The organism is Methylobacterium sp. 142-1Y, assembly GCF_057747795.1.
On the sequence record NZ_CM173224.1, the window covers coordinates 2,943,640 to 2,985,000 of the forward strand.

The following is a 41,361-nucleotide window of genomic DNA, read 5'->3' on the forward strand; positions in this document are numbered from 1 at the left end:
GAGCCCATCGGCTCCGGATGGTGCGTTTCGGTGTGACGCGCGGTCAGGTTGAACCCTGCCGAATTCTGCACTCAGAAGACGCCGATCTTGTATATTTTGTCAACCGCAGTGCATACTCTCCGAAGGTGGAAGGCGGGATCGCACATGAGCCACGCCCAGATGAGTCACGCCCAGCGGCTGCGGCAGACGATCGAGGACGAGATCGTGGACGGGGTCCTGCGCCCCGGCGACAGGCTCGACGAGGTCCAACTCGCCGCCCGGTTCGGGGTCTCGCGCACGCCGATCCGCGAGGCCCTGCTGCAACTGGCCGTCACCGGCCTGATCGAGATCAAGCCGCGGCGCGGTGCGGTGGTGAGCATCCCTGAGCCGGCGCGGCTGATCGAGATGTTCGAGACCATGGCGGAGCTGGAGGCGGCGTGCGGTCGCCTCGCCGCCCGGCGGCTCACCGACGAGCACCAGCGCGAGCTCACCGCCGCGCTCGATGCCTGCCGGGCCGCGGCGGAAGCGGGCGAGATGGCAGCCTATTACGCCGAGAACGCGGTGTTCCACGCGGTGATCTACCGGGCCTCGCGCAACGGCTTCCTGTGCGAGCAGGCCGTCGGCTTGAGCCGCCGCCTGGCACCGTTCCGGCGCATCCAGCTGCGCGCCCGCAACCGCCTGCGGCAGTCGCTCGCCGAACATGAAGGCGCGGTCGCGGCGATCCTGGCCGGGGACGAGGCGCTCGCCGGCGAGCGGCTGCGTGCCCACGTGCTGGTGCAGGGTGACCGCTTCGCCGAGCTGATCCGAAGCCTGCCGGGCGGCAGCGCGGCGGCGTGATCCTGACCTGGGTCAAACCCTTGACCTTGCGGCGCTTTCCTTGACACGGAACGACCCCCGGGAACCCACGTTGTGATCCCGAGCGCCCACGCTTGTGGGCGACAGGTTCCTCCTGCTTCCGGTGCCGTGATGCCGCCCGAACCCCGCTCCGGTTCCGCCCCGTCCGGCGTGACCTCGACCCTGTGGACCGTCTTCCTCGGCCTCGCGCTCGTCCGCCTCGTCACGGCGCGGCGGCCGGACGGCGTGCAGGATGCGGCGCCGGACCCGACGCGGCATCTCGGCGGCGGCGCCAAGTCGTATTCCGGCCGTCCGGCCCAGTGGGTCGCCGACACCGAAATCGATCGCGGCCGCAAGGCCGAGACGCCGACGGAGATCCCGGCCAAGGGCTGGAAGGACGTGCTCTATCGCGTCTATCTCGAATTCCAGAAGGACCGGGTCCTGTCGGTGGCGGCCGGCGTGACCTTCTACACCCTGCTGGCGATCTTCCCGGCGGTGGCGGCGCTCGTGTCGCTCTACGGTCTGTTCACCGATCCGAGCACCATCAACGATCACCTCTCGCTGCTCCAGGGCGTGCTGCCCTCCGGCGCGCTCGAAATCATCGCCGACCAGGTCAAGCGCATCACCGCCAAGGGCGGCACCACCCTCGGCATCACCTTCTTCACCACGCTCGCGATCTCGCTGTGGAGCGCCAATGCCGGCATGAAGGCGATGTTCGATGCGCTCAACATCGTCTACGAGGAGCAGGAGAAGCGCAGCTTCATCCAGCTCAACCTGCGCTCGCTCACCTTCACCTTCGGGGCCCTGGTCTTCGTCATCGTGGCGCTCGGCTGCATCGTGGTGCTGCCGGTGGCGCTGAATTTCATCGGCTATTTCGGGATCCGGATCAGCCCGACGGCCTGGTACATCGCGCTCCTTCGCTGGCCGGCGCTGCTGGCCGTCATGCTCTTCGCTCTGGCGCTGCTCTACCGCTACGGCCCGAGCCGCGACCTGCCGCGCTGGCGCTGGGTCACGCCGGGCAGCCTCACCGCCGGCGTGGTCTGGCTCATCGCCTCGATCGGCTTCTCCTGGTACGTCGCGCATTTCGGCAGCTACAACGAGACCTACGGCTCGCTCGGCGCCGCGATCGGCTTCATGACCTGGATCTGGATCTCGTCCACGATCGTACTGCTCGGCGGCGAGATCAATGCCGAGCTGGAGCACCAGACCGCCCGCGACACCACCGTCGGGCCGGAGGAGCCGATGGGCACCCGTCGCGCCCGGATGGCCGATACCGTCGGTGCGCCGGCGTAAGGGCCCGTGCGCCGCACCATCTCGCGGGATGCGGCGTCCGCCATTATCTTGGGGCCTCGCCCATCACGGACGTGACGAGGAGAGGCCCCGATGGCCGCCAACGAGACCGGCACCGCCGAGACCCGCACCGAAGCGGAGTGGCGCCGGACCCTGACACCCGAGCAATACCGCGTGCTGCGCGAGCACGGCACCGAACGGCCTGGCACCAGCCCGCTCAACCACGAAAAGCGCGCCGGCACCTTCGCCTGCGCCGGCTGCGGCCAGCCGCTTTTCGAATCGAGCACCAAGTACGAGTCCGGCTCCGGCTGGCCGAGCTTCCATGCGCCGCTGGACGGCGCGGTGGAAACGCAGACCGACCGCTCATTTTTCATGACTCGCACCGAGGTGCATTGCGCCCGCTGCCAGGGCCATCTCGGCCACGTCTTCGACGACGGCCCGGCCCCGACGGGCCTGCGCTACTGCATGAACGGGGCGGCGATGGTGTTCGAGCCGGAGGAGTGACGATTCAGGTCCAGTAGAGCAGCTTGGCCGCCGGCAGCCGCTCCGCCAGGTCCCGCGTAAGCCGCGCCCGCATCTCCCGCATCAGCTCGGCCGGCAACACGTATTTCACCGAGCCGAACTTGGTGAGCTTGCGGCTGCGCTCGTCCTCCCGCATCGGCAGGTCGGAACCCGGGTACCAGCCCTCCAGCACCGCCTTCGAGCCGGGGGTGAAGCGGTGGGTGATGAGTTCCGCGGTGAGATCGAGATCCTGGACACCGTCGAGCGCTTCCGCCGCCTGCGCGAACAGGTCGGCATAGGCCTCGCGCCAGTCCGGCACGGGTAGGATCGGCGCGACCGTGAGCCCGACCGGGTAGCCGGCACGGGCGACCGCCCCCATCGCGGCGAGGCGTTCGCGCAACGGGGCGGTGCCGCCCTCGTAGCGGACGGCGGCCGCGGCGTTGACCGAGAAGCGCAGCCGCGTGCGGCGGCGATGCTCCAGACCGAGGAGCGGCGCGACCGCGGCGAACTTGGTGGTGGTGCGTAAGCTGACCGGCGCGTCCCAGGCGCCGAAATGCCGGATCGCCGCGGCGAGCGAGCCGGTCAGGTGCTCGATCCCGAGGGGATCGGTGTAGCACGATGCCTCGAAGGAGGTGCCCTCGTGCGCGCGCTGGGCATTCACCGAGGTGACGCCGCCCTGGCCGAGATAACCTGCGAGATTGTCCAGGATCTCGGGCAGGTTGGCGTAGACCCGGGTCACGGGCGGCCCCGAGAGCGAGCCGGCGAGGTAGCAGTACTGGCAATGGGCCGGGCAGCCCTCGGCGAGGTCGACGCGCCAGTCGGCGCTCGGCGGGATCGGCTGCAGCTTCAGCTTGGTCGGCGGCGCGACGACCACCGCGAGGGTGTTCTTCGCCTCGATATAGGCCCGGCGCGGGTCCGGGTGGCGCAGGCCCGTGAGGCGGTTGCCGGGCAAGGCCTCGACGGGAAGGCCAAGGGATTCCGCCCGCGCCATGATCGCACGCCCGTGGGCGTACTCCCGCGCCGCGGCAGTAACGACGACCCGGCGCGGTCGCCAGAGGCGGGCCGTGCGGGCGGGGGCGGGATCGTGAAAGGTCATGCCCCGCGAACGCGTGGGACGGGACGCGTTAATGCCGGGCTTGAGGCCGCACCGTGTAGGTGCCGCCGCGAATCCGCTCCGGGAAACCTTCGGCGTAGCGGGCGGTGGCCTCCTCGCCGTAGGTCTGGACCAGTTCCTGGAACGCCGCGAACAGGGCCGCCTGGGCCATGCAGTCGCCGTCGAGCCCGTCGAGGCAACCTTCGGCGAAGGCCTCCGAAACGTAGCTGAGGGCGGCGCGCTTTGCCTCCTGGTCGGAATCGAGGGCGGGGTCGTGGTGGGTTTCGAACTCGGTCATCGACAGCCTTGAGATCGGGTCTCTGGTGAGAACGGCGGTCTCGGATCCGCAGCGGCCTCGTGTGATGTCCCGATTCATAGGCCCTCGGCCGGCGCCGGGCCAGCAAGGAATTGCGAAGAGGTTAACGGCGCCACGAGAATGCCTCCCTCTTCGACACGGACGCCACAGCGTGGCGGACCCGCAACAGGGAGTTTGTTAACCGCCGAACCGCCCGGCGAGCGCCACCGACAGGCGTTCGCCCTCCGCGATGTAGCGGGTGGCGGCTTCGACCGCGGAAGGCGTGCAGACCCGGTAGGTCACGGCGTAACCGCCGTAGCCCCGGTTATAGGCCCCGGCGAGGCGGTCGCGCCGGCCCGGGCTGGTGCCTTCCGAATCGAGCAGGGCCTTCATCCGGGCGGGCCATTCCGGCGCGTCGGGGTTTCCGCACAATTCGCGCAGGAAGCTCAGCGCGCCGATGATCTCCGACAGGCGCAGGAGGTCGCGGTCGTAGGGGGCCGGCGCGTCGGCCGGCGGCGGCGGAGCGGGGGCTTCCTTCTCGGGTGGCTTGGTCGGCGCTTTCGGCTTGGCTTGCTGCGCGAGAGCCGGCAAAGCCGCGACGAGGCAGGCGGCCAGGATGACGGCGCGTCTCATGCCTTGTCCCCGATTGCCGCGAGGGCCTGGGCGATCACGTCGTGCAGGCCCCGGGTGGTCGGCAGGTCGTGCGCCTCCGCAGGCGTCACCCAGCGCAGGTCCAGGGCTTCCGGCCCGGTGGTCGGCTCGCCGGACAGCCAGCGGACGGCATGGGGATGGATCACGAAATGGTGCAGCACCGCCCCGTCCGCGTCGCGCTCGATCACCTCGAGGGGTGTCAGCCCGGCGACCACCTCGGCCGCCACCCCGACCTCCTCGTGCAATTCGCGCAGAGCCGCTTCCGCCAGGGTCTCCCCCGCCTCCACCTGGCCACCCGGCAGGGTGTAGATGCCGCGCATCGGCGCCTGGCCGCGGGATGCGAGCAGCACCCGGCCGTCGCGCACCACGGCCGCGGACGCGGCGATGAAGGGGCGCACGGGATAGCGGCGGCGCCAGGCCGGATCGTCGGATTCGGCGCTCACGGCCGCGCATCTCCGTCCTGCACCGTGGCGAGCCGCCCGTCGGCCAGGGCCACCACGACCCGGTTGCCCATGACCGCGAGGCCGGCCCCGACCGGCGCCGGCAGGGTGACGCGCGCCCGCTCGGCCAGCCCTTTGAGCGAGACGTAGGCCAGGGCGGTGCGGTCGCGGCTCGCCACCACCAGCTCGCTGCCGAGGGTGGCGCCAGGGGCGGAGAACCCCTTGCCCTCGGCGCTCTTGGCCGTCCTGGCCGGTGTTCCGCCCGCGAGACTCCACTGTTCGAGCCGGCCCTCCGCGCCGCGCACCAGCACGGCGCCGGGCACCGGGCCGGGCAGGTCGGCCGCGAGCGCGAGCGGTCCCGGCTCGGGCGGGGTCTCGGCCCGCACCCGCCAGGTGCCGTCCTGGCGCCCGATCACCGCCAGCCCGGTGCCCTCCGGATGCTCGCTGAGCGCCAGGAGGTTGAGCGCCCCGTCGATCTCGACCGGCCGCAGGGTCTCGGCCGAGAACACCGCGCCCGCCCCCGGCGGCACCGTCGCGGTCGCCACCGGTACCGGCTTGGGATCGGCGCTCATCGTCACCTTCTGGCGCTCGCGCAGAGTCACCCCGGCGGCGCCGGGGCGCCCGTCCGGCCCGCTTCTCGGCCCCGACAGGTAGGCGCTGACCGGCCCCGACAGCACCCGGAGGGTGCCCGGCAGCGCGCCTTTCGGCGTCTCGCCGGCGGTCAGGCCTTCGATCGCGTCGAGGGACAGCGGGACGATGGTGATCGTGTCCCCCGTCAGCGTCAGGACGGCGGCCCCGGTCTCGCCCCACGCCACCGCGACCGGGCCGGCCTTGCGCGGCAGCTGCGGCAGCCCGGCAGTGGTGACGGCGAGCGCCGCCTCGCTGCCGGCATCGCGCAGCTGCGTCACGCGGAACGGCAGGTCGAGGAGCGTGACGCGGGGCTCGGCGGCTGCGGGCGAGGCGAGGAGCAGGAGCGCGAGCGCGACAGCCGCCCGCTCAGACATGCTGGCCGCCGTTGATGTGCAATTCGGCGCCGTTCACGTAGGACGAGGCCTCGGTGCACAGGAAGTAGATCGCCTTGGCGACCTCGTCCGGCGTGCCGAGGCGCCGCTGCGGGATCTGCGCCACCAGCTTGTCGGTGCCCGGCGACAGGATCGAGGTGTCGATCTCGCCCGGCGAGATCGCGTTCACCCGCACGCCCAGCGGCCCGTAATCGGAGGCCATCTCGCGGGTCAGGCCGGCGAGCGCCGCCTTCGAGGTCGCGTAGGCCGCCCCCGCGAAGGGATGGACGCGGGAGCCTGCGATCGACGTCACGTTGACGATCGAGCCGCGGGCCCGGGTCAGCTCGTCGCACAGGCCGCGGGCGAGCAGGATGGGGGCGAAGAAATTGACCTGGAACACCCGCTGCCAGTCGGAGAACGGGGTGTCGATCGACCCGAGCCGCGCGCCGCCGGCCCCCTTCGGCGAGATGCCCGCATTGTTGACCAGCGCATGCAGCAGCCCGCCCTCGGCCTCGAGCCGCCCGGCCACTTCCTTGACGGCGCGGATCGTGTCCTCCGGATCGGCGAGGTCGACCTGGAGGTGGTCCTCCGGCCCCATCTCCCACGGGCAGTTCTCCGGGAAGGGGTGGCGCGAGCAGGTGATGACGCGCCAGCCCGCCGCCGAGAAGCGCTTCACGGTGGCATGGCCGATGCCCCGGCTCGCGCCGGTGAGCAGCATCACGCGGCGGCGTTCGTTCGATTGGGCCACGGCCGTTCCTCAGGGATGTCCGGTGCGGGGCGCCGGCTGGTGGTGGCGCGGCGCGAAGAGCCCCAGGGTAGGGCTCCGGGCCCCGGAAATCCAGGGCTCGAAGGCCGGGGTTCGCCGCGCCGCAGCAAAGCTCGCGCGCCAGGGACCTTGCGCGTCAGGGATACAGGCGGCGGCCCGCCCAGGCGTCGCCCTGGCGGGTGAAGCGCACCCGGTCGTGCAGGCGGTAGGCACCGTCCTGCCAGAACTCGATCGAGACCGGGGCGATGCGGTAGCCGGTCCAGTGGGGCGGGCGCGGCACGGTCTCGCCGGGGAAGCGCGCGCCCACCTCCTCGACTGCCCGCATCAGGGTCTCGCGGCTGTCGAGGGGTTGCGACTGGCGGCTCGCCCAGGCGCCGAGGCGGCTGTCGCGGGCGCGGGTGGCGAAATAGGCGTCGGCCTCCGCATCCTCGACCTTCGTCACGGTCCCGCGGGCCCGGACCTGACGGCGCAGGCTCTTCCAATGCAGCACCAGGGCGGCGCGCGGATTGTCCGAGAGCTCCACCCCCTTCATCGACAGGGTGTTGGTGTAGAACACGAATCCGCGCTCGTCCGCGTCCTTCAGCAGCACGATGCGCACGTCCGGCAGCCCGTCGGCGTCGGTGGTGGCGAGCGCCATGGCGTTCGGGTCCTCCGGCTCGGCGGCTTGCGCCTCGGCAAACCATTGCCGGAACAGGACCCAGGGTTCCGGGTTCCGGGTGAAATCATCTTTCGTTAACTCGTTCACGGCATCGTCCTTACCCAAGTGGCTTGATGGCCAGTGTGACAACCGGAGCCGGGGGCGGGCCGGCGTCGCATCCCCATGCGTCGCGGCGGCCGCCCGGTCGTGAGAACAGGTGTAATGCGTTCGGGTGCGTGTAAAGTCGGTTCGGTGACGCTCGGGCTCGTCGTCGCGGCGGGCGCCCTGGGCAGCGTCCTGGCGATCGGCGGCTGCAGCCAGCCGCTCATCATGTTCACCCCGCAGGTGGAGGTGGCGCCGCCGGAGCCGGAGAGCACCGGCAGCATCGAGCCTGCGGCGCCCAAGAGCTTCGGCCCGGACCTCTCGGGTGAGGATTGGCGCCGGGCAAAGGCGGCGCTCTCCGTCGCCCTCGATCCCCAGGGCAACGGCCAGCCGGTGAAATGGGACAACCCGGATTCGGGCATGCGCGGCATGGTCAACCCGACCGGGCTGCCCTTCGTGAAGAACGACGAGATCTGCCGCGGCTTCCTCGCCTCGGTGATCGGTCCCGGCGGCAACCGCTTCGTGCGCGGCACCGGCTGCCGTCCGTCGGGGGGGGCCTGGGAACTGAAGAGCCTGAAGACGACGACGAAGCCGGGGTGAGGGGGCGCGCAGGGGCCGGGGCGCTGGTCGCATCGGGAATGGCGGGGGTGTCTCCTCTCCCCGCTGGCGGGGAGAGGGCTGCATTCCTGTTCAGGGAATGCAGCAAGCCCGAAGGGCGAGGGTGAGGGGGTGTTTCCGGAGGAGCCTCACTCGTCGAGACCCCCTCACCCTCGCTTCGGCTGCGCCTCCGCTTGCCGTATCACCTGGACGTGACACGGCCCTCTCCCCGCCCGCGGGGAGAGGAGACACCCCCGCCAATCCTCCTCCCGAATCGCCCACCGTGGCGCTGCCCCCGGAAGTGACGTACCTTCAACGCTTGCCGCTTCCGCCTGCGTTGCAATCCGGCAACACGGTCGCCAGATAGGGCTCAACCCATTCACGCAGGCGGACCCGCGCCCGGGCGCGTCGCACCGGAGCCGGGCCGCTCGAATCGCCATCGGATCGCCATGCGCAACCCATACGACGTACTCGGCGTGAGCCGCTCGGCCGACGAGGCGGAGATCAAGAAGGCTTTCCGCAAGCTCGCCAAGGCCTACCACCCCGATCGCAACAAGAACGACGCCAAGGCGCAGGACCGCTTCTCCGAGGTCAACCAGGCCTACGAGATCCTCGGTGACGCCAAGAAGCGCGAGCAGTTCGACCGCGGTGCCATCGACGGCGACGGCAAGCCCCGCTTCACCGGCTTCGAGGGTTTCGGTGCCGGCGGGGCCGGCCGCGGCGGTGGCGGCGGCTTCGACTTCGAGTCGATGGCCCGCGCCCGCGGCGGAGCGGGCGGCGGTGGGGCCGGCGGCTTCGGCGAGGACATCTTCTCGCACCTGTTCGGCGAGGCCTTCCGCTCCGCCGGCGGTGCCGGGCGCGCCGCGCCGCAGAAGGGCGAGGACGTCGCCGCCGAGCTGACCGTGACCCTCGACCAGGTCGCCAACGAGACCAAGCTGCGGCTCAACCTCCCGAGCGGCCGCGAGGTCGACGCGGTGGTGCCCAAGGGCGTGGTCGACGGCCAGGTGATCCGCCTGCGCGGCCTCGGCTATCCGGGCGCAAACGGCGCCGAGCCGGGCGATGCGCTGCTGACCATCCGGTTCGCCCCCGATTCCCGCTTCGAGATCGAGGGCTCGGACCTGCGCACCACCGCCGAGGTCCCGCTCGAGGATGCGGTGCTGGGCGGGCCGATCCGGATCCAGACCCTGACCGGTGCGGTCGAGATGAAGATTCCGCCGATGACCAGTTCCGGCCGGGTCTTCCGCCTGCGCGGCAAGGGCCTGCCGAAGAAGGACGGCACGAAGGGGGACCTGCTCGCCACCGTCGCCGTCACCCTGCCGGCGAATGCCGACGAGGCCCTGACCGAGTTCGCCCGCAAGCGCCGCGCCGCTGCCGCGACGAGCTGATCCTGAAGAAGAGCACGCAGCATTACCGGAGCCGGCGCACTTCCGTCGCCCGCGGGCGTCGGTTAAGGAAGCCGCTGGGGAGCCATGCACGGCCGGGTCCAACCGTCCGCCGCCGGCCCCCGTGGCGGCTGTTCTTTGGGTGACTCATGGCTGACTCGAACCGGGCACAAGTACAGGATGGCGGGCAGCCCCGCACCGGGCTTCTCGCCGGCAAGCGCGGCCTCGTGCTCGGCGTCGCCAACAACCGCTCGATCGCCTGGGGCATCGCCAAGAGCGCCCACCAGCACGGCGCCGAGCTGGCCTTCACCTACCAGGGCGAGGCCCTGAAGAAGCGCGTCGAGCCGCTCGCCCGGGAGCTGAACGCCGCCGTCGTCGGCCATTGCGACGTCACCGATCCGGCCTCGATCGACGCGGTCTTCGAGGCCGCCGGCCGGCATTTTCCCGACGGCATCGACTTCGTCATCCATTGCATCGCCTTCTCGGACAAGGACGAGCTGACCGGGCGCTACATCGAGACCAGCGAGGCGAACTTTACGAAGTCGCTGCTGATCTCCTGCTACTCGTTCACGGCCGTCGCCCAGCGCGCCGAGAAGCTGATGCGCAACGGCGGCTCGCTCCTCACGCTGACCTATTACGGCGCCGAGAAGTGGATGCCGCACTACAACGTGATGGGCGTCGCCAAGGCGGCGCTCGAAGCGTCGGTGCGCTACCTCGCGGCCGATCTCGGGCCGCAGAAGATCCGCGTCAACGCGATCTCGGCCGGGCCGATCAAGACGCTCGCCGCCTCCGGCATCGGCGATTTCCGCTACATCCTGAAGTGGAACGAGTACAACGCCCCGTTGCGGCGCACCGTGACCATCGAGGAGGTCGGCGAGACCGCCGCCTACCTGATCTCCGACATGTCCCGCGGCATGACCGGCGAGATCCTGCACGTCGATGCCGGCTATCACGTCGTCGGGATGAAGAACCCCGAGGCGCCGGACCTCAGCCTCGACAAGGACTGACCGGTTTCGTCCCCGGACGGCGCGGAACGGGGCGCCACGACGATCCGAGGGAGGCCGGACCTGCGGCCCCTTCGGCGCCATGTGGGCCCCGAGGCGGGCCCCACTTCGCAACGCGGAGCCCATCATGTCCACGCAGAAGATCGCCATGCTCACCGCCGGCGGCCTCGCCCCCTGCCTGTCGGCGGCGGTCGGCGGGCTGATCGCCCGCTACACCGATCTCGCGCCCGAGGCCGAGATCATCGGCTATCGTAGCGGTTACAAGGGCGTGCTCCTTGGCGATTCCCTCGCCGTCACCCCGCAGGTGCGGGCGAAGGCCCACCTGCTCCTCCGCCACGGCGGATCGCCGCTCGGCAACAGCCGGATCAAGCTGACCAACGTCAAGGATTGCGTCAAGCGCGGCCTCGTCAAGGAGGGGCAGGATCCTCTCAAGGTGGCGGCCGAGCAGCTCGCCCGCGACCGGGTCACGGTGCTGCACACGATCGGCGGCGACGACACCAACACCACGGCGGCCGATCTCGCGGCCTATCTTGAGGCGAACGGCTACCACCTGACCGTGGTCGGCCTGCCGAAGACCATCGACAACGACGTGGTGCCGATCCGCCAGACGCTGGGTGCCTGGAGCGCGGCGGAACAGGGGGCGATCTTCGCCGAGAACATCGTCAACGAGCAGAGCGCCAACCCGCGCATGCTGATCGTCCACGAGATCATGGGCCGCAAATGCGGCTGGCTCACCGCCGCGACGGCCAAGGCCTATCGCGACCGGCTGGACCGCACCGCCTTCCTCCCGGAATTCGGCCTCGACCGGGCGCACAAGGAGGTGGATGCGGTCTACCTGCCGGAACTGCCCTTCGACATCGCGCGCGAGGCCGAGCGGCTGCGGGCGCGGCTCGACGCCAAGGATTGCGTCACGGTCTTCTTGAGCGAAGGCGCCGGCCTCGACGAGATCGTGGCCGAGATCGAGGCGCGCGGCGAGGTGCTGGGCCGGGATCCATTCGGTCACGTCAAGATCGACACGATCAATGTCGGCAAGTGGTTCGCCGATCGCTTCGCGCCGATGATCGGGGCGGAAAAGAGCCTGGTGCTGAAATCCGGCCATTTCTGCCGCTCGGCCGCGCCGAATGCCGACGACCTGCGGCTGATCCAGGGCATGGTCGACTTCGCGGTGGAGTGCGGCCTGAAGGGGGTCTCGGGCGTCATCGGCCACGACGAGGATCAGGGCGGCCGCCTGCGGGCGATCGAGTTCCCGCGCATCCGCGGCGGCAAGACCTTCGATCCGTCGACGCCGTGGTTTACCGCCCTGCTGGACGAGATCGGCCAGAGCCACGGGTGAGAGGGGCCGGCGCCGCCCGGCGCCGGACCGGAATGAGACTCCAGGTGTGAATCACGACCCCGTCGCGTCGAGCGGCGGGGCGGCTTGGCCGGGTTCAGCCGCCCGGGTCCGGCGGATGAAGGGCAGGATGTTTCCGGGGATCTCGGGCAGCCCCGCCGCGGGCTGGATGTGCCGGCCTCCCGTCGCGAAGGACATCCAGCGGACGATCTTGCCGTCGCCGTGGCGGGCCAGATGCCGCTCGACCCGCCTCCGCGCCCACCGGGGCACGCCATCGCCGAACTTCATGGGGCTTCCCTCCCTGCTCGCCCATCGCGCGACTGTTGCCGCTTGATGAACGAAGCAGGGGCGCTCCCCCCGTGTCATCACCCATTTGGGTGACTCGATGCCAACCTCAGGTTTTCAGGACGATGCAGGCGCCGCCGATGCCGCGGATGCGGCTGCACAGGGCCTCGGCGCTCGTGCGGGTCTCGGACGGCACGCGGATGCGGTAGAAGGCCCGCGTGCCGCGGTGGCGCAGCCGCGTGCCGATGATCATCGGGCGCACGTCGCCGAGGATCGCGGCGTATCGGTCGCGGGCCCGGCCGAAGCTCGCCAGCGCGATCGACTTCGAGAAGTTGCCGGCGAGCTGGACGCCCCAGGGGGCGAGCGCCGCGGCAGTCTCGGCGAAGAAGGTGTCGGTGCGGCCGCGGATGCGCAAGGCGGCCGTGACCTGAAGGCAGCGGGTGCCCTCGGGCTCGGTCAGGTCGGTGCGGGGCTCCGCCTTGGCGGCGGCGGCCCAATCCTCGGCGCTGCGCCCGGTGATCGCCGCGACGTAGGCGCGGGTCTCGGCCGGCAGGCCGCCGGTGCCGGCAAGCCAGGCCGAGACGCGGCCGGGCCCGCCGTTATAGGCCGCCGCGGCGAGGCCGAGATTGCCGAAGCGGCCGCGCAGGTCGATCAGGAACCGCGCCGCCGCCGGGATCGCCTGTTCGGGGTCGAACGGGTCGGCAAGGCCGCGCTCCTGCGCCGTGCCGGGCATGAACTGCGCCACGCCCTGCGCCCCGGCGCGGCTCACCGCGCTGGGCCGGAAGCTGCTCTCGCGCCAGATCAGCCGGGTGAGGAAGGCGACCGGCAGGCCCTTCGACTGGGCGGCCCCCTCGATCAGCCGGCACAGGGCCTGCTCGACCGTCTCCTCCTTGCTCTCTGCGGCGGGCGAGGCGGGGGCGCCCAGCGCCGGGGAGGCGAGGGCCAGGGACACGAGGAGGGGGAGGAGGGCGCGGGTCACGGGCCCACCCTTACCCCGATTCGCTGAACGATTTGGCAAGGCGCGATCGTCGCGGTGTCTTTTGTATCTACCGTGACGTGCAGGGCTGTGCGGGTAAGAAAAGGCGCGGGTTTCTCCTCTCCCCGCGGGCGGGGAGAGGAGAAACCCGCGCCTTTTCCGTCATCGGGCGGCCCTCGCATCGCGCGAAGCTCTGGCGCCGGGCCCGCAGCCGCGCCATCTAGCGGGCGATGTCCTCGCCGCTCCTGTTCGACTCCGCCCTGATCCGCACGCGCCTCGCCCGCGCCCGCCGTGACGGCTTCGCCGATTTCCTGGTCGCGCGGGCGGTGGACGACCTGTCGGACCGCCTGGGTGCCGTGCTGCGGGAGTTCCCCTGTGCCCTCGACCTCGCCACCCCGGTTCCGGCGGCGGCGACGTGGCTCGCGCAGAGCGGCCGGGCCGGCGCCGTCACGCGGCTCGCCCCCGTCCCCGAACCGGGCAGCCCCGGCGTCGCGGTCGCGGTCGGCGATCCGGAGGCCTTGCCCTTTGCCGATCGGAGCTTCGACCTCGCGGTGTCGCTGCTGGCGCTCCAGCACGCCAACGACCTGCCGGGCGCCCTGGTGCAGGTCCGCCGGGCGCTGAAGCCCGACGGGTTGTTCGTCGGGTGCCTGCTCGGCGGGCGCACCCTGACGGAGCTGCGCCAGGTGCTGACCCAGGCCGAGAGCGAGGTCGAGGGGGGGGTGAGCCCGCGGGTCGCGCCCTTCGCGGAGGTGCGCGACCTCGGCGGCCTGCTCCAGCGCGCCGGCTTCGCCCTCCCGGTCGCCGATGTCGAGACCGTGACGGTGCGCTATGGCGATCCCTTCGGGCTGATGCGCGACCTGCGTGCCATGGGGCTGACCAACGCGCTGCGCGAGCGCCGCGGCGCCCTGAGCCGCGAGACCCTGATGCGGGCGGCCCATCTCTACGCCGAGCGCTTCGCCGATGCGGACGGGCGCCTGCGCGCGACCTTCGAGCTGATCTGGCTCTCGGGCTGGGTGCCGCACGAGAGCCAGCAGAAGCCGCTGCGGCCGGGCAGCGCCCAGGCCCGGCTGGCCGACGCCCTCGGCACCGTCGAACGCAAGGAGCCGTCATGACGGATCATCCGATCACGATCACCCCGAATCCCCACCGCATCCGCGTGATGCTCGGCGGCACGATCGTCGCCGAGACCACCCGGGCGCTCACCTTGCGCGAGGGCGGCATGCCGCCGGTGCAGTACATCCCGCGCGACGATGCCGAGATGGACCTCTTCGACCGCACCGAGCACCGCACGCACTGCCCGCACAAGGGCGATGCGAGCTACTACTCGCTCACGGCCGGCGGGATCGAGCGGGCGAACGCGGTGTGGAGCTACGAGGCGCCGTTCCCGGCGGTGGCGGCGATCAAGGATCACCTCGCGTTCTACCCGAGCAAGGTCGACGCGATCGAGGAGTTGACCGAGTGATCGTCACGGCCCGAGCAGGTCGACGATCGCCGGCAGCAGCGGCAGGTCGGCCGGGGGCATCGGGTAGCTCGCGAGGTCGCGCGGGCGCACCCATTTGAGCGCCTGCCCCTCGCGCGACTGCACGAAACCCTCCCAGCGCCGGCAGACATAGAGCGGCATCAGGAGGTGGAAGGTCTCGTAGGGGTGGCTCGCGAAGCTCAGGGGCGCGAGGCAATCCGCCTTCACGGTGATCCCGAGCTCCTCCGCGAGTTCGCGGATCAGCGTCTCCTCCGGGCGCTCGCCGGGCTCGATCTTGCCGCCCGGAAACTCCCACAGGCCGGCGAGCTGCTTGCCGGGCGGGCGCTGGGCCAGGAGCACGCGCCCGTCCGGATCGACGAGGGCGACCGCCACCACGAGGAGGAGCTTGAGGGGATCTGCCATAAGGGGCGGCTCGCTTGAGGGGAGGTGAGGTCGCGCCCGTCAGGGCACGACCTGATAAGTGACCTCGACGGCGGCCTCGACCGTCAGGGTGCCGGGCTCGACCGGGACGGCGAGGCCGCCGGGTGCGCCCTTGGCGGCATAGGCCCGGGCGAGGATCGGTGCCGGCGCACCGGCCCGCGGCGGCGAGACGATGCTCTCGAGGCGCCCGAGCCGGGTCCCCGCTGCCTCGGCCAGGATCGCGGCCTGGCGCCGCGCATCCCGCACCGCCTCGGCCCGGACGGCATTCTCGGTCTCGCCGGGCTCCGACAGCCCGAAAGCGACGCCGCCGATCCGGTCGGCCCCGCCGTCGAGCAGGCGGCGCATCAGGGCACCGAGACGCTTGAGGTCGCGCACCCGCACGGAGACGGAGTTGGTGGCCTGGTAGCCGTCGGGCACGTCCCGTACCTGTCCACCGGGATCGCGCACCGTCTTGCTGGCCGGCCGCAAGGACACGGCCGCCGTGGCGAGATCGGGACCCGTGATGCCGAATTCGCCCGCGAGCTCCACTACCTTGCGGGCGGCGGCCGAGTTCTGGTCGAGGGCCGCCGCAGGGTTGGGGCCCCGGCTCTCCACCGCAACCTCCACGGTGGCGAAGTCCGGCGCCACCTCACGGCTCGCGCGGCCGATGACGCTGATCCGGCCGGGCACCGCATCGTCGGCGAGGGCGGGCCCGATCAGCAGGGCACCCAGGAGGAGCGCGGGAACCGCCCTCACGAGCGGTAATCCCCGTTGATCTCGACATAGGCCTTGGTGAGATCGCAGGTCCAGACCCGGGCCTCGCCGGCGCCCAAGCCGAGATCGACCCCGATCCTGACCTCGTCGCCGCGCATCGCCGCGGAGGCCGCCTCCTCGTCGTAGCCGGGATCGCGGGCACCCTCGACGGCGACGCGCACGTCACCGAACCAGATCGCCAGCCGGTCGCGGTCGGCGGGCTCGCCGGCCTTGCCGACCGCCATCACCACCCGGCCCCAATTCGCGTCCTCGCCCGCCACCGCGGTCTTCACCAGCGGCGAGTTGGCGATCGACATCGCGATCCGGTGGGCCGAGGCGTCGTCGGTCGCACCCCCGACCTCGATGGTGACGAACTTGCGCGCGCCCTCGCCGTCGCGGGCCACCAGCTGGGCGAGCTCGACGAGCAGGTCGTCGAGTGCGTGCGCGAACTCCGCCAGGGACGGATCCTCGATCGACCCGACGGGCGCGTTGCCGGCCTTGGCGGTGGCGAACAGCATCAGGGTGTCGGAGGTCGAGGTGTCGCCGTCGACCGTGCAGCAATTGAAGCTCTTGGCGACGCCGCGGGTCAGCAGCGCCTGCAGCACCTCGGCCGGCAGGTCGGCATCGGTGAACACGAAGGACAGCATCGTCGCCATGTCGGGGGCGATCATGCCGGCGCCCTTGGCGATGCCGTTGATCGTCACGTCGACACCGCCGAGGCGCACCCGGCGGGTGGCGAGCTTCGGGAAGGTGTCGGTGGTCATGATGGCGCTGGCGGCCTCGGTCCAGCGTTCGGCACCCGGCCCGGTGCGGCCGGCGCAGTCGGCGAGCACGCCGTCGAACTTGGTGGCGTCGAGGGGCTCGCCGATCACGCCGGTCGAGGCGATGAAGACCTCGCCCGGCGCGCAATCCGCCGCCTTGCCGGCGATCTCGGCGGTGAGGCGCACCGAGTCGCGGCCCTTGAGCCCGGTGAAGGCGTTGGCATTGCCGGAGTTGACCACCAGCGCCCGCGCCGATTGCCCGGCCCGCAGGGTCTCGCGGCACCAGTCGACGGCGGCCGAGGGGCATTTCGAACGGGTGAAGACGCCGGCGGCCCGGGTGCCCGGATCGAGCAGGACCAGCAGCACGTCGGTGCGGCCGCGGTAGCGGATGCCGGCCTGCGCCGTGGCGAGGCGCACGCCGGGGATCGGCGGCAGGGCGGGCTGGTGCTTGGGCGCGAGCGGCGAGACGGGGTGAGACATGCGGGGCTCCGGTCCGCCGACGCCTCGTCCTGCGCGTCGGCGCCGCGGTGTTGCCCCGCGAGGCCGGCTTACGTCAACCGGGCCGGCGCCGCGACCGCGGCAGAGGTTGTATTTGAGGTTGTGCATTTTCGGGTTGAGAAGCCGGCTCTGAAGCCCCGCCGCAACGCGCGTCAGGGCGAAGGCGCGCGGAAAAGTGATTTCCACAGGCCGGCTGACGCAGCGAACACCCGGAGTTTCCTTATCTAGAGTTGCACATTATCATCTAGAGGGTCAGTCTCGGGAGGCGCAGTCGCGCGCTCCCATCCGCCGCCCGGAGGTTCCCGCTTGGCCCACCCGCAAGTCCTTCGCGACATGGCGCTCTTCGTCGAGGTCGCGAAACGGAAGAGCTTCAGTCAGGCCGCTGCGGCGCTGGACGTGCCGATCTCGTCTCTCTCCCGGCGCATCACCCAGTTCGAGACCTCCATCGGCCTGCGCCTGCTCGACCGGACCACCCGCAAGATCGTGCTGACCCCGCATGGCGAGGCCTATTACGAGCAGGCGACCCGCCTGGTGGAAGAGGCGCAGCGGACCTTCGACGAGCTGATCGCCCAGGCGAAGGGGCCGAGCGGCCTGCTCAAGATCGCGGCGCCGCCCGACCCTTGGGTCCTGCACCATCTCTCGGCCGTCGCGGGGGACTACGCGCTCCGCTACGCCCAGGTGCGGGTGCATCTCGACCTCTGGCCCCATCTCGTCGACCTCGCCCAGGAGGGCTACGACCTGGCGCTCGTGGTCGGGGCGCCGCGGGAGACCTCGATGATCACCCGCAAGGTGGCGCAGCTCGAGACCGGCTTGTTCGCCGCGCCGGACTATCTCGACCGGGCCGGGCGGCCCGAGACCCCGGCCGATCTGGTGCGGCACCAAGCGGTCATGGTGGCCCCCTCGGTCTCGGGCAACGGGTCGTCGGGGACCTGGTCGCTGGAGCGAGACGACGAGATGGTCTCGGCCTCGGTCGGCTGCACGGTCTCCAGCAACAGCCAGGGCATGGCCCGGCGGCTCGTCACGTCGGGGCACGGCATCGGCCTCCTGCAGGCGATCGACGTCGAGGAGGACGTGGAGGCGGGCCGCCTGGAGCAGGTCCTGCCCGAATGGCGCAGCCTGCCCCATCCGGTCTACATCGTCACGACCTCGCGACTGCTGCCGGCCAAGACCCGCAGCTTCATCGGCTTCGCGTCGCGCCGGCTCGCCGAGCAGCTCGCGCCCCGCGGCGTTACCCTGGACGACGCCGAACTCGCTGCCCTGTACGACCTGCAGGAGGCGTGACGCGGGCCTTCCGCCCATGCTTTGGCTCGGGAGTGGACAGGACGGCGACGTGACGGAACTCCTGGAGACGGACCTCTCGACTTTGGCGTTCGCGGGCGGGGCGCTGGCCGTGGCGGCACCGGCCGACGCGGTGGCGGCCCTGCCGGCGGCGCGCCTTGAGCTGCCCCCGGACGAGGCCGCACGCATCGCGCGCTTCCGGCAGGAGCGGGACCGTCACGAGCGGGCGGCCGCGCATGGGTTGTTGCGCCACCTGCTCGGGCCCCGACTCGGCCGCGACCCGGTGGACATCGTTCTGGCGCGGGATGCCGGCGACCGGCCGTTCCTGCCCGGCATGCCGGGCCTCGACCTGAATCTGAGCCATGGGGGGGGCTGGGTCGCAGTCGGGCTGTCGATGTCCGGCCGGATCGGCGTCGATGTCGAGGGCGCCGTCCGGCCGGTAGATTGGGACGGGCTGGCGCCGGTCTTCCTGCACCCGGCCGAACTCTCCGATTATCGTGGCCTGCCGGCCGGTGCGCGGCCGCGCAGGGCCCTGGAATTCTGGTCGATCAAGGAAGCCTTCCTGAAGGCGACCGGCGAGGGCCTGATCGCCGAGCCCCGCTCGGTCCGGCTGACGCCACAGGGCGCGGATTGGCGTCTTGTGCGCGCAGGGCTGTCGTTGCAGGCGGCGTCCCGGATCCTGCCGGACGGGGCGCGGTTCGCCTGGGCGGTGGAAGAGGGGGTTGAGGTGATGGTCGCAGTGGCGGGTTGAACGGGAGGAACTCGTGGAAACGCAGGGGGACGCCCGCCTCTCCACCCGCGCCATGTCATTCCGGGGCCGCGCAGCGGAGCCCGGAAGTCAGAGTCGATGACGGTTCGGGCTCTGGCGGATGCTGCTCCGCCACCCTCTGAAAACACCTGAGGTTCTCGATGCCGGGCTCCGCTGCGCGGTCCCGGAATGACGAGGAAGGCGGCGATGCGGTCGAGCGAACCGCATGGGCTCTCAGACGTAAGCGCTCATCCCGGTGGCGTTCGATTGCGGGAAGCGTTCGGCAAGGGCACGGCGGAGCTTCTCGAGAGCGCGGTTCTCGATCTGACGCACCCGCTCCTTGGAGATGCCGAGGCGGTGGCCCAAGGCCTCGAGGGTCGCCTGGTCCTCGGCGAGGCGCCGCTCGTGCAGGATGCGCAGTTCGCGCTCGGAGAGCACGGTGAGCGCCTGGCGCAGCCAGGTCAGGCGGCGCTCGCCATCGACGGCATCGGAGACGGTCTCGTCGGGTAGGGGGGAGGTATCGACCAGGAAGTCGACCCGCTCGGCCGACGCCTCGCCGTCATCGCCCACCGGAGCGTTGAGCGACATGTCGGGGCCGGAGAGGCGGGCATCCATCAGCGCCACGTCCTCGCGGGAGACGCCGATGGCGGTGGCGATGCGGCGGTGGATTTCGTCGCCGACGCGCTCGTCGGTCGATTGCATCAGCCGGGCGCGCAGGCGGCGGAGATTGAAGAACAGGGCCTTCTGGGCCGAGGAGGTACCGCCGCGGACGATCGACCAGTTGCGCAGGATGTAGTCCTGGATCGAGGCGCGGATCCACCAGGTCGCGTAGGTCGAGAAGCGCACCTCCCGCTCGGGCTCGAAGCGGGCGGCGGCCTCCATCAGGCCGACATGGCCCTCCTGGACCAGGTCCGCCATCGGCAGGCCGTAATGGCGGAAGCGGCCGGCCAGGGCGATCACGAGCCGCATATGAGCGGAGATCAGGCGGTGCAGGGCCTGCTCGTCGCGTTCGTCCTTCCAGCGCACCGCGAGGCCGCGCTCCTCCTCCCGTTCGAGGAAGGGGGCATCCATCGCAACCCGCACGAACTGCCGACGTATGCCTGCGATTTCCGCCATCCCCGCCTCCGCCGCTATGGTGAGCGCTGTGTGTCGCGATGAGGCCGGGGCGCAGCCTGGAGCGCGCCCGTTACACCGCAAGGCCTGCGACAACGGCGGGACCGGGCCGGCGGTTCCCGCACCGCGAAAAAATCCTCGGCGGTGCGATTGCTTCGCGGGCGTGGGGACCTGAGGCGGCGGGAGGCGGGCTGGCGGCCGAACTTCCCCGGCGGGGCTTCGAAACAGGGGCCCGAACATGCGAAAGCCCGGCACGGGGCCGGGCTTTCGGTCGTCTAGCAGAGGGGAGAACGCCTCAGGCGGCCTCGGCCTCGTCCTGCACATCCTCGCCGTCGGCCTCGGCCTCGGCGCCCTTGGCGCGGCGCGGCGACTTGGCGAGGCTCTGCTCGATGAGCTTGAGCGACTCGGTATCGGTGATGCGGTTCACCGCCGCGATCTCGCGCACCACCCGGTCGAGGGCCGCCTCGTAGAGCTGGCGCTCGGAATAGGATTGCTCGGGCTGGGCGTCGGAGCGGAAGAGGTCGCGCACCACCTCGGTGACGGCGATCAGGTCGCCGGAATTGATCTTCGCCTCGTATTCCTGGGCCCGGCGCGACCACATGGTCCGCTTCACCCGGGCGCGGCCGGTGAGCACGTCGAGCGCCTTCTTGACCAGCTCCGGCTCGGCGAGCTTGCGCATGCCGACGGAGTTCGCCTTGGCGGTCGGGACCCGCAGGACCATCTTGTCCTTCTCGAACGACACCACGAACAGCTCGAGCTTGTAGCCGGCGATCTCCTGCTCCTCGATGGCCGTGATGCGGCCGACGCCGTGAGCCGGATACACGACCGCTTCGCCGGTCTTGAATCCCTGCCGGGCGGCTGTCGTCTTCTTGGCGGTCGTCATGCGGGGGTTGCCTCCAGGTCACCGTTCGCGGCAATGTCCGCGACCGGATCATTCATCCGGGTCAGGGCGCCCGGCGAAAAATACGCACCTGCCGGACGCCCCGAGGAGAGTCCGTCAGTCCCTGTCAAACCATAGCTAAGGAACGTCCGAACGCGCGGCGGACCGGATAAGATCCACCTCGGCTGATCGCATGCGGCCCCGTCCCATCGAAAAATTCCCGCTCGGTGGACGGAGGCTGCACGTCGGACGAAAAGCGACGGCGAGCAGGAAGCTAGCACGAAGAGGCTTGAAAATCAAAAAAATTCAGGCGCCCGGCATGATCGCGCAGGCACCTTGCACCCGATTTCACCGGCTTGGCAGGTCGATCGCAGACCCGGCATGCGGTCGGGGCAGGGATGGCAACCGATCGGCAACCATCCCTGCCGGATCGCGGGGACCCGCTCAGTCGCCCGAGCCGGGATTGGCCGAGAAATGCGCCTCGAACTTGCCGGACTTGCCGTCCCAGTCCTTGGCGTCGGCCGGAGCGGCCTTCTTCTGGGTGATGTTGGGCCAGCTCTTGGCCATGTCGGCGTTCAGCTTCAGCCAGCTCTCCAGGCCCGGCTCGGTATCGGGCTTGATCGCCTCGGCCGGGCATTCGGGCTCGCACACGCCGCAATCGATGCACTCGTCCGGCTGGATGACGAGCATGTTCTCGCCTTCGTAGAAGCAGTCGACCGGACACACCTCCACGCAGTCCATGTACTTGCACTTGATGCAGTTGTCGGTGACGACGTAGGTCATGGGCCGGTGAAACCTCGAGAACGAAGGGCGCTCGCGCGGCGCCCGGGCGTGTAGGCCGGGCCTTAGACCCGGGAGGGCGGGCTTGCAAGCCGCCCGTTGCGGGGCGGCGTCGCGTTGCCGGCAAGCGTCGCCTTCGCGTCACGCTTTCGCGTGCGCATCACGCTGCGGTGCGCGGAGAGATCAGCTCGCCTCGTCGGGCGCCGAGTCCGCCGAGAGGTCGCTATAGAGCAGCCGGGCTTCCGGAGCCGGGCCCCGCCGCTCGCCGAGATCGCGCACCCGCACCGCCGCCGTGACGTGCTGGGCCGCGACCGTGACCACGTCTCCGACCGCCAGCGCCTTCGAGGGGGCGTCGGCGCGCTGGCCGTTCACCCGCACGAAGCCGTCCTCGATCAGGCGCGCGGCCAGCGAGCGCGTCTTGGCGAAGCGCGCGAACCACAGCCACTTGTCGAGGCGCTGCCGGTCCGCGCGCATCGCTCAGCGCTTGTCGCCGTCTCGCGACTCCATCTGCGCCTTGAGGGCGAGGAGCTTGGCGAAGGGCGAATCCGGATCCGGAGCGCGCTCGCGCCGGGGCGGCCGGGCCTCGTGCATGCCGCCGTTGCGGGGAGCGCCGTCGCGCCGGTCCTGCGGGGGACGACCGCCCTCGCGACCGCCCGGATGCGGCCCGCGCGGGGGACGCCCGTCGCGGCGGCTCTCACCGCCACGGCCCTCGAACCGGTTCTCGGGCCGGCCTTCGCCGGCGGGACGAGTCTCGCCCCGGTGCTCGCCACGAGCCTCACCTTGGCGCCGGTCGCCCCAGCGCTGGCCCTCGCGAGGGCCACGATGAGCCGCACGCTGCTCCGCCGGCGCGCCCTCGCCGCCCTCCGGACGCGGGAAGCCGCCCCGGGAGCGGCCGTCGCGCTGGCCGCCCTCGCGCTGCTGGCCGTCCTGCGGCCGGCCGCGGCCCTGGTGGCGCGGCGCGTGGCTGCGCTGGTGACGGTGCATCCGCCACACCTCGATGACGACCGGCTCCGCCGGCTCACCCGCCGCTTCGGCGGACTCCGCGGGCGCGGTGTCGCCGGAAGCGGCAGGCTCGGTACCTTCGGCGGTGTCGCCCGCCTCGGCCTGCGCGACCGGCGTGACGTCGCTTGCCGCGGCCTCGACCGGAGCCGGCTCCTCGGAGACGGGTGCCTCGGCGGCAGCATCCCCGGCCGCGACATCGTGAGTCGCGATCTCCTGGACCGGCCCCGTCGAATCGGCCTCGACATGCTCGGCCTGCACCGGCTCTGCGGCCTGGTCCTCGGGGGAGGTCTCGACCTGCGCGGCCGCCTCGGCCGGTGCCTCGTCGGAGGCGGAGTCCGCCGTCACGGTCTCGGCGTGGGTCTCGTCACCGGCTGCGGCGTCCGCGGACTCGCTCGCCTCGGCAGAGGCCTCGCCGGCCTCCGCCACCTTGGGCTGCACCGGCACCGTCGGGGCGGCGGGACGCAGGGCGACGGTGATGGCCGGGCCGGGCCGGCGGTCGACGACGTAGCCGAGCGACTTCAGGATCGAGGCGAAATCCTCGCCCGAGCAGCCGACCAGCGAGGTCATGCCGACGGTCGGCACGAAGCCGTCCTTGTCGGCGGTGCCCGGAGGCGGCTCGCCGGGGGTAGTGCCGGGCACGTAGGCGATCGCCGGACGGATCAGGTCGGCGAGGCGCTCGAGGATATCGACGCGCACCGCCCGGCCGCCGCAGACCCGGAAGCCGGCGGCACGGTAGAGGCCCTTGGCGATCTCGGGATCGACCGGCATCGAGGTGCGGCCGGAGCCGGCGAGATGCGCGATCTCGTCGAGGCCGCGCTGGTCGAGGCCGCCATTCTGCAGCGCCCAGAGCTGCGCCGCCAGGGTGCGGGGCGCGGGCTTCAGCAAAGCCGGCATGGTGATGTGGTAGGCGCCGAAGCGCACGCCGTGCTTGCGCAGGGCCGCGCGGCCGTCCTGGTCGAGGCTGCGCATCTCGTTGAGGACCTTGGCGCGCTCCAGCACGCCGAGCGCCTCCGCGACCTGGAAGCCGATGCCGCGGGCAAGCCCCGTGATATCGGCCGCGGTCTCGAGCTCGAGGGCCGGTCCCAGCAGGCGCACGATGTGGGCCTTGAGCCAGGCGTTCAGCCGGGTCTCGACCTTCTCGCGGGCCGGACCGCTGAGCTGCTCGTCGGCGAGCAGCCGCAGGCCGGGAGCGTAGAGCTTCTCGCCGGGCACCAGCTTGGCGACCGGGTTGCCGGTCCAGCGGATCGTGCCGTCGTTCGAGAGCACGAGCGCCGCGTCCGCCGCGGCGGCGAACCGGTCGGCCCGCGCCTCGATCTCGCTCGCCAGCGCCTTCTCGGCGGCGCTGCGCAGGGTCTTGGCTTCCTGGCCCTCGGCGCCGGGATCCGGCACGAACTGGAACCCGTGCAGGTGGCCGACGTGCTGTCCCTCGACCGTCACGTCGCCGCCCGCGGTGATCTCAGCTTCCAACATGGTATTCTCTCTCAGGCGCCGCATCAGCACGCTGGTGCGCCGATCGACGAATCGACTCGCCAGCCGCTCGTGCAGGGCGTCGGACAGCCTGTCCTCTACCCGACGCGTCTCGCCCTGCCAATGCTCCGGGTCGGCGAGCCAGTCGGGTCTGTTGGCCACGAAGGTCCACGTGCGGACATGGGCGATGCGCTGCGACAGGGCGTCGATGTCGCCGTCGGTGCGGTCGACCATCGCCACGTGCTGCGAAAACCAGTCGACCGGGATGCGCCCGGCCATGCCGCGCATCAGGAACCGAAACAGCTGGGCGATCAAGTCGGCATGGGTCTGGATCGCGGATTTTCGATAATCCGGCACGCCGCAGACCTGCCACAGCCGCTCGACCGCGCTCTTCGAGGTCGCGTAGTCGCGGATGTCGTCCTCCTTGGCCAGGAGGTCGAGGGCGGCCTCGTCGTCGCCGGTCGGCGCCCGGGTGAGGCCGCGCTCGCTCGGGTGCTCCCCGAGGCTGCGGCGGAGCGCATCGACCGAGCGGAAATCGAGATCGGGGTTGCGCCATTGCAGCACCCGCAGCGGGTCGAAGGCGTGGCCCTCCAGGGCCTCGACCATCTCGGCCTCCATCGGCGGGCAGCGCCCGGTGGTGCCGAAGGTCCCGTCGCGCAGGTGGCGCCCGGCGCGCCCCGCGATCTGCGCCATCTCGGAGGGGGAGAGGTCGCGAAAGCGCGTGCCGTCGTATTTGCGGTTCGACGCGAAGGCGACGTGGTCGACGTCGAGGTTGAGCCCCATCCCGACGGCGTCCGTCGCCACCAGGTAATCGACCTCGCCGGACTGGTAGAGCTCGACCTGGGCGTTGCGGGTGCGGGGCGAGAGGGCGCCGAGCACCACCGCGGCGCCGCCGCGCTGGCGCCGCAGCAATTCGGCGATGGCGTAGACCTCCTCCGCCGAGAACGCCACGATGGCGCTGCGATGGGGCAGGCGCGAGAGCTTGCGGCTGCCGGCGAAGCTCAGCTGCGACAGGCGCGGGCGGGTGGTCACGTGGATGCCCGGGATCAGCGCCTTGACCAGCGGCTCCATCGTGGCCGAGCCGATCAGCAGCGTCTCCTCGCGGCCGCGCTGGTGCAGCAGGCGGTCGGTGAAGGTGTGGCCGCGGTCGCGGTCGGCGCCGAGCTGGATCTCGTCGATGCCGACGAAGTCCACGGCGTTGTCCCGCGGCATCGCCTCGGCGGTGCAGATCCAGTAGCTCGGCCGGTTCGGCTTGATCTTCTCCTCGCCGGTGACGAGGGCGACCCGCTCGGGACCGACCCGCTCGACGACGCGGTGATAGACCTCGCGGGCGAGCAGCCGCAGCGGCAGGCCGATCATGCCGGTCGGGTGGCCGAGCATCCGCTCGATGGCGAGGTGGGTCTTGCCGGTATTGGTGGGACCGAGCACCGCCGTGGCGCCGCGCAAGCGGGCCTGCGGTGAGAGGGAGCGGCGCGTCATCGGGTCGGACAGACATCCTCGGGGCGGTTACCGGCAGCGGCCGCCGCGCCGTCCCGATCTTAGCGCCGGGGCCGTCGTGCGACCCCTTCAGCGCTCCGGAAAGCGGCCGCGGGGCGGCCGTGGCCCGGGCAGCGGCCTCCCGTCATATGGGGCGGGGGCGACCCGATCGCCATAAGGATCGCCGTACGGAGGGGACGGCTGGCCGGACGAGCCGATACCCGGGACGATCACCTCGATGCGGGGATCGGGCGCGCGGCCCTGCGCCAGGTCGGCGCAGAGGGTTTCCGGGACGGCCGTGAGCGGTCCGGGCGGGTTGGTGCCGATCGTCGCCGAGGAATAGGCGTCGCCGCCGCAATCGGGTCCGTTCGTGAAGTCGGGTCCACCTGCCAGCGCCGGGAGCGGGGCGAGCAGGAGGAAGCCGGGCAGGACGAGGCTGGGCAGGAGGCTGGGAACGGCGCGCCGCATGGCTCTGAGCAGGTTCAGCAAAAGTGGCCTCCGGTTTTGCGTCAGAAACCTGCGACGAGACGAGACGAGAATCGAAGCGGAAGAAGCGTTGGCCTGCCGACGCTTCTTCCGCTCAGCGCCTGTCCGCCGGCGGCTCCGGGCTCTGCGCCGCCGCCTGTACGGTCGCTTCCGGGGCGCCCTGGCCCGCGCTCTGCGACCACCGCGTCGCCTCGATGATGTTGAGGCCGATCTGGGTGCGCACGGCGATGCGCAGGGGCAGCAGGACCCGCGCGCCCTCGACGGGGGCGAGCCACACCGACATCTCGGTGTTGTCCTCCATGAACTTCACTCCCGGCCGGTCCGGCCGATGGCCGGCGATCGGCTGGTAGCGGGCGTTGCAGACCAGGACCGGACCGGCATAGCCGGGCTTCTGGACGCTGCGGGTCTCGCCGTAGGTGAGCACCACGTTGAACCGGCTCGCGCCGTCGAAGACCGGGATGGTGCGGTTGCAGTTCTGCGGGTCGGTGAGGTCGCCGCGGCCTTGCGCCGGCATCATCAGGGCGCTCACCGGATCGATGATGCCGCGCTTGTGCACCTCGCTCACCGTCACCCGCTCGGGGTCCGGTACCAGCGGGGGCGCGATGTCGGAGGCGACCACGTTGCCGCGGGCGAGCGCCATGCGCACGGTGATCGAGGCGCTGGCGCTGTGGGAGGCGAGCGCGAAGGCCGCCGGCACCGGGCGGGCCGCCACCGTGCCGCTCGCCCGGCCCGAACCGTAGCCGCCGGTGATCGCCCCGACGAGGCCGGTGAGGCGGGCGCTGACGTCCATGGTGTAGCGCGTACCCTGCATCGCGCCGGTGACCTGCGCGGTCCCGATCGGCACGCCGGCGAGCGTGATGCCGTAATCGACCGTGACGGCAGTCTCGCCGGCCTTCGGCGCGCGCCCCCGCGCGGCCTGGGCCGACATCGCCTCGCCGGCCGGGAGGGCGAACCCCGCCGTGACGGCGAGCGAGAGGAGGGCCTTGGAACGCATGGGGGAAACCGATCTCGAACGCCGTCGCCCACCACCGATGAAGCGGGGGGAATCTGGCCCTATCGTGACGCGATCAAGGTTAACGGATCGTCTCGCGCGCAAGGGGCCGGAGCCTCGCGAGGGGGCCGGCTTCAGCCCCGCACCTTGACGAGCCCCGCACTCTCCCTCTATAGGCGCGTGCTTTCCAGGGACTTCGCGGGGTCCGGTCCAAGCCGGGGTGCGCAGCACGCCCGGCTCTCGCGTTGCGTGGTCCCTCGCCGAACGAAGACCAGTTGAGGATATAGACCATGTCGCGTCGCTGCGAGCTCACCGGTAAGGGGGTGCTCACCGGCCACCTCGTGAGCCACTCGAACCACAAGACCAAGCGCCGGTTCCTCCCGAACCTGTGCAACGTCACCCTGCTGTCCGACACGCTCGGCCGCTCGGTGCGCCTGCGCATCTCGGCCAACGCCCTGCGCTCGGTCGAGCATCGCGGCGGCCTCGACGCGTTCCTGATCAAGGCCGGCGAGACCGACCTGTCGCAGAACGCCCGCCTGCTGAAGCGCGAGATCGAGAAGAAGCTCGCCGAGGCGGCCTGATTTCTTCGCGGTGGAGGCGCCCGGCGCCTCCTTCGCCAGGACGATCACGAAAAACCCCCGGATGCGCTGCGGCGTCCGGGGGTTTTTCGTGTTGGGTTTGAGGCGTGGCGATGACGGCGTTCGTCCCATTCGCAACCTCATCCTGAGGTGCCGCTCAGCGGCCTCGAAGGAGGGCTCCAGAAGTCTTAGCGATTCCTGGAGCCCTCCTTCGAGGTCAGTCGATTTGCAATCGACTAAATAGAAACTGGCTCTACGGGTTTGATTTCGCACGCAAATCCAAGGCGCTCGATCTGCCGCACGAGCGCCTTGGCGCGGATGGTCGGGGCCGCCTTGCGGCCGTGATCAGGCCCGGGATCGACGTAAGCCGTGCCGGCCTTGAGCATGTGATAGATCGCGGTCAACATCGAAGCGGCGACCGCGCAGATCGCCTTCTTGGGGCCGCGCCGGCCGCGCAAGCGCTGGAACTGCGCCCTGATGTAGCTCGCCTTCTTGCGCACTCCGGCCCAGGCGGCCTGCACCAAGGCCGTCTTGAGCCAGGGCGCGCCCTTGCGCAGCCGCGTCGAGCGCCGCTTGCCCGCGCTCTCGTCGTTCCTCGGGCACAGCCCGGCCCAGGAGATCAGATGGCCGGCGGTCGGGAAGCGGCTCATGTCGGGGCCGATCTCGGAGAGGATCACCTGCGCGGTGAGGTCACTGATGCCCGGGATCGTCACCAGCAGCTTCACCGCTTCCCGGAAAGGGCCGAGGTCGCGCTCCACCTGCGCGTCGATCTCCGCGATCGCTCGCCCCAACCCGTCGTACTGGCGTAGATGCACACCGAGCAGGAAACGGTGGTGATCCCCGATCCGGCCCGTGAGCGCGGCCCGGATCGCCTCGGGCGCCGCCTTCACCCGTGGGCTGACCAGCGCCTGCAGCCCAGCCGGATCGCGCTCGCCCTTGACCAGCGCGTCGAGCACGGCGCGACCGGACTGGCCCATGATATCGGTGAGCACCGAGGCGAGCTTGAGGTTGGCCTCCTCGAGGGTCTTCTGGATGCGCTGGACGTGGCTGGCCTGCTCGCGGACCAGTTGCTTGCGGGTGCGCAGCAGGTCGCGCATCGCCTGGGTCTGGGCCTCGGGCACGAAGCTGGCGCGGATCAGGCCGTGGGCGAGCAGGTCGGAGAGCCAAACCGCGTCGGCGACGTCGGTCTTGCGGCCGGGCACGTTCTTGACATGGGCGGCATTGGCCAGGATCAGGGTGCGGCTGTCGGCGTCGAGGACCTGCCAGACCGGGCGCCAGTAGATGCCGGTCGCCTCCATGGCGACATGGGTGCAGGCGTGCTCGTCGAGCCAGGCGGAGAGGTCGAGCAGAGCGGGCGTGGTGGTGGCAAACGTACGCACCTCACGCTGAACCTCGCTGCTCTCGGCCAGACGGATGGCTGCGACGACGGTGTCCTTGTGAACATCGAGGGCGGCGCAGCGGGGGTAGAGGACCTCCATCACGATCTCCTTGCCGTCAGGCCGCCGGCGCAGGCTCCCGTGAGATCAAATCTAAATGACGCGCTCCGGGGCTGGCCCGAGGACCGGCCCGTGACGCAAGCGAGGGGACTGAAGAGGAGCCCGGATCCAACTGATACGCGGGGTCTGGCACACCAAAGACGAACCGATCTCTCCGCCGACGGCAAGTCCACTCTGCCATATGTTTCATCCGCAAGGGACCGCGAAGCCGGTGACGAACTGATACGATTTCCGACTGATCGCTTCGCGATGCGGAAATCGGCTTCGCTCACGCGCCGCGCGGGCTGGTGATACGAATATCCGGAAGTGATCTTCCGGATTTCGTATGACACCTCAGGATGAGGTCGTGAGTGGGAGAGGACGAGGACCTACCGCCGCCCGCCCGCCGCCATCCGGCGCATCGGCACCGGACCCGCATCCTCCTCGAACAATTCGGCCAGCTTCTCGGTCATCACCCCACCCAGCTCTTCGGCGTCGATGATGGTGACGGCCCGGCGGTAGTAGCGGGTCACGTCGTGGCCGATGCCGATGGCGAGCAGTTCCACCGGCGAGCGGGTCTCGATCTCGTCGATGACGTAGCGCAGGTGGCGCTCCAGGTAGTTCCCCGGATTGACCGAGAGGGTCGAATCGTCGACCGGGGCGCCGTCGGAGATCACCATCAGGATGCGGCGCTGCTCGGGCCGGCCGAGCAAACGCTTGTGGGCCCAGTCCAGGGCCTCGCCGTCGATGTTCTCCTTGAGCAGGCCCTCGCGCATCATCAGCCCGAGATTCTTGCGCGCCCGGCGCCACGGCGCGTCGGCCGACTTGTAGACGATGTGGCGCAGGTCGTTGAGGCGCCCCGGGGTCGGCGGCTTGCCCGATTGCAGCCAGGCCTCGCGCGACTGCCCACCCTTCCAGGCCCGGGTGGTGAAGCCTAAGATCTCGACCTTGACGCCGCAGCGCTCCAGCGTGCGGGCCAGGATGTCGGCGCAGGTCGCCGCCACGGTGATCGGCCGGCCGCGCATCGAGCCCGAATTGTCGAGCAGCAGGGTGACGACCGTATCGCGAAAATTCGTGTCCTTCTCGTGCTTGAAGGACAGGGGCTGGAACGGGTCGATCACGACGCGCACGAGGCGGGCCGGATCGAGCTGACCTTCCTCCAGGTCGAACTCCCAGGCGCGGTTCTGCTGCGCCAGCAGCCGCCGCTGGAGGCGGTTTGCGAGCCGCCCCACCACGCCCTGGAGATGGGCGAGCTGCTTGTCGAGGTAGGAGCGCAGACGCGCCAGCTCGTCGGCGTCGCACAGGTCCTCGGCGTGGACGACCTCGTCGTATTTCTGGGAGAAGACCTTGTAGTCCGGGCCGCGCGGCTCGTTGGCCCGCGGGCCCGGCGGGCGCCACGATTCTGAGGCTTCCTCGGAATCGGCGTCCTCGGCATCCTCCGGCAACTCGCCGGACGGCGCGTCGGCGGCCTCGGTGGCGCCTTCCTCGATCTCGTCGGAGGCCTCGTCCGAGACCTCCATCTCGGCCCGGTCGCCCTGGCTCTGCTGCTCGGCCTCGCCCTCGCCGGCCTGTTGCTCGTCCGATTTGGCCTCGTTCTCGTCGTCGTTCTCCTCGTCGTCGGGATCGAGGGGGGCCTCGTCCGCCATGTCGAGGGAGGAGAGCAGGTCGCGCACCGAGCGGGCGAAGGCGCGCTGGTCCTCGATGTTGCCCGTCATCAGGCCGTCGAGGTTGCGCCCGGCCCGGTCCTCGATGAACTCGCGCCACAGCCCGACGATGCGCTGCGCCGCCGGGGGCGGGGCCTGGCCGGTCAGGCGCTCGCGCACCATCAGGGCGACCGCATCCTCCATCGGCGCATCGGCCCGGTCGGTGATTTCCTCGTACTTGCCGCCGCGGTGGTAGCGGTCCTCCAGCATCGCCGTGAGGTTGCCGGCCACGCCCGCCATGCGGCGCGAGCCGATCGCCTCGACCCGGGCCTGCTCGACCGCGTCGAAGACCGCGCGGGCGGCGGCGTTCTCGGGGGCGAGGCGGCGGTGGACGGCGTTGTCGTGGCAGGCGAGGCGCAACGCCATCGAATCGGCATGGCCGCGCAGGATCGCCACGTCGCCGGGGGAGAGCTTGCGCGGCGGCTCGGGCAGGCGGGCCTTGTCGCCGGTGAGTGCCGGCCGGTCGGTCGCGAAGGTGACCTCGATCTCGGCCTTGCGGGCGATGGCCCGCAGCGTCCCGGCCACCGAGCGCTTCAGCGGCTCGGCGACGGACTCGCGCTTCTCGCCGGGCTTGCGGTTGGAGATGGACATGGCGCGGCTACTTCTTCAGCGAGTCGAAGTCGAAGGGGCGGTCCAGAAGATCGTCCCAGGTGTAGGGGCAGGCTTTCGGGAAGTCGTCGGGTTCGAGATGGGTCTCATCCGCGGCCCATAGTCGGGCTTCCTCATAGGCATCGGCAAGCGTCGCTTCCCGGTGCGGCTTGAGGCCGGGATTGTCGCGCAACAACCGACGATAGCGCCGCCGCTGCTCAGCGATCGAGAAAATCCAGCTTGCCGTCCGGTGCTCGGGCTGCTGGTCCCACTTGAGCATGTGCATCACGAGGACGCGCAAGGTGCTGTGGAGCCGGGAGAGCTGGCTCTTGCCCAAATCCTCCAGCTCCTCGGCTACGTGCTCCGCGTCGACCTCGTCGAAGCGGCGCGCCCGGATCAGCGCTACTTGCTCCTGCACCCAGGAGAAATAGTCCCGCTCGTAGGACGCCCGGCCCTCGACCGCGTCGGTGCCGTCGCGCCGGTGATCGAGGGTCGGGTCATCCATCGGGGTTGCTCCCGGTTCAGCTCAGCGCGACGTTCACCGCGCTCTCGGGCAGCTCCTTGCCGAAGGAGCGCTGGTAGAACTCGGCCACCAGCGCGCGCTCCAGCTCGTCGCACTTGTTTAGGAAGGTCACCCGGAAGGCGAAGCCGATATCGTTGAAGATGTCGGCGTTCTCGGCCCAGGTGATCACCGTGCGCGGGCTCATCACGGTCGACAGGTCGCCGTTGATGAAGGCGTTGCGGGTCAGGTCGGCGACGCGCACCATCTTGTTGACGATGTCACGCCCGCCCTCGCCGCGGTAATGCGGCGCCTTGGACAGCACGATGTCGACCTCGCGGTCGTGCGGCAGGTAGTTGAGCGTGGTGACGATCGACCAGCGGTCCATCTGGCCCTGGTTGATCTGCTGGGTGCCGTGATACAGGCCCGACGTATCGCCAAGGCCGACCGTGTTGGCGGTGGCAAACAGCCGGAAGCCGGGATGCGGGCGGATCACCCGCTTCTGGTCGAGCAGCGTCAGGCGGCCCGACACTTCGAGCACGCGCTGGATCACGAACATCACGTCCGGCCGGCCGGCATCGTACTCGTCGAAGACCAGCGCGACGTTGTTCTGCAGCGCCCAGGGCAGGATGCCGTCCTGGAAGGCGGTGACCTGCTTGCCCTCCTTCAGCACGATCGCGTCCTTGCCGACGAGGTCGATGCGCGAGACGTGGCTGTCGAGGTTGATGCGCACGCAGGGCCAGTTCAGCCGCGCGGCGACCTGCTCGATATGGGTGGACTTGCCGGTGCCGTGATAACCCGTGATCATCACCCGGCGGTTGCGGGCGAAGCCCGCGAGGATCGCCAGGGTGGTCTCGCGGTCGAACAGGTAGTCCGGATCGAGATCCGGCACATGCTCGTCGGTGGCCGAGAAGGCCGGCACCTCGAGGTTCGAATCGATCCCGAAGACCTTGCGCACCGAGACGGTCGTGTCCGGCAGTGCGGGTGGCGTGTTCTCAGCAAGCATACGGACCTCGTCGGAGCAGGCCTGGCCCTCGATGGGCGTCCTGCGGATGTCGCGACGGCGCGGGGTGACCGGCGGGCGCCGCATGTCATTAATCTGCGGGGGGAGCCGGCGCAAACGTGCCTGACCCGGATATATGGGGCAGGCGCCCAGTTTCGACCCCCTCCGGCGACGGATCAGGGATGCGAGATCCGTGCCCGGCGCGAGAGCGGGGCCGGCATCAGCACAGGCCGGCGCCCCGCAGGGTGTCGTGAGCCTTGATGATGTCGCGCAGCCGGTCCTCGAACGAGCGGTCGCCGCCATTGGCGTCGGGGTGGAAGCGCTTCACCAGCACCTTGTACTGCGCCTTGATGGCGGCGGAATCGGCGCTCTCGTCGAGGCCGAGCACGTCGAGGGCCTTGCGCACCGGGGCCGAGTAGCGCGGCGGCGGCGGTTCCGCCCGGGCGCGGCGCGACGAGGCCGGCCCGGCGCCCTCGCCGCGCAGGATGCCGAGGGGATCGACGTAGTCCCAGTCGCGCTGCGGCGCCTCGGGCTTCGCGCCTGTCTTGCCCCCGGGATTGACGCCCATCGTCCAGGTCGGACGGTGGCCGATCACCGCGTCCTTCTGGTAGGCCTGGACGGCGGCGTCGTTCATCCCGTCGAAGTAATTGTACGAGGCGTTGTACTCGCGCACGTGCTGCATGCAGAAGCGCCAGTACTGGCCCTCCTGCTTGCGCCCCTTGGGCGCCTTGTGCAGCCCGGGCTGGGTGCAGCCCGGCCGGTCGCAGGCCGGACCCTCGGCCTTCTTCGGCTCGTCGCACGAGGGCCGGATGCGGATGCGGTCGAACAGGGGCGAGTTCAGATCCATGACGGGGCGATTATGAGAGGCGGCGGGGCGGGCACAAGGCCTGCGGGCCTGATGCCGCAGGCGGAACCGGACGGCTTGACGGGTGGCACCCGCTCCGGTCACTCGATCCGAAGCAGGTTAAGGACGGGTGCGCGATGAGCCTGGGCGACTGGATCAGGACGACGCTGGAGGAGCGCCTGGCGCCGACGGCGCTGAGCGTCGTCGACGAATCACACCAGCATGCCGGTCATTCCGGCTGGCGCGAAGGGGGGGAAACTCACTTCCGTCTCGATGTGGTGTCGGCGGCCTTCGAGGGAAAGAGCCGCGTCGAGCGCCACCGCATGGTGAATGCGCTCCTCGACGACGCGTTCAAGCGCGGCCTGCACGCCCTGGCGCTGCGGGCGCGGACGCCGGGGGAGGCGGGGTAGGGCCAGGCGCCCCTCGACCCGGATCGGCGGGACCGCTCCGCCTGAACACCGGCTCCCGCGGCGCGAAGGCATACACCGCCGTCGCCGCCAGCAGCGCCAGCCCGTAGGCCAGGAACAGCCGGCCGTAGAGCGCGTCGGGGGAAAGCCCGCCGGTTTCCAGCACGAACAGGGCCGACAGGCCCTGGATCGCCGCCGCTCCGCCCATGAAGACGATGTTCATGAAGGCGACGCCGCGCCCGAGCAGGCGGGCGGGGAAGAACCGGCGGGCATGCGCCATCAGGATGCCGTAGCTCAGGCCCGCCGCGCCGGTCAGCGCCAGCAGCGCGACCGCCAAAGCCGTCGAGCCGCCGCCGAACAGGCCGAGCCCCGAGAGGGCGAGACCGGTGACGAGGCAACCCGCGAAGGCCGTGCGCTTCGGATCGCGCACCAGCCGCTCCAGCGGCCCGTAGCCGATGGCGCCGGCCGCCATGGCCGCGCTCATCGCCAGCGTGCCGTTGCCGCGCTGGAGCGCATCGAGGCCGTGGACGCTGCCGAGATACGACCCGACCCAGAGCGAGCGCGTCGCGATGACGACGGCGTAGCTGACGAACACGACGGGGAAGACCGGCCACAGGGCCCGCATCCGGGCGACCTCGGCGAAGCCCCGCCAGACCGAGGTTCTGGGCGGATCGGCGAGCCGCGGCGGATCCGCGATCAGCCACAGGACCAGCCCGGCCGCCGCCAGGGTGACGAGGGCGAGCCCGAACAGGATCGTGCGCCAGCCGAAGGCGTGGCTCGCCAGCGCCAGGGGCGTGGAGCCCAGAAGATCCCCCGACGTGCCGAGCCCGATCATCACCGAGGACAGCATGGCGAAGCGCTCGGGCGGGTAGGACCGCCCGAACAGGTAGAGCCCGCCCATCAGGGCCGGCGCGCAGCCGAGGCCGATCAGCGCCATCGCGGCGGCGGCGCCGGCAAGGCCGTGCGCCAGGCCGAGGAGCCCCGCCCCGAAGGCCGCCAGCACCAGGAAGCCCGCCACGGTGCGCCGCGGCCCGACCCGGTCGAGGAGGATTCCGGTCGGCACCTGGCCCAATGCGAAAGCCAGGAACCAGCCCGCCGAGAGCAGCGCCAGGTCGGAGGGGGCGAGGCCGAGATCGGGCCCGAGATCGGGCGCGACCATCGCCAGGAAGCCGCGGTCGAACTGGCTGATCGTGTAGGCGAGCAGCAGGACCAGGAAAGCCGTCATGGCCCTGCGCCTTTGCCAGAGTTACTTGATGCGCTCGAGCACGCTGACGTAGTTCGCCACCGCGACGCCGCCCATGTTGAACACGCCGGCGAGCGTCGCGTCCGGGATCTGCATGCCGCCGGCCTCGCCGCAGAGCTGCATCGCCGAGAGGGCGTGCATCGATACGCCGGTGGCACCGATCGGGTGGCCCTTGGCCTTCAGCCCGCCGGACGGGTTGACCGGAAGCTTGCCCTCCTTGGTGGTCCAGCCCTCGCGGATCGCGTCGGCACCGCGGCCCTCACCTGTCAGGCCCATCGCCTCGTACTCGATCAGCTCCGCGACCGTGAAGCAATCGTGGGTCTCGACCAGCGACAGGTCGTCGAGGGTGATGCCGGCCTGACCCAGGGCGCGGGCCCAGGCGGTGGCGGCACCCTCGAACCTCAGCACGTCGCGCTTCGACATCGGCAGGAAGTCCTGCGCATGCGCCGTGGCCCGGAAGGCGACGGCGCGGCGCATCCGCAAAGCCGTCTCGGTATCGGCCAGCACGATCGCCGCGGCGCCGTCCGAGACCAGCGAGCAATCGGTGCGCTTGAGCGGACCGGCGACGAAGGGGTTCTTGTCGGATTCGGTGCGGCAGAACTCGAAGCCGAGATCCTTGCGCATCTGCGCGTAGGGGTTCTGGACGCCGTTCCGGTGGTTCTTGGCGGCGATCATCGCCAGGGCGTCGGACTGGTCGCCGTGACGCTGGAAATAGGCCCCGGCGATGTTGCCGAACACGCCGGCGAAGCCCGCCGGGTTGTCCCCGTCCTCCGGCAGGTAGGAGGCCTTCAGCAGGGTGCGGCCGATCTCCGCGCCGGGCGTGCGGGTCATCTGCTCGACGCCGACCACCAGCACCACCCGGGCGCGCTTGGCCTCGATGGTCTTGATGCCCTGATGCACCGCCGCCGAGCCGGTGGCGCAGGCATTCTCGACCCGGGTCGCCGGCTTGAACCGAAAACCCTCGTCGGCCTGGAGCACCAGGGAGGCGGTGAAGTCCTGCGGGGTGAAGCCGGCATTGTAGTGGCCGAGCACGATCTCGTCGACGTCCTGCGGGCCGATCCCGGCATGGGCCAGCGCCTCGTTGGTCACGCGGACGATCAGGCTCTCGACGGTCTCGGGGTCGTGCTTGCCGAAGGGCGTGTGGCTCCAGCCGACGATGCAGGCGGTCATGCGTCTTTCCTCCCGTGTTTGCGGCGCACTCTGCGCGAACCGCAGGGCAGGCCGCAAGCGCCGCTCACGCATCCTCGGCGCGGAACCGCGCATAGCCGGCGGCCCGCAATTCACAGGCCGGGCAGGTGCCGCAGCCATGGCCCCAGTCGTGCAGCGCCCCGCGCTCGCCGAGATAGCAGGTGTGGCTCTCGCGCACGATGAGATCGACCAGCGCCTCGCCGCCGAGATCGCGGGCGAGCCGCCAGGTCTCGGCCTTGTCGATCCACATCAACGGCGTGTGCAGCACGAAGCGGCGATCCATGCCGAGATTGAGCGCGACTTGCAGCGCCTTGATCGTGTCGTCGCGGCAATCGGGATAGCCGGAAAAATCCGTCTCGCACATGCCGCCGACGATGTGGCGCAGGCCCCGGCGATAGGCGAGGGCGGCCGCGAAGGTGAGGAAGACGAGGTTGCGGCCCGGCACGAAGGTGTTGGGAAGACCAGTCGCCTCCATGGCGATGGCGGTCTCGCGGGTCAGCGCCGTCTCCGACACCTCGCCGAGGGCGGCGAGGGACAGGGTGTGGTCGTCGCCCAGTCGCCCGGCGAAGGCCGGGACGATCCGGGTCATCTCGGCGCGCAAGGTCACCCTGCAATCCAGCTCGATCCGGTGGCGCTGGCCGTAATCGAAGCCGAGGGTCTCGACATGGGTGAAGCGGTCGAGGGCCCAGGCGAGGCAGGTGGCGGAATCCTGTCCACCGGAGAACAGGACCAGGGCGCCGTCGGGGGACGTCATGCGGGCTCCAGTCATATGGGCCTATGCGAAAGGGGCGGCCCCGCTGCCGGAGCCGCCCCCTTATAAGCCCGAGGTGCGGGAGCGGCCTACCGCCCCGCGCGCACCGCCCGTGCGCTTACTGGCCCTGGGCCTGGCTCGCCTTCTTGTTGGCGTTGTGGTGGCCCACCGCGCAGCCGGCCGCGGCGCCGGCCTTGCCGTGGCCGACCGCCTTGCCGGCGAGCCCGCCGACGATCGCGCCCTTGATGCAGCCCTTGGCCTCGGCCTGGTGCGGGATCGCTACGCCTGCCACGGCGAGGAGGCCGGCAGCGAGGAGGGAAGCGGAACGGATCATGGGGATCTCCCGTGTCTGTGTGGGAACCTCAACCATTGAGCGGCCAGAGTGTTCCGGCCTCGGCGGCGCCCGCCATTGACGATCCGCCCGGTCGCGTCTATAGACCGCGGCTCGCGGACCTGCGGGCTTTCGCCCGGCGGGTTGCCCGTGCTTCCATGCCCTGACACGCGACGCCACGATCCCGCCGGGATCGCTCGGGCCTCGCTTTTTTGAATGAGGAACGCCGATGGCCAACACCGTGTCGGCCAAGAAGATGACCCGCAAGATTGCCAAGCGTACGGCAGTCAACCGCTCGCGCCGCAGCCGCATGCGCACCTTCATCCGTAAGGTCGAGGAGGCGATCGAGGCCGGCAATCATGGCGACGCCATGACCGCCCTGCGCAGCGCCGAGCCCGAGATCATGCGCGCGTCCCAGAAGGGGATCGTGCACAAGAACACCGCGTCGCGGAAGGTCTCGCGCCTCGCCGCCCGCGTGAAGGGCCTGCAGGCCGCCCAGGCGTAACGCGCCTTCCCCGAGGACCGGCGCCGGCACGGCGGGTGGTCCGAGGGACGAGAGGAAATGGCCCGGCCCCGTGCCGGGCTTTTTCGTGTCGGGCGGTCTTTTTCGTCTCTGGAATGCACTTTTGCGGTTCCGGGTTGTGCCGGGGCGGCCCGCGAACTAACGTAGCGGCAGATCGCCAGCCCGAAAGCCGTCCCGCATGGTCACCCGCGTCGCCACCGTCGCCTTCGAGGGGATCGAGGCGCGCGCCGTCGACGTGCAGGTGCAGATCACGCCCGGCGCCGTCGCCTTCACGGTGGTCGGGCTGCCCGACAAGGCGGTGGCGGAATCCCGCGAGCGGGTGCGCTCGGCCTTGATTGCCTCGGGCTTGGCGCTGCCGGCCAAGCGCATCACCGTCAACCTCGCCCCCGCCGACCTGCCCAAGGAAGGCTCCCACTACGACCTGCCGATCGCGCTCGGCATGATGTGTGCCATCGGTGCCCTGCCGGCGGACGCTCTGTCCGGTTATTGCGTCCTCGGCGAACTGGCGCTCGACGGCAGCCTCACGGCGGTGGCCGGCGTGCTGCCGGCCGCCATGGCCGCCAATGCGAGGGGCCTCGGGCTGATCTGCCCGGCGGCGAGCGGCCCGGAGGCCGCCTGGGCCGCCGGCGACATGGACGTGCTGGCGCCGCGCTCGCTGATCCAGCTCGCCAACCACTTCAAGGGCACGCAGGTCATGGCCCGACCGGTGCCGGCGGTGGCCGCCGCCGCCGGCGCGCTACCGGACCTGCGCGAGATCAAGGGCCAGGAGGGCGCGAAGCGCGCTCTGGAGATCGCCGCTGCCGGAGCCCACAATCTGTTGATGAACGGCCCGCCGGGAGCCGGCAAGTCGATGCTGGCCGCCCGGCTGCCCTCGATCCTGCCGCCGCTGGGCCCTCGCGAACTGCTCGAAGTCTCGATGATCCAGTCGGTCGCCGGCACGCTGAAGGACGGCGCGCTGTCGAACCGCCGGCCGTTCCGGGCGCCGCATCACTCGGCCTCGATGGCGGCGCTCGTCGGCGGCGGTATCGGCGCCCGGCCCGGCGAGGTGTCGCTCGCCCATGGCGGCGTGCTCTTCCTCGACGAGTTGCCCGAGTTCAACGGCCAGGTGCTCGATTCCCTGCGCCAGCCGCTGGAGACCGGCAACGTGATGATCGCCCGGGCCAACCACCGGGTGACCTACCCGGCCCGGTTCCAACTGGTGGCCGCCATGAATCCGTGCCGCTGCGGCCAGGCGACGGAGCCGGGCTTCGCCTGCCGGCGCGGGCCCAACGAGCGCTGCGTCGCGCAGTACCAGGCCCGGCTCTCCGGCCCGCTCCTCGACCGCATCGACCTCCAGATCGAGGTGCCGGCGGTCACAGCCGCCGACCTGATCCTGCCGCCGCCGGACGAGGGCTCGGCGGAGGCCGCCGCCCGGGTCGCCGCGGCGCGCCTCCTGCAGGAGCGGCGCTACGCCGAGGCCCGCCAGCCCGCCGGCACCACCAATGCCTCATGCCCGGCCACCCTGATCGAGGAGGCGGCCCGGCCCGATCCGGAGGGGGTGGCGCTGATCCGCGACGCGGCCGACGCCATGCGGCTCTCCGCCCGCGGCTTCCACCGGGTGTTGCGCGTCGCCCGCACGCTTGCCGACCTCGACGGCGAGGCGCGGGTGCGCCGCCTCCACCTCGCCGAGGCCCTGTCCTACCGCAGCCGCTCGGATCGGCGGCCGGCGGCGGCGTGACGTATCGCGGTTAACGGGATGTGACCGCAGACCGCCGAATTTGCACGATCGACCGAAGATCCCGCTAAGCCACTTTCGCCACTCATCTTTCAGTTCCGCGCGCCATCTTCGGCCCTCGATATGGCCCGGGAGGATGCGGAATGGTGTGGCTCTGCGCGGCGATCGGATTCCTGGCCGTTCTCGCATGGGCGACGGCGCGATGGAGCCGCCTGAGCCGGAGCGAGGGCGAGGTCGAGCGCCTGCACGATCTCGTCTGGCGGACCTCCGAGAGCGAGCAGCGCTACCGTAGCCTGGTCGAGGCGCAGATCGAGCTCGTCGTCCAGCGCGATGCCGAGGGCCGCATCACCTTCGCCAACCAGGGCTTCGCCGCCCTCCTCGACACCACGCCCGAGGGACTGCTCGGCACCACCCGGGAGGCCGAGGTGGTCGAGCGGGGCGAGATGCGCCACCGCGCCGACGGGGCCCGCCTCGTCGATCTCGCGATCCTGCCGGCCGGGGGCGGCGCCGTTCGCTGGTTCGCCTTCGTGGAGACCGTGACCGCCGGGCGCGACGGGCGGCCCGAGGTACTGCGCGCGGGCCGTGACGTCACCGAGCGGGTCGAATCCGCCCGCTTCCTCGAGGAGGCGCGCAGCCGGGCCGAGGCCGCGAGCGTGGCGAAGTCCCGGTTCATCGCCAGCGTCAGCCACGAATTCCGCACGCCGCTCAACGGCATCATGGGCATGGCCGACCTGATGCTCGATACTTCCCTGAGCCCCGAGCAGCGCACCTATGCCGAGGCGGTGAAGACCTCCGGCGAGGCGCTTCTCTCGCTCATCGACGGCATTCTCGACTTCTCGAAGATCGAGGCCGGCCGCCTCGACCTCGCGGCCGAGCCCTTCGACCCGGCGGCCCTGGTCGAGAGCGTCGTCGAGTTGCTGGCGCCCCGCGCCCAGGACAAGGGCCTGGAGATCGCCGCCGACATCGAGACTCTACCGGCCCGGCTGATCGGTGACGCCGACCGGGTGCGCCAAGTCCTGATCAACCTCGCCGGCAACGCGGTGAAGTTTACGGAAGCCGGTGGGGTCGGCGTCACCGCGGCCTGGGACGAGGCCGGATTCACGGTCGCCGTTCACGACACCGGTCCGGGCATTCCCGAGGAGCGCCTGCCGCTTCTGTTCCAGGAATTCGAGCAAGGCGACGGTAGCGCCAGCCGGCGACACGAGGGTACCGGTCTCGGCCTCGCCATCACCCGGCGCC

General features: G+C 70.9%; 44 protein-coding genes (1 of these 44 only partly in view). 16 read left to right on the forward strand and 28 right to left on the reverse strand.

The features are described from left to right. Window positions 1-159 precede the first annotated feature (159 nt). From AC3AOF_RS13350 to msrB, 3 genes are all read left to right on the forward strand, one after another. Complete coding sequence (locus tag AC3AOF_RS13350; RefSeq protein ID WP_236992803.1) at window positions 160-816, forward strand: GntR family transcriptional regulator; 657 nt, start codon at window positions 160-162, stop codon at window positions 814-816. 129 nt (window positions 817-945) lie between these two features. Beyond that, window positions 946-2,106, forward strand: coding sequence for a YihY/virulence factor BrkB family protein (locus AC3AOF_RS13355; RefSeq protein WP_236990338.1), 1,161 nt, complete (start codon window positions 946-948; stop codon window positions 2,104-2,106). Window positions 2,107-2,196: 90 nt separating this feature from the next. After that, window positions 2,197-2,607 (forward strand): peptide-methionine (R)-S-oxide reductase MsrB, encoded by a 411-nt coding sequence (gene msrB, locus AC3AOF_RS13360; RefSeq protein ID WP_236990337.1) that lies wholly within the window; start codon window positions 2,197-2,199, stop codon window positions 2,605-2,607. Between the two features lie 4 nt (window positions 2,608-2,611). On the opposite strand, the gene AC3AOF_RS13365 is transcribed toward msrB, so the two are convergent. From AC3AOF_RS13365 to pdxH, 7 genes are all read right to left on the reverse strand, one after another. Continuing rightward, entirely contained in the window at window positions 2,612-3,700 is a 1,089-nt protein-coding gene (locus AC3AOF_RS13365; protein WP_488348782.1) for an SPL family radical SAM protein, read from the reverse strand. A gap of 28 nt (window positions 3,701-3,728) precedes the next feature. After that, a complete protein-coding gene (locus tag AC3AOF_RS13370; protein ID WP_236990335.1) occupies window positions 3,729-3,995 on the reverse strand; it encodes a hypothetical protein in 267 nt (88 codons plus the stop codon). Between the two features lie 195 nt (window positions 3,996-4,190). Beyond that, window positions 4,191-4,625 carry a TIGR02301 family protein gene (locus AC3AOF_RS13375; protein ID WP_236990334.1) on the reverse strand — a complete coding sequence of 145 codons (435 nt, stop codon included), beginning with the start codon at window positions 4,623-4,625 and terminating at the stop codon, window positions 4,191-4,193. Next, the gene (locus AC3AOF_RS13380) at window positions 4,622-5,086 is read right to left on the reverse strand and encodes an NUDIX hydrolase (protein ID WP_488348783.1); all 465 of its coding nucleotides are present in this window, start codon (window positions 5,084-5,086) and stop codon (window positions 4,622-4,624) included. Before AC3AOF_RS13380 ends, AC3AOF_RS13375 begins: the two co-directional genes overlap by 4 nt. Beyond that, a complete protein-coding gene (locus AC3AOF_RS13385; RefSeq protein ID WP_488348784.1) occupies window positions 5,083-6,087 on the reverse strand; it encodes a hypothetical protein in 1,005 nt (334 codons plus the stop codon). Before AC3AOF_RS13385 ends, AC3AOF_RS13380 begins: the two co-directional genes overlap by 4 nt. Next, entirely contained in the window at window positions 6,080-6,802 is a 723-nt protein-coding gene (locus AC3AOF_RS13390) for an SDR family NAD(P)-dependent oxidoreductase (protein ID WP_488348986.1), read from the reverse strand. The genes AC3AOF_RS13385 and AC3AOF_RS13390 overlap by 8 nt, the downstream gene beginning before the upstream one ends. A gap of 184 nt (window positions 6,803-6,986) precedes the next feature. After that, on the reverse strand, window positions 6,987-7,595 hold the full coding sequence (gene pdxH / locus AC3AOF_RS13395; RefSeq protein ID WP_488348785.1) for a pyridoxamine 5'-phosphate oxidase: 609 nt from the start codon (window positions 7,593-7,595) through the stop codon (window positions 6,987-6,989). Between the two features lie 144 nt (window positions 7,596-7,739). On the opposite strand from pdxH, the gene AC3AOF_RS13400 reads away from it, so the two are divergent. The 4 genes from AC3AOF_RS13400 to AC3AOF_RS13415 all read left to right on the forward strand — a co-directional run bounded on the left by AC3AOF_RS13400 (window position 7,740) and on the right by AC3AOF_RS13415 (window position 11,905). Beyond that, window positions 7,740-8,189 carry an RT0821/Lpp0805 family surface protein gene (locus tag AC3AOF_RS13400; protein WP_442919280.1) on the forward strand — a complete coding sequence of 150 codons (450 nt, stop codon included), beginning with the start codon at window positions 7,740-7,742 and terminating at the stop codon, window positions 8,187-8,189. A 446-nt stretch (window positions 8,190-8,635) separates the two neighbouring features. Then, the gene (locus AC3AOF_RS13405; protein WP_236990330.1) at window positions 8,636-9,571 is read left to right on the forward strand and encodes a DnaJ C-terminal domain-containing protein; all 936 of its coding nucleotides are present in this window, start codon (window positions 8,636-8,638) and stop codon (window positions 9,569-9,571) included. Window positions 9,572-9,717: 146 nt separating this feature from the next. Next, a complete protein-coding gene (gene fabI, locus AC3AOF_RS13410; RefSeq protein WP_236990329.1) occupies window positions 9,718-10,575 on the forward strand; it encodes an enoyl-ACP reductase FabI in 858 nt (285 codons plus the stop codon). Window positions 10,576-10,699: 124 nt separating this feature from the next. Beyond that, window positions 10,700-11,905: a pyrophosphate--fructose-6-phosphate 1-phosphotransferase gene (locus AC3AOF_RS13415; protein WP_236990328.1), complete on the forward strand. Its 1,206-nt coding sequence runs from the start codon at window positions 10,700-10,702 to the stop codon at window positions 11,903-11,905. A gap of 51 nt (window positions 11,906-11,956) precedes the next feature. On the opposite strand, the gene AC3AOF_RS13420 is transcribed toward AC3AOF_RS13415, so the two are convergent. Further along, window positions 11,957-12,190, reverse strand: coding sequence for a hypothetical protein (locus AC3AOF_RS13420; RefSeq protein ID WP_236990327.1), 234 nt, complete (start codon window positions 12,188-12,190; stop codon window positions 11,957-11,959). Between the two features lie 106 nt (window positions 12,191-12,296). Next, window positions 12,297-13,166, reverse strand: a complete 870-nt coding sequence (locus AC3AOF_RS13425; RefSeq protein ID WP_236990326.1) for a lytic transglycosylase domain-containing protein — start codon at window positions 13,164-13,166, stop codon at window positions 12,297-12,299. Window positions 13,167-13,393: 227 nt separating this feature from the next. Between AC3AOF_RS13425 and AC3AOF_RS13430 the strand changes: the two genes are divergently transcribed. After that, a complete protein-coding gene (locus AC3AOF_RS13430) occupies window positions 13,394-14,275 on the forward strand; it encodes a methyltransferase domain-containing protein (RefSeq protein ID WP_488348786.1) in 882 nt (293 codons plus the stop codon). After that, window positions 14,272-14,625, forward strand: a complete 354-nt coding sequence (locus AC3AOF_RS13435) for a DUF427 domain-containing protein (RefSeq protein ID WP_236990324.1) — start codon at window positions 14,272-14,274, stop codon at window positions 14,623-14,625. The genes AC3AOF_RS13430 and AC3AOF_RS13435 overlap by 4 nt, the downstream gene beginning before the upstream one ends. A gap of 3 nt (window positions 14,626-14,628) precedes the next feature. Here the strand turns inward: AC3AOF_RS13435 and AC3AOF_RS13440 are convergent, their stop codons facing one another. From AC3AOF_RS13440 to argJ, 3 genes are read right to left on the reverse strand one after another with little or no spacing between them, the layout of a single operon-like run. Continuing rightward, the gene (locus tag AC3AOF_RS13440) at window positions 14,629-15,045 is read right to left on the reverse strand and encodes a (deoxy)nucleoside triphosphate pyrophosphohydrolase (RefSeq protein WP_488348787.1); all 417 of its coding nucleotides are present in this window, start codon (window positions 15,043-15,045) and stop codon (window positions 14,629-14,631) included. A 39-nt stretch (window positions 15,046-15,084) separates the two neighbouring features. Continuing rightward, the gene (locus AC3AOF_RS13445) at window positions 15,085-15,798 is read right to left on the reverse strand and encodes an SIMPL domain-containing protein (RefSeq protein ID WP_488348788.1); all 714 of its coding nucleotides are present in this window, start codon (window positions 15,796-15,798) and stop codon (window positions 15,085-15,087) included. Then, entirely contained in the window at window positions 15,795-17,036 is a 1,242-nt protein-coding gene (gene argJ, locus AC3AOF_RS13450) for a bifunctional glutamate N-acetyltransferase/amino-acid acetyltransferase ArgJ (protein ID WP_488348789.1), read from the reverse strand. The genes AC3AOF_RS13445 and argJ overlap by 4 nt, the downstream gene beginning before the upstream one ends. Window positions 17,037-17,360: 324 nt before the next feature. Here argJ and AC3AOF_RS13455 point away from each other — a divergent pair, with 324 nt between their 5' ends. Both AC3AOF_RS13455 and AC3AOF_RS13460 read left to right on the forward strand, forming a co-directional pair. Further along, the gene (locus tag AC3AOF_RS13455) at window positions 17,361-18,335 is read left to right on the forward strand and encodes a LysR family transcriptional regulator (RefSeq protein ID WP_488348790.1); all 975 of its coding nucleotides are present in this window, start codon (window positions 17,361-17,363) and stop codon (window positions 18,333-18,335) included. A gap of 49 nt (window positions 18,336-18,384) precedes the next feature. After that, window positions 18,385-19,083, forward strand: coding sequence for a 4'-phosphopantetheinyl transferase family protein (locus tag AC3AOF_RS13460; RefSeq protein ID WP_488348791.1), 699 nt, complete (start codon window positions 18,385-18,387; stop codon window positions 19,081-19,083). 231 nt (window positions 19,084-19,314) lie between these two features. Here AC3AOF_RS13460 and AC3AOF_RS13465 read toward each other — a convergent pair whose 3' ends face one another. From AC3AOF_RS13465 to AC3AOF_RS13495, 7 genes are all read right to left on the reverse strand, one after another. Beyond that, window positions 19,315-20,196, reverse strand: a complete 882-nt coding sequence (locus AC3AOF_RS13465; protein ID WP_203155060.1) for an RNA polymerase factor sigma-32 — start codon at window positions 20,194-20,196, stop codon at window positions 19,315-19,317. A gap of 292 nt (window positions 20,197-20,488) precedes the next feature. After that, window positions 20,489-21,076 (reverse strand): CarD family transcriptional regulator, encoded by a 588-nt coding sequence (locus AC3AOF_RS13470; protein ID WP_060848844.1) that lies wholly within the window; start codon window positions 21,074-21,076, stop codon window positions 20,489-20,491. A 441-nt stretch (window positions 21,077-21,517) separates the two neighbouring features. Beyond that, window positions 21,518-21,856, reverse strand: coding sequence for a ferredoxin FdxA (gene fdxA / locus AC3AOF_RS13475; RefSeq protein ID WP_236990318.1), 339 nt, complete (start codon window positions 21,854-21,856; stop codon window positions 21,518-21,520). Window positions 21,857-22,036: 180 nt separating this feature from the next. Next, window positions 22,037-22,327, reverse strand: coding sequence for an RNA-binding S4 domain-containing protein (locus AC3AOF_RS13480; RefSeq protein WP_236990317.1), 291 nt, complete (start codon window positions 22,325-22,327; stop codon window positions 22,037-22,039). 3 nt (window positions 22,328-22,330) lie between these two features. Further along, on the reverse strand, window positions 22,331-25,801 hold the full coding sequence (locus AC3AOF_RS13485; RefSeq protein WP_488348792.1) for a helicase-related protein: 3,471 nt from the start codon (window positions 25,799-25,801) through the stop codon (window positions 22,331-22,333). An 87-nt stretch (window positions 25,802-25,888) separates the two neighbouring features. Beyond that, complete coding sequence (locus AC3AOF_RS13490) at window positions 25,889-26,287, reverse strand: hypothetical protein (RefSeq protein WP_488348793.1); 399 nt, start codon at window positions 26,285-26,287, stop codon at window positions 25,889-25,891. 91 nt (window positions 26,288-26,378) lie between these two features. Beyond that, a complete protein-coding gene (locus tag AC3AOF_RS13495) occupies window positions 26,379-27,278 on the reverse strand; it encodes a DUF3108 domain-containing protein (RefSeq protein ID WP_236990314.1) in 900 nt (299 codons plus the stop codon). Window positions 27,279-27,565: 287 nt separating this feature from the next. On the opposite strand from AC3AOF_RS13495, the gene rpmB reads away from it, so the two are divergent. Next, entirely contained in the window at window positions 27,566-27,856 is a 291-nt protein-coding gene (gene rpmB / locus AC3AOF_RS13500) for a 50S ribosomal protein L28 (RefSeq protein ID WP_093567567.1), read from the forward strand. 233 nt (window positions 27,857-28,089) lie between these two features. Here the strand turns inward: rpmB and AC3AOF_RS13505 are convergent, their stop codons facing one another. The 5 genes from AC3AOF_RS13505 to AC3AOF_RS13525 form a co-directional block, all read right to left on the reverse strand. Continuing rightward, on the reverse strand, window positions 28,090-29,331 hold the full coding sequence (locus tag AC3AOF_RS13505; protein WP_236987753.1) for an IS110 family RNA-guided transposase: 1,242 nt from the start codon (window positions 29,329-29,331) through the stop codon (window positions 28,090-28,092). Window positions 29,332-29,717: 386 nt separating this feature from the next. Then, window positions 29,718-31,622 (reverse strand): cobaltochelatase subunit CobT, encoded by a 1,905-nt coding sequence (gene cobT, locus AC3AOF_RS13510; protein ID WP_488348794.1) that lies wholly within the window; start codon window positions 31,620-31,622, stop codon window positions 29,718-29,720. A gap of 7 nt (window positions 31,623-31,629) precedes the next feature. Beyond that, the gene (locus AC3AOF_RS13515) at window positions 31,630-32,124 is read right to left on the reverse strand and encodes a DUF29 domain-containing protein (protein ID WP_203155068.1); all 495 of its coding nucleotides are present in this window, start codon (window positions 32,122-32,124) and stop codon (window positions 31,630-31,632) included. 16 nt (window positions 32,125-32,140) lie between these two features. Beyond that, window positions 32,141-33,124, reverse strand: a complete 984-nt coding sequence (gene cobS, locus AC3AOF_RS13520; protein ID WP_236990312.1) for a cobaltochelatase subunit CobS — start codon at window positions 33,122-33,124, stop codon at window positions 32,141-32,143. Window positions 33,125-33,341: 217 nt separating this feature from the next. Next, a complete protein-coding gene (locus AC3AOF_RS13525; protein ID WP_236990311.1) occupies window positions 33,342-33,968 on the reverse strand; it encodes a J domain-containing protein in 627 nt (208 codons plus the stop codon). 134 nt (window positions 33,969-34,102) lie between these two features. Between AC3AOF_RS13525 and AC3AOF_RS13530 the strand changes: the two genes are divergently transcribed. Further along, on the forward strand, window positions 34,103-34,375 hold the full coding sequence (locus AC3AOF_RS13530; RefSeq protein WP_048452134.1) for a BolA family protein: 273 nt from the start codon (window positions 34,103-34,105) through the stop codon (window positions 34,373-34,375). Here the strand turns inward: AC3AOF_RS13530 and AC3AOF_RS13535 are convergent. The 4 genes from AC3AOF_RS13535 to AC3AOF_RS13550 form a co-directional block, all read right to left on the reverse strand. Then, complete coding sequence (locus AC3AOF_RS13535) at window positions 34,317-35,597, reverse strand: MFS transporter (protein ID WP_488348795.1); 1,281 nt, start codon at window positions 35,595-35,597, stop codon at window positions 34,317-34,319. The two genes, AC3AOF_RS13530 and AC3AOF_RS13535, sit on opposite strands and share 59 nt — an antisense overlap. A 21-nt stretch (window positions 35,598-35,618) precedes the next feature. Then, entirely contained in the window at window positions 35,619-36,785 is a 1,167-nt protein-coding gene (locus AC3AOF_RS13540) for an acetyl-CoA acetyltransferase (RefSeq protein ID WP_488348796.1), read from the reverse strand. 64 nt (window positions 36,786-36,849) lie between these two features. Further along, window positions 36,850-37,557 (reverse strand): 7-cyano-7-deazaguanine synthase QueC, encoded by a 708-nt coding sequence (queC, locus tag AC3AOF_RS13545; protein WP_488348797.1) that lies wholly within the window; start codon window positions 37,555-37,557, stop codon window positions 36,850-36,852. Between the two features lie 115 nt (window positions 37,558-37,672). Then, window positions 37,673-37,888, reverse strand: a complete 216-nt coding sequence (locus AC3AOF_RS13550) for a hypothetical protein (protein WP_236990304.1) — start codon at window positions 37,886-37,888, stop codon at window positions 37,673-37,675. Between the two features lie 226 nt (window positions 37,889-38,114). Between AC3AOF_RS13550 and rpsT the strand changes: the two genes are divergently transcribed. The 3 genes from rpsT to AC3AOF_RS13565 form a co-directional block, all read left to right on the forward strand. Further along, window positions 38,115-38,390 (forward strand): 30S ribosomal protein S20, encoded by a 276-nt coding sequence (gene rpsT, locus AC3AOF_RS13555; protein ID WP_203155075.1) that lies wholly within the window; start codon window positions 38,115-38,117, stop codon window positions 38,388-38,390. 196 nt (window positions 38,391-38,586) lie between these two features. Beyond that, the gene (locus AC3AOF_RS13560; RefSeq protein WP_488348798.1) at window positions 38,587-40,125 is read left to right on the forward strand and encodes a YifB family Mg chelatase-like AAA ATPase; all 1,539 of its coding nucleotides are present in this window, start codon (window positions 38,587-38,589) and stop codon (window positions 40,123-40,125) included. 140 nt (window positions 40,126-40,265) lie between these two features. Next, window positions 40,266-41,361: the 5' portion of an ATP-binding protein gene (locus AC3AOF_RS13565; protein WP_488348799.1), read on the forward strand. It continues 917 nt past the right edge of the window; only the first 1,096 of its 2,013 coding nucleotides appear in the window; the start codon lies at window positions 40,266-40,268; its stop codon lies off the right edge, out of view.

Excerpts from the sequence above, each read along its gene's own strand:
- AC3AOF_RS13350 (WP_236992803.1), top strand. The coding sequence starts at position 160 with ATGAGTCACGCCCAGCGGCTGCGGCAGACGATCGAGGACGAGATCGTG.
- AC3AOF_RS13355 (WP_236990338.1), top strand. The coding sequence starts at position 946 with ATGCCGCCCGAACCCCGCTCCGGTTCCGCCCCGTCCGGCGTGACCTCG.
- msrB (WP_236990337.1), top strand. The coding sequence starts at position 2,197 with ATGGCCGCCAACGAGACCGGCACCGCCGAGACCCGCACCGAAGCGGAG.
- AC3AOF_RS13365 (WP_488348782.1), bottom strand. The coding sequence starts at position 3,700 with ATGACCTTTCACGATCCCGCCCCCGCCCGCACGGCCCGCCTCTGGCGA.
- AC3AOF_RS13370 (WP_236990335.1), bottom strand. The coding sequence starts at position 3,995 with ATGACCGAGTTCGAAACCCACCACGACCCCGCCCTCGATTCCGACCAG.
- AC3AOF_RS13375 (WP_236990334.1), bottom strand. The coding sequence starts at position 4,625 with ATGAGACGCGCCGTCATCCTGGCCGCCTGCCTCGTCGCGGCTTTGCCG.
- AC3AOF_RS13385 (WP_488348784.1), bottom strand. The coding sequence starts at position 6,087 with ATGTCTGAGCGGGCGGCTGTCGCGCTCGCGCTCCTGCTCCTCGCCTCG.
- AC3AOF_RS13390 (WP_488348986.1), bottom strand. The coding sequence starts at position 6,802 with ATGCTGCTCACCGGCGCGAGCCGGGGCATCGGCCATGCCACCGTGAAG.
- AC3AOF_RS13405 (WP_236990330.1), top strand. The coding sequence starts at position 8,636 with ATGCGCAACCCATACGACGTACTCGGCGTGAGCCGCTCGGCCGACGAG.
- fabI (WP_236990329.1), top strand. The coding sequence starts at position 9,718 with ATGGCTGACTCGAACCGGGCACAAGTACAGGATGGCGGGCAGCCCCGC.
- AC3AOF_RS13415 (WP_236990328.1), top strand. The coding sequence starts at position 10,700 with ATGTCCACGCAGAAGATCGCCATGCTCACCGCCGGCGGCCTCGCCCCC.
- AC3AOF_RS13420 (WP_236990327.1), bottom strand. The coding sequence starts at position 12,190 with ATGAAGTTCGGCGATGGCGTGCCCCGGTGGGCGCGGAGGCGGGTCGAG.
- AC3AOF_RS13430 (WP_488348786.1), top strand. The coding sequence starts at position 13,394 with ATGTCCTCGCCGCTCCTGTTCGACTCCGCCCTGATCCGCACGCGCCTC.
- AC3AOF_RS13435 (WP_236990324.1), top strand. The coding sequence starts at position 14,272 with ATGACGGATCATCCGATCACGATCACCCCGAATCCCCACCGCATCCGC.
- AC3AOF_RS13440 (WP_488348787.1), bottom strand. The coding sequence starts at position 15,045 with ATGGCAGATCCCCTCAAGCTCCTCCTCGTGGTGGCGGTCGCCCTCGTC.
- argJ (WP_488348789.1), bottom strand. The coding sequence starts at position 17,036 with ATGTCTCACCCCGTCTCGCCGCTCGCGCCCAAGCACCAGCCCGCCCTG.
- AC3AOF_RS13465 (WP_203155060.1), bottom strand. The coding sequence starts at position 20,196 with ATGGCGGAAATCGCAGGCATACGTCGGCAGTTCGTGCGGGTTGCGATG.
- AC3AOF_RS13470 (WP_060848844.1), bottom strand. The coding sequence starts at position 21,076 with ATGACGACCGCCAAGAAGACGACAGCCGCCCGGCAGGGATTCAAGACC.
- fdxA (WP_236990318.1), bottom strand. The coding sequence starts at position 21,856 with ATGACCTACGTCGTCACCGACAACTGCATCAAGTGCAAGTACATGGAC.
- AC3AOF_RS13480 (WP_236990317.1), bottom strand. The coding sequence starts at position 22,327 with ATGCGCGCGGACCGGCAGCGCCTCGACAAGTGGCTGTGGTTCGCGCGC.
- AC3AOF_RS13485 (WP_488348792.1), bottom strand. The coding sequence starts at position 25,801 with ATGACGCGCCGCTCCCTCTCACCGCAGGCCCGCTTGCGCGGCGCCACG.
- AC3AOF_RS13495 (WP_236990314.1), bottom strand. The coding sequence starts at position 27,278 with ATGCGTTCCAAGGCCCTCCTCTCGCTCGCCGTCACGGCGGGGTTCGCC.
- rpmB (WP_093567567.1), top strand. The coding sequence starts at position 27,566 with ATGTCGCGTCGCTGCGAGCTCACCGGTAAGGGGGTGCTCACCGGCCAC.
- AC3AOF_RS13505 (WP_236987753.1), bottom strand. The coding sequence starts at position 29,331 with ATGGAGGTCCTCTACCCCCGCTGCGCCGCCCTCGATGTTCACAAGGAC.
- cobT (WP_488348794.1), bottom strand. The coding sequence starts at position 31,622 with ATGTCCATCTCCAACCGCAAGCCCGGCGAGAAGCGCGAGTCCGTCGCC.
- AC3AOF_RS13515 (WP_203155068.1), bottom strand. The coding sequence starts at position 32,124 with ATGGATGACCCGACCCTCGATCACCGGCGCGACGGCACCGACGCGGTC.
- cobS (WP_236990312.1), bottom strand. The coding sequence starts at position 33,124 with ATGCTTGCTGAGAACACGCCACCCGCACTGCCGGACACGACCGTCTCG.
- AC3AOF_RS13525 (WP_236990311.1), bottom strand. The coding sequence starts at position 33,968 with ATGGATCTGAACTCGCCCCTGTTCGACCGCATCCGCATCCGGCCCTCG.
- AC3AOF_RS13530 (WP_048452134.1), top strand. The coding sequence starts at position 34,103 with ATGAGCCTGGGCGACTGGATCAGGACGACGCTGGAGGAGCGCCTGGCG.
- AC3AOF_RS13535 (WP_488348795.1), bottom strand. The coding sequence starts at position 35,597 with ATGACGGCTTTCCTGGTCCTGCTGCTCGCCTACACGATCAGCCAGTTC.
- AC3AOF_RS13540 (WP_488348796.1), bottom strand. The coding sequence starts at position 36,785 with ATGACCGCCTGCATCGTCGGCTGGAGCCACACGCCCTTCGGCAAGCAC.
- queC (WP_488348797.1), bottom strand. The coding sequence starts at position 37,557 with ATGACGTCCCCCGACGGCGCCCTGGTCCTGTTCTCCGGTGGACAGGAT.
- AC3AOF_RS13550 (WP_236990304.1), bottom strand. The coding sequence starts at position 37,888 with ATGATCCGTTCCGCTTCCCTCCTCGCTGCCGGCCTCCTCGCCGTGGCA.
- rpsT (WP_203155075.1), top strand. The coding sequence starts at position 38,115 with ATGGCCAACACCGTGTCGGCCAAGAAGATGACCCGCAAGATTGCCAAG.
- AC3AOF_RS13560 (WP_488348798.1), top strand. The coding sequence starts at position 38,587 with ATGGTCACCCGCGTCGCCACCGTCGCCTTCGAGGGGATCGAGGCGCGC.